This is a genomic window from Corynebacterium sp. CCUG 69979 (assembly GCF_024454095.1).
In the GTDB taxonomy this organism is placed as follows: Bacteria; Actinomycetota; Actinomycetes; order Mycobacteriales; family Mycobacteriaceae; genus Corynebacterium; species Corynebacterium genitalium.
On the sequence record NZ_JAGPZA010000005.1, the window covers coordinates 1 to 56,541 of the forward strand.

General features: G+C 63.3%; 56 protein-coding genes (1 of these 56 only partly in view). 38 read left to right on the forward strand and 18 right to left on the reverse strand.

Annotation, left to right across the window (positions count from 1 at the left end; translation table 11 throughout):
* Window positions 1-50 precede the first annotated feature (50 nt).
* A complete protein-coding gene (locus KBX18_RS04440) occupies window positions 51-953 on the reverse strand; it encodes an EamA family transporter (RefSeq protein ID WP_255994967.1) in 903 nt (300 codons plus the stop codon).
* Window positions 954-1,030: 77 nt separating this feature from the next.
* On the opposite strand from KBX18_RS04440, the gene KBX18_RS04445 reads away from it, so the two are divergent.
* A complete protein-coding gene (locus KBX18_RS04445; RefSeq protein WP_255994968.1) occupies window positions 1,031-1,909 on the forward strand; it encodes a LysR family transcriptional regulator in 879 nt (292 codons plus the stop codon).
* Window positions 1,910-1,983: 74 nt separating this feature from the next.
* Here KBX18_RS04445 and KBX18_RS04450 read toward each other — a convergent pair whose 3' ends face one another.
* Window positions 1,984-2,514, reverse strand: a complete 531-nt coding sequence (locus tag KBX18_RS04450; RefSeq protein ID WP_370687223.1) for a DUF2631 domain-containing protein — start codon at window positions 2,512-2,514, stop codon at window positions 1,984-1,986.
* A 217-nt stretch (window positions 2,515-2,731) separates the two neighbouring features.
* On the opposite strand from KBX18_RS04450, the gene dxr reads away from it, so the two are divergent.
* The 5 genes from dxr to map all read left to right on the forward strand — a co-directional run bounded on the left by dxr (window position 2,732) and on the right by map (window position 9,200).
* Window positions 2,732-3,880, forward strand: a complete 1,149-nt coding sequence (dxr, locus tag KBX18_RS04455; RefSeq protein WP_255994970.1) for a 1-deoxy-D-xylulose-5-phosphate reductoisomerase — start codon at window positions 2,732-2,734, stop codon at window positions 3,878-3,880.
* Entirely contained in the window at window positions 3,871-5,073 is a 1,203-nt protein-coding gene (locus KBX18_RS04460; protein WP_255994971.1) for an RIP metalloprotease, read from the forward strand. The genes dxr and KBX18_RS04460 overlap by 10 nt, the downstream gene beginning before the upstream one ends.
* A gap of 10 nt (window positions 5,074-5,083) precedes the next feature.
* On the forward strand, window positions 5,084-6,247 hold the full coding sequence (gene ispG / locus KBX18_RS04465; RefSeq protein WP_005289697.1) for a flavodoxin-dependent (E)-4-hydroxy-3-methylbut-2-enyl-diphosphate synthase: 1,164 nt from the start codon (window positions 5,084-5,086) through the stop codon (window positions 6,245-6,247).
* Window positions 6,248-6,310: 63 nt separating this feature from the next.
* Window positions 6,311-8,164 carry a penicillin-binding transpeptidase domain-containing protein gene (locus KBX18_RS04470; RefSeq protein ID WP_255994972.1) on the forward strand — a complete coding sequence of 618 codons (1,854 nt, stop codon included), beginning with the start codon at window positions 6,311-6,313 and terminating at the stop codon, window positions 8,162-8,164.
* Between the two features lie 163 nt (window positions 8,165-8,327).
* On the forward strand, window positions 8,328-9,200 hold the full coding sequence (map, locus tag KBX18_RS04475) for a type I methionyl aminopeptidase (protein WP_255994973.1): 873 nt from the start codon (window positions 8,328-8,330) through the stop codon (window positions 9,198-9,200).
* Between the two features lie 105 nt (window positions 9,201-9,305).
* Here the strand turns inward: map and KBX18_RS04480 are convergent, their stop codons facing one another.
* The 4 genes from KBX18_RS04480 to KBX18_RS04495 form a co-directional block, all read right to left on the reverse strand.
* A complete protein-coding gene (locus KBX18_RS04480) occupies window positions 9,306-9,716 on the reverse strand; it encodes a hypothetical protein (RefSeq protein WP_255994974.1) in 411 nt (136 codons plus the stop codon).
* A 52-nt stretch (window positions 9,717-9,768) separates the two neighbouring features.
* Complete coding sequence (locus tag KBX18_RS04485) at window positions 9,769-10,137, reverse strand: hypothetical protein (protein ID WP_255994975.1); 369 nt, start codon at window positions 10,135-10,137, stop codon at window positions 9,769-9,771.
* A 227-nt stretch (window positions 10,138-10,364) separates the two neighbouring features.
* Window positions 10,365-11,777, reverse strand: a complete 1,413-nt coding sequence (gene mtr, locus KBX18_RS04490; protein WP_255994976.1) for a mycothione reductase — start codon at window positions 11,775-11,777, stop codon at window positions 10,365-10,367.
* Window positions 11,759-12,763: an alpha/beta hydrolase gene (locus KBX18_RS04495; protein WP_255994977.1), complete on the reverse strand. Its 1,005-nt coding sequence runs from the start codon at window positions 12,761-12,763 to the stop codon at window positions 11,759-11,761. The genes mtr and KBX18_RS04495 overlap by 19 nt, the downstream gene beginning before the upstream one ends.
* A gap of 141 nt (window positions 12,764-12,904) precedes the next feature.
* Here KBX18_RS04495 and mqo point away from each other — a divergent pair, with 141 nt between their 5' ends.
* Complete coding sequence (gene mqo / locus KBX18_RS04500; protein WP_255994978.1) at window positions 12,905-14,452, forward strand: malate dehydrogenase (quinone); 1,548 nt, start codon at window positions 12,905-12,907, stop codon at window positions 14,450-14,452.
* 28 nt (window positions 14,453-14,480) lie between these two features.
* Here the strand turns inward: mqo and KBX18_RS04505 are convergent, their stop codons facing one another.
* On the reverse strand, window positions 14,481-15,665 hold the full coding sequence (locus tag KBX18_RS04505; protein WP_255994979.1) for a protein adenylyltransferase SelO family protein: 1,185 nt from the start codon (window positions 15,663-15,665) through the stop codon (window positions 14,481-14,483).
* 24 nt (window positions 15,666-15,689) lie between these two features.
* On the opposite strand from KBX18_RS04505, the gene cobA reads away from it, so the two are divergent.
* Window positions 15,690-16,430, forward strand: a complete 741-nt coding sequence (gene cobA / locus KBX18_RS04510; RefSeq protein ID WP_255994980.1) for a uroporphyrinogen-III C-methyltransferase — start codon at window positions 15,690-15,692, stop codon at window positions 16,428-16,430.
* A complete protein-coding gene (locus tag KBX18_RS04515) occupies window positions 16,414-17,397 on the forward strand; it encodes a class I SAM-dependent methyltransferase (RefSeq protein WP_255994981.1) in 984 nt (327 codons plus the stop codon). The genes cobA and KBX18_RS04515 overlap by 17 nt, the downstream gene beginning before the upstream one ends.
* Here the strand turns inward: KBX18_RS04515 and KBX18_RS04520 are convergent.
* Together KBX18_RS04520 and KBX18_RS04525 are read right to left on the reverse strand one after the other, a co-directional pair.
* Window positions 17,369-17,890, reverse strand: a complete 522-nt coding sequence (locus KBX18_RS04520) for a thermonuclease family protein (protein WP_255994982.1) — start codon at window positions 17,888-17,890, stop codon at window positions 17,369-17,371. The genes KBX18_RS04515 and KBX18_RS04520 overlap by 29 nt on opposite strands.
* Before the next feature lie 8 nt (window positions 17,891-17,898).
* A complete protein-coding gene (locus tag KBX18_RS04525) occupies window positions 17,899-18,618 on the reverse strand; it encodes a DUF1648 domain-containing protein (RefSeq protein ID WP_255994983.1) in 720 nt (239 codons plus the stop codon).
* Between the two features lie 75 nt (window positions 18,619-18,693).
* On the opposite strand from KBX18_RS04525, the gene KBX18_RS04530 reads away from it, so the two are divergent.
* Entirely contained in the window at window positions 18,694-19,614 is a 921-nt protein-coding gene (locus KBX18_RS04530; protein ID WP_255994984.1) for a hypothetical protein, read from the forward strand.
* 170 nt (window positions 19,615-19,784) lie between these two features.
* Here KBX18_RS04530 and KBX18_RS04535 read toward each other — a convergent pair whose 3' ends face one another.
* Window positions 19,785-21,581 (reverse strand): proline--tRNA ligase, encoded by a 1,797-nt coding sequence (locus KBX18_RS04535; RefSeq protein WP_255994985.1) that lies wholly within the window; start codon window positions 21,579-21,581, stop codon window positions 19,785-19,787.
* 31 nt (window positions 21,582-21,612) lie between these two features.
* Here KBX18_RS04535 and yaaA point away from each other — a divergent pair, with 31 nt between their 5' ends.
* The gene (gene yaaA, locus KBX18_RS04540) at window positions 21,613-22,356 is read left to right on the forward strand and encodes a peroxide stress protein YaaA (RefSeq protein ID WP_255994986.1); all 744 of its coding nucleotides are present in this window, start codon (window positions 21,613-21,615) and stop codon (window positions 22,354-22,356) included.
* 24 nt (window positions 22,357-22,380) lie between these two features.
* Here the strand turns inward: yaaA and KBX18_RS04545 are convergent, their stop codons facing one another.
* Entirely contained in the window at window positions 22,381-23,220 is an 840-nt protein-coding gene (locus KBX18_RS04545; RefSeq protein ID WP_255994987.1) for a hypothetical protein, read from the reverse strand.
* A 38-nt stretch (window positions 23,221-23,258) separates the two neighbouring features.
* Here KBX18_RS04545 and rimP point away from each other — a divergent pair, with 38 nt between their 5' ends.
* The 9 genes from rimP (at window position 23,259) to KBX18_RS04590 (ending at window position 32,633) form a co-directional block, all read left to right on the forward strand.
* On the forward strand, window positions 23,259-23,840 hold the full coding sequence (gene rimP / locus KBX18_RS04550; RefSeq protein WP_040423632.1) for a ribosome maturation factor RimP: 582 nt from the start codon (window positions 23,259-23,261) through the stop codon (window positions 23,838-23,840).
* Window positions 23,837-24,862: a transcription termination factor NusA gene (gene nusA / locus KBX18_RS04555; RefSeq protein ID WP_255994988.1), complete on the forward strand. Its 1,026-nt coding sequence runs from the start codon at window positions 23,837-23,839 to the stop codon at window positions 24,860-24,862. Before rimP ends, nusA begins: the two co-directional genes overlap by 4 nt.
* A gap of 94 nt (window positions 24,863-24,956) precedes the next feature.
* A complete protein-coding gene (locus tag KBX18_RS04560) occupies window positions 24,957-25,229 on the forward strand; it encodes a YlxR family protein (protein WP_255994989.1) in 273 nt (90 codons plus the stop codon).
* A 119-nt stretch (window positions 25,230-25,348) separates the two neighbouring features.
* Window positions 25,349-28,207 carry a translation initiation factor IF-2 gene (gene infB, locus KBX18_RS04565; protein ID WP_255994990.1) on the forward strand — a complete coding sequence of 953 codons (2,859 nt, stop codon included), beginning with the start codon at window positions 25,349-25,351 and terminating at the stop codon, window positions 28,205-28,207.
* A 148-nt stretch (window positions 28,208-28,355) separates the two neighbouring features.
* Window positions 28,356-28,796, forward strand: a complete 441-nt coding sequence (rbfA, locus tag KBX18_RS04570; RefSeq protein WP_255994991.1) for a 30S ribosome-binding factor RbfA — start codon at window positions 28,356-28,358, stop codon at window positions 28,794-28,796.
* The gene (locus KBX18_RS04575) at window positions 28,796-29,794 is read left to right on the forward strand and encodes a bifunctional oligoribonuclease/PAP phosphatase NrnA (RefSeq protein WP_255994992.1); all 999 of its coding nucleotides are present in this window, start codon (window positions 28,796-28,798) and stop codon (window positions 29,792-29,794) included. The genes rbfA and KBX18_RS04575 overlap by 1 nt, the downstream gene beginning before the upstream one ends.
* Window positions 29,795-29,797: 3 nt before the next feature.
* Window positions 29,798-31,093, forward strand: a complete 1,296-nt coding sequence (locus tag KBX18_RS04580; RefSeq protein WP_255994993.1) for an MATE family efflux transporter — start codon at window positions 29,798-29,800, stop codon at window positions 31,091-31,093.
* Window positions 31,094-31,116: 23 nt separating this feature from the next.
* The gene (locus KBX18_RS04585; RefSeq protein WP_255994994.1) at window positions 31,117-31,935 is read left to right on the forward strand and encodes a metallophosphoesterase; all 819 of its coding nucleotides are present in this window, start codon (window positions 31,117-31,119) and stop codon (window positions 31,933-31,935) included.
* Entirely contained in the window at window positions 31,932-32,633 is a 702-nt protein-coding gene (locus KBX18_RS04590) for a 4'-phosphopantetheinyl transferase (protein ID WP_255994995.1), read from the forward strand. The genes KBX18_RS04585 and KBX18_RS04590 overlap by 4 nt, the downstream gene beginning before the upstream one ends.
* On the opposite strand, the gene truB is transcribed toward KBX18_RS04590, so the two are convergent.
* On the reverse strand, window positions 32,595-33,515 hold the full coding sequence (truB, locus tag KBX18_RS04595) for a tRNA pseudouridine(55) synthase TruB (RefSeq protein WP_255994996.1): 921 nt from the start codon (window positions 33,513-33,515) through the stop codon (window positions 32,595-32,597). The two genes, KBX18_RS04590 and truB, sit on opposite strands and share 39 nt — an antisense overlap.
* Here truB and KBX18_RS04600 point away from each other — a divergent pair.
* The 4 genes from KBX18_RS04600 to KBX18_RS04615 all read left to right on the forward strand — a co-directional run bounded on the left by KBX18_RS04600 (window position 33,514) and on the right by KBX18_RS04615 (window position 38,358).
* Window positions 33,514-34,524: a bifunctional riboflavin kinase/FAD synthetase gene (locus tag KBX18_RS04600; RefSeq protein WP_255994997.1), complete on the forward strand. Its 1,011-nt coding sequence runs from the start codon at window positions 33,514-33,516 to the stop codon at window positions 34,522-34,524. The genes truB and KBX18_RS04600 overlap by 2 nt on opposite strands.
* Before the next feature lie 42 nt (window positions 34,525-34,566).
* A complete protein-coding gene (locus tag KBX18_RS04605) occupies window positions 34,567-35,535 on the forward strand; it encodes a nucleoside hydrolase (RefSeq protein ID WP_255994998.1) in 969 nt (322 codons plus the stop codon).
* Window positions 35,536-35,660: 125 nt separating this feature from the next.
* Window positions 35,661-35,930 (forward strand): 30S ribosomal protein S15, encoded by a 270-nt coding sequence (gene rpsO, locus KBX18_RS04610; protein WP_255994999.1) that lies wholly within the window; start codon window positions 35,661-35,663, stop codon window positions 35,928-35,930.
* Window positions 35,931-36,054: 124 nt separating this feature from the next.
* On the forward strand, window positions 36,055-38,358 hold the full coding sequence (locus tag KBX18_RS04615; protein WP_370687224.1) for a polyribonucleotide nucleotidyltransferase: 2,304 nt from the start codon (window positions 36,055-36,057) through the stop codon (window positions 38,356-38,358).
* Window positions 38,359-38,437: 79 nt separating this feature from the next.
* Here KBX18_RS04615 and KBX18_RS04620 read toward each other — a convergent pair whose 3' ends face one another.
* Window positions 38,438-39,115: a hypothetical protein gene (locus KBX18_RS04620; protein ID WP_255995001.1), complete on the reverse strand. Its 678-nt coding sequence runs from the start codon at window positions 39,113-39,115 to the stop codon at window positions 38,438-38,440.
* A gap of 147 nt (window positions 39,116-39,262) precedes the next feature.
* Here KBX18_RS04620 and dapB point away from each other — a divergent pair, with 147 nt between their 5' ends.
* The 8 genes from dapB (at window position 39,263) to KBX18_RS04660 (ending at window position 49,733) form a co-directional block, all read left to right on the forward strand.
* A complete protein-coding gene (gene dapB / locus KBX18_RS04625) occupies window positions 39,263-40,009 on the forward strand; it encodes a 4-hydroxy-tetrahydrodipicolinate reductase (RefSeq protein ID WP_005289755.1) in 747 nt (248 codons plus the stop codon).
* The gene (gene thyX / locus KBX18_RS04630) at window positions 40,009-40,761 is read left to right on the forward strand and encodes an FAD-dependent thymidylate synthase (RefSeq protein WP_255995002.1); all 753 of its coding nucleotides are present in this window, start codon (window positions 40,009-40,011) and stop codon (window positions 40,759-40,761) included. Before dapB ends, thyX begins: the two co-directional genes overlap by 1 nt.
* Before the next feature lie 14 nt (window positions 40,762-40,775).
* Window positions 40,776-41,666 carry a 4-hydroxy-tetrahydrodipicolinate synthase gene (gene dapA / locus KBX18_RS04635; protein ID WP_255995003.1) on the forward strand — a complete coding sequence of 297 codons (891 nt, stop codon included), beginning with the start codon at window positions 40,776-40,778 and terminating at the stop codon, window positions 41,664-41,666.
* Window positions 41,667-41,668: 2 nt separating this feature from the next.
* Entirely contained in the window at window positions 41,669-43,792 is a 2,124-nt protein-coding gene (locus tag KBX18_RS04640) for a ribonuclease J (RefSeq protein ID WP_305082948.1), read from the forward strand.
* A 113-nt stretch (window positions 43,793-43,905) separates the two neighbouring features.
* Entirely contained in the window at window positions 43,906-44,535 is a 630-nt protein-coding gene (locus KBX18_RS04645) for a TIGR03085 family metal-binding protein (protein ID WP_255995004.1), read from the forward strand.
* 93 nt (window positions 44,536-44,628) lie between these two features.
* Window positions 44,629-47,736, forward strand: coding sequence for a DNA translocase FtsK (locus tag KBX18_RS04650; protein ID WP_255995005.1), 3,108 nt, complete (start codon window positions 44,629-44,631; stop codon window positions 47,734-47,736).
* The gene (locus KBX18_RS04655; RefSeq protein WP_255995006.1) at window positions 47,737-48,342 is read left to right on the forward strand and encodes a DJ-1/PfpI family protein; all 606 of its coding nucleotides are present in this window, start codon (window positions 47,737-47,739) and stop codon (window positions 48,340-48,342) included.
* Window positions 48,343-48,557: 215 nt separating this feature from the next.
* On the forward strand, window positions 48,558-49,733 hold the full coding sequence (locus tag KBX18_RS04660) for a TerC family protein (protein WP_255995007.1): 1,176 nt from the start codon (window positions 48,558-48,560) through the stop codon (window positions 49,731-49,733).
* A gap of 15 nt (window positions 49,734-49,748) precedes the next feature.
* On the opposite strand, the gene KBX18_RS04665 is transcribed toward KBX18_RS04660, so the two are convergent.
* Window positions 49,749-50,021 carry a YciI family protein gene (locus KBX18_RS04665; RefSeq protein WP_255995008.1) on the reverse strand — a complete coding sequence of 91 codons (273 nt, stop codon included), beginning with the start codon at window positions 50,019-50,021 and terminating at the stop codon, window positions 49,749-49,751.
* A gap of 33 nt (window positions 50,022-50,054) precedes the next feature.
* Between KBX18_RS04665 and pgsA the strand changes: the two genes are divergently transcribed.
* The 4 genes from pgsA (at window position 50,055) to KBX18_RS04685 (ending at window position 52,639) form a co-directional block, all read left to right on the forward strand.
* Window positions 50,055-50,618, forward strand: coding sequence for a CDP-diacylglycerol--glycerol-3-phosphate 3-phosphatidyltransferase (gene pgsA / locus KBX18_RS04670; RefSeq protein ID WP_255995009.1), 564 nt, complete (start codon window positions 50,055-50,057; stop codon window positions 50,616-50,618).
* Complete coding sequence (locus KBX18_RS04675; RefSeq protein ID WP_255995010.1) at window positions 50,615-51,238, forward strand: CinA family protein; 624 nt, start codon at window positions 50,615-50,617, stop codon at window positions 51,236-51,238. Before pgsA ends, KBX18_RS04675 begins: the two co-directional genes overlap by 4 nt.
* Window positions 51,239-51,292: 54 nt before the next feature.
* Window positions 51,293-51,655 (forward strand): helix-turn-helix domain-containing protein, encoded by a 363-nt coding sequence (locus KBX18_RS04680; RefSeq protein WP_255995011.1) that lies wholly within the window; start codon window positions 51,293-51,295, stop codon window positions 51,653-51,655.
* 105 nt (window positions 51,656-51,760) lie between these two features.
* Window positions 51,761-52,639 carry a PspA/IM30 family protein gene (locus KBX18_RS04685; protein WP_005289774.1) on the forward strand — a complete coding sequence of 293 codons (879 nt, stop codon included), beginning with the start codon at window positions 51,761-51,763 and terminating at the stop codon, window positions 52,637-52,639.
* Window positions 52,640-52,659: 20 nt separating this feature from the next.
* Here KBX18_RS04685 and KBX18_RS04690 read toward each other — a convergent pair whose 3' ends face one another.
* The 4 genes from KBX18_RS04690 to KBX18_RS11855 all read right to left on the reverse strand — a co-directional run bounded on the left by KBX18_RS04690 (window position 52,660) and on the right by KBX18_RS11855 (window position 55,736).
* On the reverse strand, window positions 52,660-53,277 hold the full coding sequence (locus tag KBX18_RS04690; RefSeq protein WP_255995012.1) for an energy-coupling factor transporter transmembrane protein EcfT: 618 nt from the start codon (window positions 53,275-53,277) through the stop codon (window positions 52,660-52,662).
* Window positions 53,274-53,963 (reverse strand): ABC transporter ATP-binding protein, encoded by a 690-nt coding sequence (locus tag KBX18_RS04695; RefSeq protein ID WP_255995013.1) that lies wholly within the window; start codon window positions 53,961-53,963, stop codon window positions 53,274-53,276. The genes KBX18_RS04690 and KBX18_RS04695 overlap by 4 nt, the downstream gene beginning before the upstream one ends.
* Before the next feature lie 9 nt (window positions 53,964-53,972).
* Window positions 53,973-54,563 (reverse strand): biotin transporter BioY, encoded by a 591-nt coding sequence (locus KBX18_RS04700; protein WP_255995014.1) that lies wholly within the window; start codon window positions 54,561-54,563, stop codon window positions 53,973-53,975.
* Window positions 54,564-54,626: 63 nt separating this feature from the next.
* The gene (locus tag KBX18_RS11855; RefSeq protein WP_255995015.1) at window positions 54,627-55,736 is read right to left on the reverse strand and encodes an HNH endonuclease signature motif containing protein; all 1,110 of its coding nucleotides are present in this window, start codon (window positions 55,734-55,736) and stop codon (window positions 54,627-54,629) included.
* 156 nt (window positions 55,737-55,892) lie between these two features.
* Here KBX18_RS11855 and KBX18_RS04710 point away from each other — a divergent pair, with 156 nt between their 5' ends.
* A complete protein-coding gene (locus KBX18_RS04710) occupies window positions 55,893-56,108 on the forward strand; it encodes a DUF3046 domain-containing protein (RefSeq protein ID WP_255995016.1) in 216 nt (71 codons plus the stop codon).
* A gap of 192 nt (window positions 56,109-56,300) precedes the next feature.
* Window positions 56,301-56,541 carry the beginning of a recombinase RecA gene (gene recA, locus KBX18_RS04715; RefSeq protein ID WP_255995017.1) on the forward strand. 881 nt of this gene lie beyond the right edge of the window, so 241 of the gene's 1,122 nt are visible here — the first part of the coding sequence; it begins with the start codon at window positions 56,301-56,303; its stop codon lies off the right edge, out of view.

A 56,541-nucleotide genomic window follows, 5' to 3' on the forward strand; every position in this document is an offset into this window, starting at 1 on the left:
TTTGGTGACACAGTAGTCATTATCGGTGAAACTCCCTCTCAATCAGAGCCTCACACACAAACATCCTGACACCCTCTGGCGACGAGGGCAATGGCAAACCCAGTTAGTTGAATCACGTTGAATGCTTCATTCGCGATGAGGGCACCGAGAGCTGCTGCGGTCAGCGGTGACAGTAGGCCCAGAAGCGCTGTGGGTGTTACTGACAAGCGGTAAATTCCGGAGAACCACAAGGTGTAGGACACCAAGGCACCCGCGAGTCCAAGCCAGAGGTAACCGGCTACAGCTGGCCCGTCAATCACCGGAACACCGTCCACCCACAAAGCAGGAACGACCAGCAGCAATCCCGCTGCAGTCAACTGCCATCCAGCAAATCCGACGGCACTCACCGATCTCGGCCGCCCCCATTTCTTAGTCAAAACTACGCCGAGCCCCATTGATGCAGCACTGGTCATCCCAGTCAGTACGCCTATGGGGTCAACTGAGGCTTCGGGCCCTAAGACCACCATGGCAATACCGACCACACCGGCTACCGCCCAAAATAGGCGCCAAATAGACAAAGCATCCTGAAGGATGACGATGGCCAGGAAAGCGACCACGATGGGTTGAACTGAGCCAAGTGTCGCCGCGACACCACCTGGCAGCCGTTGAGCAGTGATGAAAAGCAGCGGGAAGAACACTGCCATATTCAGTCCACCGAGTACAAAGCTTTTCCACCACCAATCTCCTCTGGGAAGCTGGCGAGAAACGACTAAGGCGATGAGGCCAGCGGGCAGAGTTCTCATCAGCGCAGAAAACATCGCGTGACCGTGGGGAAGAGCGTTCGTTGTGACAATGTATGTGGTGCCCCACACAACGGGCGCCGTCGCGGTCAGGAGGATCGGACCAATATCGGGCGGTTTACTTCTGCCGAGGCTAGGGTCTGCATGGGTCTTGGATACCGAGCTGTCAGACATGGCACCAGCATGCGATGACTGGAGCGATGAATGCAACGCATATGTTTCATGTATTTAATGAGCTAGCATCATAGATCATGGAATTGCAGCATATGCGGTACGTGGTCGCAGTGGCGGAGGAGGGGAGTTTCACCCGCGCCGCCGAACGCTGTTTTGTCGTTCAATCGGCGCTTAGTCACCAGATCAATGCATTGGAGCGTGAGATTGGAGTTCGGCTTTTTGCGCGGTCGTCGCGCCGAGTTGAGGTGACTGCGGCCGGACAAGCTTTCATTGTGGCAGCTCGCGAAAGTCTCGCGGCGGCCGAACGAGCTATTGCGGACGCGGCGGAGGCGGCGGGAACCGTTCGAGGGGAGTTGCGGATTGGAGTCATCCCGACCGTCGCCGCAGTGGACCTGCCGGAGCTGCTGGCCCGGTTTCATGCTCAGCACCCAGATGTCCGCATCTCTCTCCAGTCAGGTGGAAGCAATGAGTTCATCGCGGATATCAAGTCGGGTCGTTTACATGCGGCGTTCATGGGGCTGCCTGACAGTGAGGTGCCCGTTGAGTTAGCGCATCGGAAACTTTCGGCAGAACGATTGGTTGCGGTTATTCCCGCTTCACACAGATTGGCTGGGAGAAGATCTGTGAAGCTGTGCGATCTGCAGGATGAAACGTTCGTTGATTTCCCCAGTGGGTCCGCTGGGCGCGAGCAAACAGATGAAGCTTTCCGGAAAGCAGGCCTCGCTCGCACGGTGAGTTTCGAGGCAATGAGTGTCGAGCATTTCAGCGGTTTCATTCAGCAGGGACTAGGGGTGGCTTTATTGTCTTCCCGTGTCGTGCCCGAAGCTGCATCGATCAAACAGGTCACAGTGACAGACGGGCCGCATAGAAGCGAGTATCTGGCTTGGAATGACTTCAACCCGAGTCCAGCGACCACCGCGTTTGTGCGTTTAGTTGAGCCACTCGTAGCAGGGTAGTTAGGAAAGCAATGAAAAACACCCAGCCCAACGGGGGTCTGGGTGTAAAGGCAGCTGCTATTTGAAGCGCCGAGCTACTTGTCCTCGACGTGCAGGGTTTCGCGGCGGTTCGGGATCTCCGGTGCGGCAATGACCTCGTCGAAGGCCGCGCCAGAGTGAGTGGAGTGGCCTGCGCCCACGGAGGTGCGCTGGCCGGCCGGAGCCTGCTGGCGAACCGTTGCCGGGTCGACGTTCAGGGCGCGCAGCTGGCTGTCCGTCAGCTCCGCGTAGGGGCCGGTCAGAGTCTTCTGCATGTAGGTCCAGTTCGGCTCGACATGGCCGACCGGCTTGTTGTGGGATGTGACCGTGCGTGCGGTGGACAGCTCCGGGCGGATCGCGAAGAGGATCAAGCCCAAGGCGATGAGCACGGCAAGAGAGATGAGCCAGATCGTTTCGACGTGGCCCTGGTGGTTACCGAAGTTGTAGGCGATGAGGAACGCCACAGAGATCCAGCCAGCAATCTGAATGGTGGCCGGCTTCAGCTCGCTCCAGCCGAACTTGGCAGAGGGGACATCAGCCTCGGAAACACCGTTGTAGACCTGGGGTGCGTCATCCTTAGCGCTCACAGCAAACTCCTTGCACGGAAATAGCACGGTAAATAGAAGTACGTTCCTATTATATTGGCACATCGCACCCGGTTGGGACGATTGGTCCCCCCGAATGATTGCGATCTTCAGCACGATCGGCCCGACCCGTTAACCGTTAGTTTGACCCCGCCTAGAAAGACCAGCGAAATGACCAGGGCAGCGGGGTAGAACGGTCGGCGTGTGTGAGAATGGTCGGGTGCGAAAGGTACTCATTCTCGGCTCGACAGGATCGATCGGCACCCAGGCGTTGGACGTCATAGGAGACAATCCGGAGGATTTCGAGGTAGCGGGCATCGCGGCCGCAGGATCGGATCCGCAGGCGATCATTGCTCAAGCTCGGCAGTTCGGCCTGTCGGCCGAACAAGTAGCCGTGTCCAAGCCTGAGGCTGCGCAGGTCATCTCGGTGGTGCTGGGCGGCGAGGTTCTCACCTCCGCCGAGGAGCTGGTGACCAATACGAGCGCGGACGTCGTCCTGAACGCTCTCGTCGGCTCCCTCGGGCTTGCTGCCACGCTGGCGACGCTGGATACTGGGGCGATTCTGGCGCTAGCCAATAAGGAGTCTCTCGTCGCCGGCGGCGACCTCGTCCTGGAACGCGCGAAAGAAGGCCAGCTCGTGCCCGTCGATTCGGAGCACTCCGCGATGGCCCAGTGCCTCCGGGCAGGCCGCACGGAGGAAGTGTCTCGCTACGTTCTCACAGCCTCTGGTGGCCCTTTCCGCGGTTGGACGCGTGAGCAGATGTGGGACGTCACCCCGGAGCAGGCGGCCGCGCACCCGACATGGTCCATGGGGCAGATGAACACGCTCAATTCCGCCACGATGGTGAATAAGGGCCTGGAGTTGATCGAGGCCACACTGCTGTTCGGCATCAGGCCCGACATCATCGACGTCACCGTCCACCCGCAGTCCATTGTCCACTCCATGGTCACGTTCTGCGACGGCGCCACCATCGCCCAGGCCTCCCCGCCGTCGATGAAGATGCCCATCGCGCACGCGCTGGCCTGGCCGGGCCGTGTGCCGGAGGCGCAGCACAGCCTCGACTTCACCCAGGCGATGGACTGGCGTTTTGAGCCCCTGGACGAAGACACTTTTCCCGCCGTCAAACTCGCCCGTGAAGTTTCCCGCCTGCGCGGGACGTACCCCGCCGTCTATAACGCTGCCAATGAGGAAGCTGCGGCCGCGTTCCTTGCCGGGCGGATCCGCTTTCCCCAAATCGTCGACGTGGTGGGCGACGTGCTTGACGCCGCGTCCGATTTCGCCGTGCAGGCTGGGTCGTTCGGGGAGGTTGTAGACGTCGAAAAGCAAGCGCGCGTGCGGGCGAATGAGCTGGTGGACGCATGCTCGTAGGCGTCGTTGTATTCGCGCTGTGCATTGCGCTGTCGATCGCGCTGCACGAAGCCGGGCACATGCTCACCGCGAAGGCGTTCGGCATGCGCGTGCGCCGTTACTTCATTGGTTTCGGGCCCACGCTTGTGTCGCAGAAAGTGGGGGAGACCGAGTACGGTCTTGCCGCACTGCCGTTCGGAGGGTTTTGCGACATTGCAGGCATGACCGCGATGGATCCGCTCACGCCGGAGGAAAAACCGCACGCGATGTACCGCAAACCGTGGTGGCAGCGGGTGGCGGTGATGAGCGGCGGCATCATCATGAACCTGTTCCTCGGATTCCTCGTCCTCTACATCGTCGCGGTGACAGCTGGCATCCCGAACCCCTACGCCGACCGCACGCCAACGGTGGGCGAGGTCAGCTGCACCTCCGACCAGGTCGATGCGGAAACGCTCGCTGACTGCACTGGCCCCGGACCTGCTGGTACCGCCGGCATCGAGCCGGGCGACAAGCTCCTTGCTGTCGATGGACAGGCGCTGGAAAGCTTCGTCGATCTGCGCGACTACGTGCTCGAGCGCCCGGGCGAGACCATTGAACTCACTGTGGGGCGCGGTGAGAGCGAGGTGCTTATTCGCGTCCCCCTCGCCTCCGTCCAGCGCCTCGACCCTCAAGGGCAGGCCTATACGGCGGGTGCCATTGGTCTCACCAGCGCGCCCGTGAAAGACGCGGTGAAGCAGTTCGGTCCGGTCGAAGCAATCCCAGCTGCGGCGAACCTGTCGGGGGAGATGCTCCAAGCTTCTGTTGAAGGCCTAATTGCGTTCCCGGCGAAGATCCCAGGCGTAGTCACCGCGATCTTCGGCGGCGAGCGTGACGTGGAGGGCCCGATCAGCGTCGTCGGTGCGTCGCGCACCGGTGGAGAACTGGTGGAGAGGTCCATGTGGGATGTGTTTTTCATGCTGCTGGTCTCGCTGAACTTCTTCCTCGCCCTGTTCAACTTGGTGCCGCTGCCGCCGCTGGACGGAGGTCACATTGCCGTCGTCCTGTTCGAGCAGGTGCGGGACGCCTTCCGTCGCCTTCGCGGCCTGCCTCCGGGTGGGCCGGTGAACTACGAGAAACTCATGCCGTTGACCTATTTCATGGCGGCGTTGCTGCTCGGCGTGGGTGCGTTGGTCATGGTGGCGGACGTGGTTAATCCTGTCCGGCTCTTCGGCTAGGCTGTAGACCATGAATCAACCCATCGGTTTGGGCATGCCCGAAGGCCCGCCTCCGACCCTCGCTCCGCGCCGTAAGACCCGCCAGCTCTTCGTCGGCGGTGTCGGTGTCGGTTCGGAGCACCCCATCACCGTGCAGTCGATGACCACCACGAAGACGCACGACATCAACGCCACGCTGCAGCAGATCGCGCAGCTGACCGCGTCCGGTTGCGACATTGTCCGTGTGGCCTGCCCGAAGACGGTGGACGCTGAAGCGCTGCCGGCCATCGCGCAGAAATCTCCGATCCCGGTCATCGCCGACATTCACTTCCAGCCGAAGTACATCTTCGCTGCGATTGAGGCAGGGTGCGCTGCCGTGCGCGTCAACCCCGGCAACATCAAAGAGTTCGACGGCCGCGTTAAAGAGGTCGCCCAGGCAGCCGGTGACGCTGGCATCCCGATCCGCATTGGTGTCAACGGTGGTTCCCTGGACCAGCGCCTGCTGCAGAAGTACGGCAAGGCCACCCCGGAAGCGCTCGTGGAGTCCGCCTTGTGGGAGGCGAGCCTGTTTGAGGAGCACGGGTTTGGCGACATTGCCATCTCGGTGAAGCACTCCGACCCGGTGCTCATGGTGGAGGCCTACCGCCAGCTGGCTGAGCAGTGTGATTACCCGCTGCACCTCGGCGTGACGGAGGCCGGCCCGGCTTTCATGGGCACGATCAAGTCCTCCGTGGCCTTCGGTGCGCTGCTTGCCGAGGGCATTGGTGACACCATCCGTGTCTCCCTGTCCGCTGACCCGGTCGAGGAGATCAAGGTCGGCGACCAGATCCTCCAGTCGCTCAACCTGCGCCCCCGCAAGCTGGAGATCGTGTCCTGCCCGTCTTGTGGCCGCGCCCAGGTGGATGTTTACTCACTTGCCGAGGAGGTCACCGCCGGCCTCGAGGGCATGGAGTACCCGCTGCGCGTCGCCGTCATGGGCTGCGTTGTCAACGGTCCCGGTGAGGCACGCGACGCCGACCTCGGTGTGGCATCCGGTAACGGCAAGGGCCAGATCTTTGTCAAGGGCGAGGTGGTAGAGACCGTGCCCGAGTCCAAGATTGTGGAAACCCTCATCGCTCACGCAGAGCGCATCGCCGAAGAGGAAGGCCTTGAGGAGATCGAGGGCGCCAAGGCTGAGGTCAAGGTCACCAGGTAGACCTTCACCCCGCTCAGAGTGGCAGCGCTGGAAAGCTTTCCGGCGCTGCTATTTTTGAACCCCATGGAATCCAGGCTGACAGTGCGTGTTGCGGGGATCCTCGCTGTGCTCGCACTCGCCTTCGGGGTGGTGGCCTGCACACCGAAACCGAACCCCGCTCAGCCGGTGGCCAACGACTTCCTCGAAGCATTGCAGGAGCTCGATTACGACGCGATGTCGGAGCTTGTCGACGACCCCGACACCGCCATCCCCTCTATCCAAGCCACCGTCGGTGGCCTGCAAATGGAGGGTGTCACCGCCACGTTGAACCACGTGGACCAGCAAGAGAACATCGCCACGGCGAACTACACCTTCGACTGGCAACTTCCGCGCGGCCGCAACGTGTCCTATGACGCGTCGATGACCTTGACCCAGTCCAACGATGATTGGACGATCCGCTGGCAGCCCTCGATCCTCCACCCGCGGCTTGGCGCCAGCCACCACTTGGAGCTGCGCACTGTCCCCGCCGATCAAGCCAATGTGGTCTCCTCCGATGGTGTGGCACTGCTCAGCCCCGGCATTGCCTACCGCTTGCTTGTGGACACCGAGGCAGTGCGCAACCACGCTGAGGTCGCCTCAGCCGTCTCCTCCGCGCTGGAGAAGGCCCATGCCGAGGACCCGTCTGTGCCCACCAGAGAAGCAGGCGAGCTGCAGAGCTCGTTCTTGTCCGTCACCGGTGTCTACTCCGTGGCGATGATTCCGGCTGGCACGCACAAGATCGTCCAAGACGTCCTTAAGGGCACCCCGGGTGTGCGGCTCAACGAAGAAGCCTCAATGGTCAACAACGACCCATCTTTTGCTCCCGACATCATGGCCCGCGTCGGCGAAGTCGTCCGCGATGACCTTGAAGGCGACTCCGGGTGGAAGATCGCCGTTGTCAACGAGAACGGTAATGAGATGGAGGATGTGGAGTTCCATGAGGCGCGGCCGTCGCCGTCGATAAGCGTCAGCTTGTCGCATGAAGTGCAGACGGCGGCGGAGAAAGCCCTCGAGCCGATCAACGGACAGAAGGCGATGATCGTGGCCATTCGCCCGTCGACAGGGGAAATTCTCGCCGTGGCGCAGACGAAAGCCGCCGATGAAGACGGCAACCTGGCCATGATGGGGCAGTACCCGCCGGGCTCGACGTTCAAGATCATCACCTCCTTCGCCGGAATGGAGAAGCAGGGGCTCACGCCGGAGTCAGTCGTGCCGTGTCCGGGATCGATGGATATCTACGGGCGCGTGGTGAACAACTACGCCGGATTCGGCCTGGGCAACGTGCCGATGGACACCGCGTTCGCGCGCTCGTGCAACACCACGTTTGCCGACATTTCCACGAAGCTCGAGCCGGGGGAGCTGCAGAGCGTGGGTAAGCAGTTCGGTCTGGGGATCGACTACGAAATTCCGGGGTTGGAATCCATGACTGGTTCCATCCCGGTCGGCGAAGAACCGCTCGACCGCACGGAAGCCGGGTACGGCCAGGGCCTCGACCTTGCCAGCCCCTTTGGAATGGCGCTTGTTTCCGCCACCGCAGCGCGCGGGGAGACGCCGATGCCGTACCTGATCAAGGGGGAGGAGACCAAGGCCAGCGAGACGGCCGCGAAGCCGAACCCTCAGGCTATCGACGGTCTGCGCTCCATGATGCAGTCCGTGACCGGGCCGGGTGGCACCGCAGGCGGCATGGGCGCTGGCGGGGACATCCGCGGTAAGACCGGTGAGGCCGAGATCAATGAAGGATCCCACTCCTGGTTCACCGGATACCGTGACGACGACATCGCCTTTGCCACCCTCATCGTTCTCGGGGGCGGGTCCGAGGCGGCGGTCGCAGTTACCGACGCGATGTTCCGCAACATTGATGAGCCGGGGCCGGAGGCGGGAGCGCCGAAGCCCGAGTAACTGCAGGGGCGGGCGCGGGTCTCGCCGGTTGTACATTTTCAGTATCGCCTTTCGAGCCTTTTCCGGCGGGTTCTGGGCCAGTTTTCGGGCTGAAGGGCGATACTAGAATGCTGCCTCGGACCCGCCCCGTTCGGTTTTGGTGCGCGGGACTAACATGGCCCGCATGAACCCACGTGGAAAACTCACCCCCGGCAAGCCGACCCCGCAGCGCGAGGTGCCCTCGGACATTGAACGCCCCGAATACGCCTGGAAGGACGAGGTCCAGGAGAACGTTGGTGAGCCGCTCATCCAGACCCCGGAGACCATTGAGGCGATGCGTGAGGCGTCTCGGATCGCCGCGAACGCTCTCGAGGCAGCTGGCGCGGCCGTTGCCCCCGGCGTGACGACGGATGAGATCGACCGCATCGCCCACGAGTACATGATCGACCACGGTGCCTACCCGTCGACGCTGGGCTACCGCGGTTACCCGAAATCTACCTGCGTCTCCCTCAACGAGATCGTCTGCCACGGCATCCCGGATACGACCGTGATCCAGGAAGGCGACATCGTCAACATCGACGTCACCGCCTACAAGAAAGGCGTGCACGGTGACACTAACGCAACGTTCCTCGCCGGTGATGTCGCGGAGGAGCACCGCCTTCTTGTCGAGCGCACCGAGCAGGCCATGATGCGTGGCATTAAGGCCGCAAAGCCTGGGCGTCAGATCAACGTCATCGGCCGCGTCATCGAGGCCTACGCAAAGCGCTTCGGCTACAACGTGGTCACCGATTTCACCGGCCACGGTGTCGGCCCGACATTCCACAACGGCCTCGTTGTCCTGCACTACGATTCCGATTCTTACACTGATGTCCTCGAGCCCGGCATGACCCTGACGATCGAGCCAATGATCAACCTGGGCGAGTTGCCGTACGACGTCTGGGACGACGGCTGGACCGTCCAGAACCGCGACGGTGAGTACACCGCTCAGTTCGAGCACACCATCGTCATCACAGATGATGGCAACGAGATCCTGACTATTCCGGACTCACAGCGTTAATCTGCGGGGCGTCGGCCGGCTTGGCGTGCGCACGAAAAAGGGGAACCGCCTCGGCGGTTCCCCTTTAAGTATGGGAAATCTAGAACGGATCTAGAAGTCAGCTCTTTACCACGGGATCTGCGGCAGGTAACCGTTGTACAGAGCCCAGTTTCCAGCACCGATGACAGCGCCGATACCGATCGCGACACCGAGCCAGTTGAGGGCGTCACGCCACATCAGAGCCCAAGTCGGAGCGTCGCTGTCGTCAACCTTTTTACCGAGAACGTCGGTGATGTCAGCCTTTTTACCGGCCTCGGTTTTCTGGCCAACACCGAAAAGGCCCGGGCCCTTGATAAGGTCGCTGGACAGCTCGGTGAGGGAAGCGCCGTTGTTCTTCTCCTTGTACTGGCTCGAACCGCTGGTGAACGTGCTGGAGCCGCCAGTCGGGTTCTCCTGAGCAGTAGCGACGGATGCGCCACCGAAAGCGACGGCAGTGGCTGTAGCGGCCGCGAGGGCTGCGTTGCGGAACTTACGCATGTTATTTCCTTACTTCTTGAAAGATGGATTGATTGTGAAAGTTCGAACGCAGTTACTTAGCGAACGGACCGTACTTGATGAAGTTGTCGATCGGGCCAGCTACGAGAGCGATAGCAGCCACAATGCCCAGAGCCCAGGTGGAGCCGTAGAGCAGCTTCCAACTGAACGGAACATCATCCCAGTTCTTCTTGCCGAAAATGTCCTCACCCTTAGCTTCGGTACCCTGGTCGGTCTGGAAGATGTTCTTGCCGATGAAGTGCTGGAGCGAGGAACCGGAGTTGGATGTGTTTTCGGGGGTGCCCGCCTGGCTGCTGTTAGATGGAGTCTGCTGCTCGGTCTCAGCCGCTGCAACGGAGGTGCCGCCGAAGGTCAGTGCCATCGCGGTAGCGCCGGCGAGTGCGGCGTTGCGGAACTTACGCATAATACGAATCCCTTTCTGTGGATCTAGGTGGGGGCAAGTGGAACCAGGCTTCAAGCAAGATTGGAGTTTGCTGGAAGTCTGATCCACTTTCCAGAGAAACATACTAGCGCATGGCAGGCTGCTTTGCCTACATGACCTGGTAATTTTCAGGTTCTGATGTGTCTCTCAGGAACCTGGACGGCTGCCAGGGAGCGTACAGACTGCGCGGATTGAGCGGCGGTGGAACCTTAGACCGGCGGAAACTCGAAATCGAGACCCAGAATCGCGTTCTCCGTGACCTCCGCGAGGGCAGGGTGAATCCAATACTCGCGACGCGCCACGTCACGCAAATCTAATCCAAAACTTATGACGGTGATCATCTGTTGGATCAGAGTCGCGGCTTGTGGGCCCATGTAGTGAGCACCAAGGAGTTTGGCGGTCTTCTTGTCGGCAATGAGCTTGACGGCGCTGGTGGAATCCTCCAGGGCCCAGCCATAAGCGACGTCGCCGTAGGACTGGATCTTGGTGGTCACCTCGTACCCCTCGTCGCGCGCTTGCTGCTCGGTGAGACCGACAGATGCGATCTGCGGGTAGGTGAACACTGCGGACGGAACGTGGTCGTGGGGGAGTTTGACCAGGTCGTCGTTGAGAAGGTTGTGGCGCACTGCGCGCAGTTCCGCGTTGGCAACGTGCTTGAGCATGTGTGGGGAGGAGACATCGCCAATAGCCCACACGCCCTCGCAGGTCGTGCGGCCATACTCGTCAACCTTGATGCGGTGGTCGTCATGCATCTCAATCCCGGTGGCATCCAGGTTGAGACGGTCGCCATTGGCCACGCGTCCGGTGGCAACGAGGAGAGCATCGGAGGTGAGGGTGGAGCCGTCGTCAAGCGTGAGCGTGACGCCGCTGCCATCGTGCGATGCGGAGGAGACCGTTCGACCCACGTGCGTTTCGTAGCGTGGAGCTGCCAGGGCGTTGAAGCGGTCGTGGATGTCTTTGTCCAAGTGGCGCATGAACGGCGATCGGTTCACAATGCGCACGTGTGTGCCTAGCGACTGGAAGACGTGGGCGAACTCCATCGCAATGTAGCCGCCACCGAGAATAGTGAGCGTCTTCGGCTGCTCCGGCAGACGCATGATGTCCTCGTTGGTGTGGAACGGCACACCGGAGTCGAGGATGACCTGTGGAATGAACGGGCGGGAGCCGGCGGCGATGAGGATCGTGTCGCCGGTGATCGTGGCGGGTTCACCGTCGATCGACGTGGTCAGCGTCTTTGGGCCGACGAACTCCGCATGGCCGTTGTAGAGGGTGATGTTCGGGCACTCCTCGCCGCGGCGGTACTCCTCGCCGGAACGGGAGATCACGTCGACGCGGTGGCCGAAGACACGGTCGACGATGGCCGGCCAATCCGCACCCTCGAAGGTGGTGTGGATGCCGAGCCGCTCCGAGTTCGCGGCAGCAGCTGCAGTGTCGGCGGCGACAACGTACATCTTCGTCGGAATGCAACCGGCGTTAAGGCAAGTGCCGCCGAACTGCGGGTTCTCCTCAATCAGCGCAATGGATTTGTCGTCGAACTCCGGACCGGGCAACGAGTTGCCGGAGCCGGAACCGATGATGATCAGGTCGTAGTGGGTCGGGTTTGTCACAGGTTCTCCAACCATTCGTCGAGGGTGTCAAACGCCTTTTGGCGGGCGTGCGGGAGGGATAGGAAGACGTCGTGAAGGGCACCGTCGATAGGCTTGGTCTCGTTGTGCTTGTCGGAGACAAACGGGGCCCAGTGCTTGATCTGCTCGACATCAAGGACCGTGTCAGCTGAGTCGGCAGCGGCCGAGTAGGGCTTACCCAGGTAGGAGTCGGCCGAGCACAGCGTCAGGGTAGGCACGCCTGCGTCAACAGAACCCTCGTGGATACGGTCCTGGCCGACCATGACGGCGCGCAGCCAGCCGAGGTATTTGTCGTGCCCGCCGATCGCTTTCTTCTCGGTATCGAAGTCCCAGTGGCCGTGACGGCCTTTATAAATGGACTCGCCGTACGTGCCCTCGCCGACGGAAGGAAGGCGCAGGTTGGGGAACCTCGCGCCGAAGACGTTGACCACGGGCTTGAGCGCCTTCACCGCCCAGCCCGGGAACTGCATGTCCAACCAGGGGCTGTTGAGCACTTGGCCGGCGATTTGCTGGTGCGTGCGCCAGTCATGGCGGCGGACGTGGTCGATCCACAACGGGACGATAAGGCCACCGGTGGAGTGGGCGAGCGGAATGACAGAACCGTGCTTGGCGGCGATGAGCTTCGTCGCTGCGGTCAGCTCGTCGTAGTAGTAACGCAGGTCAGTGGTGTAGTGCCAGCGTTGGCCCTCCTTGTGGGCGCGGCCGCACTTGCGCAGGTCGATCGCGTAGAAGGGATAGCCCAGCTCTTTGTAGTGCTGTGCGACGTGCTCTTGGAAGAAGTAATCCGACATCCCGTGCACCCACAGCAAAGCGGGTTTACCGTTCGGCTCATCGGGCTGGGACTGGACGAGTACCGCTGCGACCTCGCCCTCCCCATCGGGGTCGCGGCCCAGGGGGAGAGTGGCGCGGAGGAAACCGTCAAGTTCATCGTTGGTCCAGCTCAATGAGTTCAGGTCCGTTGTGTCGAAATCCATGCCGTCCATTCTAGAGCGTGTCCTAGGTCTCTTCTTCGCGTCACTGTGTCCGCGAGCTGATTTGCTAAGGCGTTGTTACTCGCGTGGAATGGGGGAGGAGTAGAATGCGGAAAAGCATTCAAAGGTGACAAGATCAAAGAGGTCATAAAGGTGTCAACAACCCAGTCCCAGCAGTCCAAGAAAAACACCCGAGGGGACGAGGTTGACGTCCTGCTTATCGGTGCCGGAATCATGAGCGCCACGCTCGGCGCGATGATCCACCAGCTGGAGCCGAGCTGGTCCCAGCTGATTTACGAGCGTCTCGACGGCGCATCACTGGAGTCCTCCTACCCGTGGAACAACGCGGGCACTGGCCACTCCGCGCTGTGCGAGCTCAACTACACGCCGGAGAAGAACGGCCGTATCGACGTCTCTAAGGCCATCAACATCAACGAGAAGTTCCAGGTGTCTCGCCAGTTCTGGTCCCACCAGGTTCTCGAAGGCGTGTTGACGGACCCCACCGCGTTCATTAACCCGGTCCCGCACGTCTCTTTCGCCCAGGGCGAAGATCAGATCGATTATCTTCAGCGCCGTTACGACGCGTTGAAGGACAATTACATGTTCCCGGACATGGAATTCACGACCGACCGCGACAAGTTCGCCGAGGTGCTGCCACTCATGGCGAAGGACCGCGACTTCGACAAGGAGCCAGTCGCGATCTCCTGGACCACGGCGGGTACCGATGTCAACTACGGTGCGCTCACTAACCAGTTCATCGACCACGCTGGGCAGGTAGGCACGGAGGTCCGTTACGGCCACGAAGTGACCAACATCAAGAAGAAGGGCAACTTCTGGCACGTCACCGCCAAGAACCTGCACACCGGTGAGAAGGAGACCACCCGCGCACGCTTCGTCTTCGTCGGCGCCGGCGGTTACGCGCTGGACTTGCTGCGCAAGGCTGGCGTGCCCGAGGTCCGCGGTTACGCCGGTTTCCCGATCTCCGGTGCGTGGCTGCGTACCACCAACCAGGAACTGGTCAAGCAGCACCAGGCCAAGGTTTACGGCAAGGCGAAGGTCGGTGCTCCGCCGATGTCGGTACCGCACCTGGACCTGCGTGTTATCGATGGCAAGCAGTCCCTGCTGTTCGGGCCCTTCGGTGGCTGGACCCCGAAGTTCCTCAAGAAGGGGTCCTACCTGGATCTGTTCAAGTCCATCCGCGTCGACAACATTCCGTCCTACCTGGGCGTTGCCGGCTGGAACTTCGACTTGGTCAAGTACCTCGTCGAAGAGGTGTTCAAGCCCTTCGACGGCCGTGTTGAGGATCTGCGTGAATACTTGCCGTCCGCTGACGGCACGGACTGGGAGGAGGTCATCGCTGGCCAGCGCGTCCAGATCATCAAACCGGCTACCCCGCCGCACTTCGGCTCGCTCGAGTTCGGTACCGCTCTGGTCAACGATCAGGACGGCACGATCGCCGGTATTCTCGGTGCTTCCCCGGGTGCGTCTATCGCTCCGGCTGCAATGCTTGAGCTGCTCGAGCGCTGCTTCGGTGAGCGCATGATCGACTGGAGCGAGAAGCTCTACGACATGATCCCGACCTACGGCAAGTCCCTCATGCGTGAGAAGAGCGTTTACGACGAGCAGTGGGCCTACACCCTGAAGACCCTGCACCTTGACGAGCCTCGGGAGTTTTCCGGCACGACCAGCGCACACGACTAAGCTATCGGTAGGCGTGATCTAGCGTCGGCTACGTCCCGCAGAAGCTGACAAACGGGATGTCGCCTTCGGGCTCGGCCATCCAGGCCGGGCCCGCTTTGTCGTTATAGGGGTCAGTCACAGCCCGGAGCAGCTCAAAGTAAGGCTCGACTTTGCCCTCCTGCTCGGCAGCAGTGATAGCTCGCTCCAGCATCTGATTGCGGGGAATGAAGACTGGCCCATCGCGGTGCTCGCGGTTGTAGGCGGTGATGTCCTCAGCGGCAGCGAGAGCTTCCGGATCGGGAATGTGCTTCTCCCAAGCGCGATCCCAGGTCGGCTCAACCTCGGCAAGCACCTCGCGAAGTGCGTCCTCATTGCTCACGGGAAGCAGCGCCTCGGCGAGGCGGGCGAGGTTCCATGCCATGATGTTGGGCTGGTTGCCAAAGGCGTAGCGCCCACCCCGGTCAATGGAGGAGAACACTGCGTCACCGCGGAACTTCTCAGTGAACGCGCACGGCCCGTAGTCGATGGTCTCACCAGACAGGGCGGTGTTGTCGGTGTTCATCACACCGTGGACGAAGCCGATGCTCATCCACTGCGCAACAAGGTTGAGTTGGCGCTGTATGACGGTGGACAGCAGGTCCTCCGGATCCTCGAAACCAGCCGCGGCAACCACGTCGCGCACGAGTTCGTGCGAGCGCATGGCTGCGTACTGCACGGAGCCAACACGAAGGTGGCTGCGTGCCACCCGCACCACGATGCCGCCCGGGACGTGCCCCTGCTGGCGCAGCACCGTCTCCCCAGTGCTCAGAACGGCCAGCGAGCGGGTAGTCGGGACGCCGATTGCGTGCATGAACTCACTGACCAGGTACTCCCGCAGCATCGGGCCGATCGCACCGCGCCCGTCCGATCCGGGCCGTGAAAACGGAGTCGGGCCGGAGCCTTTGGCCTGGAACTCGTAGCGTTCGTTCGCGGGATCGGGGTTGGGGAGGATAAGGGCGCGACCGTCGCCAAGCATGGGCACGAACTGGCCAAACTGATGCCCGGCGTACGCAATGGCGTGGCCGCCGCTCGCTCCAGTGAGCCACGCGATGCCGTCTGTGCTGCGCAGCCAGGCGGAATCCAAGCCGAGCTCCGCAGCGAGTGGCTCGTTGAGCACCACGATCTGTGGGTCAGGAAAGTCCGCGCCGCGCGCGGGGACGGCCATGTCGGGGAGTGCGTCGACAATGTGAGGCATGGCCCTAGCCTAGACTTGATCGCCATGACGAACGGACACGTGACCCTAGTCGGCGGCGGCCCGGGCGAGTGGGACCTGATCACTGTGCGCGGACTGCGTGCTCTTGAGGCGGCGGATGTGATTCTCACCGACCACTTGGGCCCCACGAATCAGCTTGACCAGTTTCTTGACCTCACCGGCAAAGAGGTCATTGACGTGGCCAAGCTGCCGTACAAAAAGCAGGTCGCACAGGAGCGCATCAACGAGCTGCTGGTCACCCACGCTCAAGACGGCCAGTGCGTCGTGCGGCTCAAAGGCGGGGACCCGTATGTTTTCGGCCGTGGTTTCGAGGAGCTGCAAGCCTGCGCTGCCGCCGGCGTCCCGTGCTCAGTTGTCCCCGGTGTGACCAGCGCGACGTCTGTCCCCGCAGCAGCCGGCGTGCCTGTCACACAGCGCGGGGTCACCCATTCCTTCACGGTCGTCTCCGGCCATCTCGCACCCGGTGACCCGCGCTCCCTGGTCGACTGGGACGCTCTCGCGCGCGTCGGCGGGACCATCGTGGTCATCATGGGCGTGCGCCAGGTGCGCCCCATCACGCGTGCGCTTATCGACGCAGGCCTGCCCCCTTCCACCCCCTCCACCGTCATCCAAGACGGCGAAACCGCAGACCAGCGCCAATTCCGGGCGGCGCTCGGGGACTTAGCGGACGTCATGGAGCAAGAAGGCGTGACCAACCCGGCTGTGTACGTCATCGGGGAGGTGGCTGGCCTTGAGGTCCTTGGATAGCCTCATCCTCGAGGTCGCCGACCTTTCTACGCCTGGGGATGTGGTCGTGTGCGATGACCCGACAGGTGACCTGGTTGCTGCTGCTCTGGAGACGGGGGCACCGGTGTACTGCGTTGATTCCGACTACACCCGCGCCCACGCCGCCCACGCAGCTGGGGCCGTTGTCGCCGGCATCGACGGCCCTTTGCGTGCCGATGAGTTCCTGGTCTCCTGCGCCCCTGCGGGGGCCGTGGCCGTCGGAGAGATGCCGAAGTCTTTGGGCCGGCTCGACTATCTCGCGCGCTCACTGGCTTCGGCTGGTGTCGGCCGAGTGGTGTTCGGAGGGAACAACAAGCACCTTGCTCGTTCCATGAACGACGTGCTTGCCTCCTCCTTTGCTGAGGTAGCTGCCTCGCGAGGCCGCGGCAAGTTTCGCTGCCTCGTCGCGTCAGGGCCGCGCGATGCTGCCTACTCGCCGGTGGAGGCAGGCGGGTTCACTGCCGTCGGGGGAGTGTTCTCCGGTGCGCGGGAAGACTACGGCGGGGCGCTGCTCACGTCCACGCTCCTGGATTCCAGGGCGGAACTGGGGAAGGTGTTGGATGTGGGGTGCGGGAACGGGAGCGTCGTCAAGCGACTGCTCGAAACGGGAGTCGATGCGACCGCGACGGACGCTGATGCTGATGCCGTCCTCTCCACCCGTGCTCTGGGCATTGAGGCGACCTGGGACGATGCAGGTTCGCAGTGGGAGCCGGGGACTTTTGACACGATCGCCCTGAACCCGCCGTTTCATGACCGCGCAGGCGTAGACGCGACGCTGGTCCAACACCTGCTTGATGCCTCCGCGCGCCTGTTAGCGCCTGGCGGTCAGCTATTCATGGTGCATAACTCGCACCTGCGCTACCGCGGCGAGGTCGAGGCGCGGTTGAAGTCCGTGGAGCAGGTGGCGAGGAATCAGAAGTTCACCGTCCTGCGTGGCACTCGGGGCTGAACATCCCCAACTGCGCTTGGCGGGCGGCGGCCTCCGCCGACTGCATGCGCGAATAGTAGGTGTCATTCGACTGGTACACGACGGCGCGCGCCAGCCCCTCTTCGGCCAAAACCTCGTTGACGAAGATGTCCCCGTCGAACACGGCAGCAAGGTCGCGGCCGTACTGGTCCTGGCGCTCCTTGTCGTAGACGAGGGTGACTGTTGAGCCGACGGGAGCAAGCTCCTCGAGACGCTGCGCAGCGGCGCTGCCCATGCACTCCTCAGGCTGGCCGTCACGGGCGAGCTCCGGGGCATCGATGTTGAGCAGACGCAGCCGCAGCCGATCACCGCCGGAGTGGACGACAAGGGTGTCGCCATCGACAACCCGCTCCACCTTTGCGGTTTCGCCATCGGCCAGAGCTGGGGTCGGAGTGTCTTCCTGCAGCGTCATCTCGAGGACGACGCCAAAGACAATCAACAAAGCGGCGAGAAAACCGAGAGCAGTTTTGCGCATGCTTACCCTTAGATGAACACTGCCACGAAGACGACTACGAATGCAGCCAGCATCAGGAAGGTGCGCTGCCGCACCGGCTTATGAGCCCAGTTCATCTCCACGTTCGCGTTATTGAACGGCGAAATCTGCATCACCATCGGGTCGTTCGGCTCTTTGTACACACCTATTGCGCTGCCATAGCCGAAGTGCTTCTTGCGCTCCACTTCGTCCTCATCGGTAGGCATTTCAGCCAGGACGTTTTGCCATTGCAGCATGCTACGGAAGAGGTTGACCATTGCTGCGCCGATGGCCACGATGAGCACCACAATGCCGACCCCTTCAGGAACCCGGAAAGCGGGCAGGCTCATCGTGATCTGCAGGAAAGCACTCGAGACGGCCACCGCGAGGGCCATCCACGCCATCGCCCGGTCCTGACTTGCCAGGAAACGCGCCGTCTTGTCCGCCGCCGTCTGAGAGAACGGGATCTCGGAACTGTCGGGGACAGGCATGCGTCGATAAGCAAAGGGCGCTTTGGGGCCCGACACCCACAGTGCGAACGTCAACAACGCGGCGAACCACACACCGAACGTCGCCGACTTCACCGATTTCAGATCCGTGCGGTTCACCGTGCCATCAAACCCAGTCTGCATGGGGACTTGGTCGGGAATCTGGTCGAACTGCAGGATGATGAACACGAACGCAGCCAATGAAACCAGCAGAGACGCGATGTAAATGTGCCGGGTGCGCATTGTTTCAGGTTAACAGGGAACCGAAAGGGGGTCGGGAGCGGTCTAACGAGGTAAGGCTAAGTGTTAGGCGGAACCTTGAAGAAGAATCGTGCGGAAGAATTGTTGTGGATGCTCGTGGATGTGCGCGAGGCGTCCCGGGGGAACACAGAGTTGCTGCAGCGGCTGGTGGACGGGGAACTTATCGCGCTCTCCCGCCAGTACGCCATCGAAAGAACAGTCCTTACCAAGCTCAAATACCACGAAAAACAATGGCTCCGAGCAGTAGCGGTGGGAAAAACTATGAAGAAGGCTGTCCTGAGCGGAAGGACATCTGCGCGGGTTCTTGGGATGTGGGTAGTCGCAACCAGCACGGAACAAGCCGAGTTGATGCTGCCGTCCGGAGCAGTGCCGGGGAAGCACAAATGGGGAAGAGGGATCGTATACAGAAAAGGGGCTCCATGCGACACCGAAGTGCTAGACATCGACGGGGTGCGGGTAACCGACCACGTGCGGACCGCCTTCGACATTGCAGTGACTCATGGGTTCAAAGAAGGACTCGTCGCGTTCGACTGGTTGCTAATGACCGGCACAGTAACCAAACGCGAACTCAAACGGCGCATACAGATGATGCGCGGCCGACGAGGAGTACCAGTCCTACGGCAGATCCTGGCCTACGCAGTAGACAACTCGCAATCGGCCTACGAGAGCTACGCTCGAGCACTTCTCATCGAGGACGGGATTACTTGCATCCGAACCCAGGTGCAGATCGGACCGTTCACGGTGGACATGATGATAGGCCGCTTGGGTGTCGAAGTGGACGGTGAGGAGAAGTACGACGGCGTCACCTACAAACCGCTAGATGAGACCCTGCGCAGAGAAAGAGATCGAGCCGTTTACATCCAGAATCAAGGCTATCCACTACGGCGGGTTCAGCCAGCTGAGCTACTCCAGGATCCCGGCGGGTTTGTGAGGATGGTCAGGGAAGCACTGATGGGGATCGAGAACGGTGCTGCGTAGCGGTTTGGGGTCGGTGGTTCACTGTTGGTGGTTCGCCTTCGATGGTTCGCCGTTCCGCAAAACCCCTGGTCGCGCTAGAAGGCGAACCATGATCGGCGAACCGTGCGAGGCTCGCTGGCCAGACCAGCGTGCGGGCGGCCGGGCCAGCGTGCGGGCGGCCGGGCCAGCGGCTAGCGGGCCGCGGCGATGAGCTCCTGGACGCGGGAAACAATCTCGTCAGCCGGCACCTCGAGGATCTCCCCACCGTTCTCACCGCCGCGGATGCGCAGCTCGATGATGCCGTCGGCAAACGAGCGGCCGAGGATGACGATGAACGGCATGCCCAGCAGCTCGGCGTCTTTGAATTTGACGCCGGGGGAGACTTTGGGGCGGTCGTCGACAAGCACGTCGATGCCGGCGGCCTCGAACTCGCCGACGAGGCGCTCGCCAGCTTCCATTGCAGCGGCATCCTTGTTCGCTACGGCCAGGTGTACCTGGTAGGGGGCGATTTCGACAGGCCAGACGAGGCCTTTGTCGTCGTGAAGCTGCTCAGCGATCACGGCGAGCATGCGGGTCACGCCGATGCCATAGGAGCCCATCGTGGGCACGGCGCGCTTGCCGTTCTCGTCGAGGATCTGCACATCCATGGCTTCGGTGTACTTGCGGCCGAGCTGGAAGATGTGGCCGAGCTCGATACCGCGCGCCAGGCGAAGGGTGCCGTTGCCGGTCGGGGAGGGGTCGCCCTCTTTGATCTCTGCGGCTTCGATGTAACCGTCGATCTCGAAGTCACGTCCGGCGACGAGGCCGACGACGTGCTGCTGCGGAGCATCGGCACCCGTGATCCACGAAGAGCCAGCCACCACTCGCGGGTCGGCGAGCACGCGCACGCCGTTAGCGTTGAGGCCGCGTGGGCCCACATAACCCTTGACCAGGAAGGACGACTTCGCGAAGTCCTCGTCGGAGGCAAGCTCAAACGTCGCGGGCTCGAGCGAGGCTTCGAGGCGCTTCTCGTCCAGGGCGCGATCACCGGGCATGAGGATGCCGGTCAGCTGCGGTCCGACAGGCGTGCCATCCTCAGAAACAACGCGCGGGTCATCGATCTTGACCACCATGCACTTGAGCGTGTCAGCGGCGGTGACCTCGCGGTTCTCGACAGTCACGCCGGTCGAATTCGCCCAATCCACGAGCGACTCGATCGTCTCGGACGCCGGGGTGTCGTGGACAACCGCCTCCGGCAGCCCCTCGACCGGACGGTCTGCAGGGGCGATCGTCTGCACAGCCTCCACATTGGCAGCGAAGTCGCCTGCAGTGGACACCACAAAGGTGTCTTCACCGTTGTCGGAGTAGGCGAGGAATTCCTCGGACGCGGAACCGCCCATGGCACCGGACGTAGCTTGGCAGATCTCGTACTTCAGGCCAACACGATCGAAAATCGCCTGGTAAGCACGACGGTGAGCAGCGTAGGACTCGGACAGTCCCTCGTCGGTCATGTCGAAGGAGTAGGAGTCCTTCATCACGAATTCACGGCCGCGCAGGATTCCGGCGCGCGGGCGCGCCTCGTCACGGTACTTGGTTTGGATTTGGTACAGCGTGACCGGGAAGTCCTTGTAGGAGGAGTAAAGGTCCTTCACCGCAAGGGTGAACATCTCCTCGTGCGTGGGGCCGAGCAGCATGTCGGTGCCCTTGCGGTCTTTGAGGCGGAACAGGTCGTCGCCGTACTCGGTCCAGCGGTTGGTCGCCTCGTACGGTTCGCGCGGCAGCAATGCGGGGAACAGCAGCTCTTGGGCGCCGATGGCGTTCATCTCTTCGCGCACAATCTCCTCGATGTTCCGCACGGCCTTCAACCCCAGCGGCAGCCAGGAGTACACGCCCGGCGCGGCGCGGCGAATGTACCCGGCCCGCACCAGCAGCTTGTGGCTGGGCACTTCGGCGTCGGCGGGGTCTTCGCGCAGCGTGCGCAGGAACAGGGTGGAGAGGCGTGTGATCATAAGCTGCAAGTTTAGCGCTAGGGTGTGGGCCATGCTCATCGTGCTCCCACCGTCTGAAACGAAGGCCCCCGGCGGCGAGTCGGACGGCCTCGACGTGTCATTTTCCAGCCTCGATCCGATCCGCCAGGAGATCATGGAGGATCTGGCTGCGCTCGATGTCGACGAGATGATGGCCGCGCTGAAACTGCCCGCGACCAAGCGCGAGGAGGCCGAGGAGAACAGAGCGCTTATGCGCGCCCCTGTCATGCCGGCCATCTACCGCTACACCGGGGTGCTTTACGACGCCCTCGACGCCGCCACCCTGACCGACCCCGCCGTCTCGCGGATCGCGATCGGTTCAGCACTCTTCGGCGTGGTGATGGGGTCGGACACGATTCCGCGCTACCGACTCTCGGGCGGGTCGAAGTTGCCTGTACGGCAGACTGATGCTGCTGCACAGAAGAACTCGATCCCCACCATGAAGAAGCGCTGGGGCAGCGCGATCACGGATGTCTTACAGGAGCAGGACTTCGTCGTGGATATGCGCTCCGGCGCGTACCAGCAGCTCGGGCCGGTGCCCGGCGCGGTGACGGTGCGGGTGGAATCGGTGCAGGAGGACGGCAGCCGGAAGGTGGTCAGCCACTTCAACAAGCACTACAAAGGCGAGCTGGCCCGCGTGCTGGCATCGGCACCGGATGCGGATTCGGTGACGGATATTCAAGGAGTTGCCGCGATCGCCGAGGCTGCAGGGATGACCGTCGAGATCAGCGGCAGAGAGCTCACGCTGGTGGTCTGAGCCACTCCGCCACTGTTAAGCCGGTTAAGCGGTGTTGGCGGCGTGCTGGGCGTGCGCCGCCAAATGGATCACCAGTGTGCGCCACTCGGCCGGGGCATCCTCGGTGAACGCGTCGGAGGCAGCTGTGCGCCACCGGTCAACAAGGGTGGCTTCGATGTTGTCCACAAATGCGGCAGCTTCGCCGGGGTTGGTGGGGCCTCCGCCGTCGACCTCATAACCGGGCGCACGCGGGGGAAGGTCGGGGAAGGCGTCGCGCATGGCGTCGATGCGCATGTCGTGAAGCGGACGCAGATTGTCGATGCGTGCCTGGAGCTCGTCGTCAGCGTAGGCGGAGGCGAGATCGAGGCCGAACTGAACGGCATACTCTTCTTTGATCAGCCCGGCGGCGGTCTCTGCCAGGGACTCGTCGGCGATGGGTTCGGCGGGGACGGGGAACCCCAGATCTGAGCCCTGGGGGAGGCTGGCAGTGAGGTCGACCGCCTGCGCCACGACCAACGGAACGGACTCGTCGGGAAGCTTGCCGCTCTGGGTGACGAGTGCGTCAGTCAAGGCGACCGCCGCTGCCACATCGTCCTTGGCGCCGGTAGCGTCGCCGGGGCCGCGCTCCACCTCACAGGATGAGGGAGGAAGACCTGCGGAGTCGGTGCCGCAGAGGCGGGTGATTTCGTCGAAAAGCTGGCGGGCGTGGAACTCGCGCATTCCTGCAGCATCCCCGTCGAGCGTTCCCGCGTCCGCTTCCGCTTGGCGCGCCAGGGTGAGCAGGTCTCCGTCGGGGTGGGGGCCGAAGACGTCGATAGGCGAGCAGGCGGTCAAGGGCGCCGCCGCGGTGAGAGCTACTGCGGCGAGGGTGCGGGAAAACTTCACGTGGAAGACTGTACCGGCCCGCCCGTACAGTGGTTCTCATGGCATTTCCGGAAGTCGAAGAACTGAAAGAGCTCATCCGCCCCGTCACAGACGCACGAGGGTTGGACATTGAGGCTGTGCGCACCGTCAAGGCCGGCAAGAAATCGCAGGTGGTCGTCGCTCTCGCGGCTGACGAAGCACCGACGTTGGACCAGCTCGAGGAAGTCTCGGGCGAGCTCAGCGAGCTTTTCGACGCCGCAGAAGCCGCCGGCACCGTTAACTTCGGCGCGGGATACACCCTGGAGGTGACTACTCCGGGCGTGGATCTTCCGCTGACGCAGCCGCGTCACTGGCGGCGCAACCGGGGGCGCCGCGTGAAGCTAGGTGGTGACATCTACCGCGTTGGCCCGCTCGATGACGCGGAGGAAAATGTCGCGTTGATCAGCCCAGCCGCTAAGAAGTCCGACGAACCGGGCGTGCGGGTCGCTCCCATTTCGGATGTGTCGGGTGCGGTGGTAGAAATTGAGTTCAACGCAGCACCGGAGGCAGAAGTTGAGCTGTCGAACATGAGCTTTGCCGACGTGGAGGGCCGTGCGGAGCAATCCGGTGCAGAAGCTGAAGTCAGGAAGGACGACAAGTGAATATTGACATCGCCGCGCTGAAGCAGATCGAGTCAGAGGCAGGAATCCCCGTCGATGACCTGCTGGGCACGATCGCCAGCGCGCTGCTCTTCGCCTACCGCGAGGGCAAAGATGAATTCGGTACCGGCGCAGCGGGGGAGGGCACGAAGGCTCGTGTCGACATTGATACGCAGACCGGTGCCGTGGCCGTCATGGTCAGCGAGCTCGACGACGACGGCAACGTCATCTCCGAGTATGACGACACCCCGGTGAACTTTTCCCGCGTAGGTGCGCAGGCGGTGCGCGAGGCAATTCTCAAGCGCATGCGCACGGCCGCCGACAACCGCGCTTACAGCGCGTACTCGGAGCTGGAAGGCCAGGTCGTCTCCGGTGTCGTGCAGCGCGACGCCAGCGCGAACGAGCGCGGCATCGTCGTGGTGCAACTGGGTACGGAATCTGACCCCCAAGACGGCATCCTTTTGCCCGCGGAGCAGATTCCGGGCGAGAAGCTGGAGCACGGTGACCGCGTGAAGTGCTATGTCGTCGGTGTCTCCGGCGGCGACCGCAGGACCACCGTCAACCTCTCGCGGACGCACCCGGAGCTCGTGCGCGGCCTGTTCGCCCTCGAGGTCCCTGAGGTCGCTGACGGCTCCGTCGAGATCGTCGCGATTGCCCGCGAGGCCGGCCACCGCTCAAAGGTGGCCGTCAAGGGTGTGGCCAAGGGCATCAACGCCAAGGGCGCATGTATTGGGCCGCGCGGCGCCCGAGTCACCAACATCATGGAGTCCCTCGGTGGGGAGAAGATCGATATCGTCGACTTCTCCGACGACCCGGCTGTGTACGTCGGTAACTCGCTCGCACCGTCGAAGGTCGTGCGCGTGGACGTGGTCGACCACGACGCGCAAACAGCCCGCGTGGTCGTGCCGGATTACCAGCTCTCACTCGCCATCGGCCGCGAGGGCCAGAACGCACGCCTGGCGGCCCGACTGACGGGGTGGAAGATCGACATTCACTCCAATGCAGACCTCAGCGCTGGGCAATAGCGGCTGAGTAACAGTTTTCTGCCTGGGTGGCGTAAGGTAAGACACTGGCTTCTTTCCCGCACGCCCGTGCGGGGTCGGGGCCGCACAAGGGAGTATGAGCGAAAAACATGTACCTATCCGGACGTGCATTGGCACACGCCGTGCACTGCCGGATGCTCGCCTTCTCCGTGTGGTCGTCGACCCGGATGATCCGTCGCGGATCGTCCCGGACCCGAAGCGGTCCATGCCGGGCCGCGGTGCGTGGCTGACCCCCACGCTGGAAGCGTTTGAGCTGGCGGAGAAACGCCGCGCCTTCGGGCGGGCTCTCCGCGTGTCCGCGCAAGTGGACACAAGCGATGTACGGAAGTACGTAAGTGAAAAGGACTAAAGAACTGATGAGTCTTCAACCATGAAGCAGAAAACGCATCAGCGATGAACGTCATGACCATCGTCTAGAGTCCGGTCGCGTAGCAGCGGCCCGTCTCTAGCCCAACCACGAGGAGACACGTGCCCGGAAAGCTACGCGTTCACGAGCTTGCGAAGCAGCTCGGCGTAACAAGTAAGGAATTGCTCGCCACCCTGAAGGAGGAAGGCGAGTTCGTCAAAACCGCTTCCTCCACCATCGAACCGCCGGTGGTGAAGAAGATGAAGGCGGTTTATGAGGCACGCGGCGGCGCAGACAGCGGCGACGCGAAGAATGCTAAGGACACCAAGGCCGATTCGGCTGCGAAGAAACCGGCTGCGAAGAAACCGGCTGCTAAGCCGGCAGCGAAGCCTGCCGCCAAGATGCCTACCGCGAAGAAGCCGGCTGCCCCGAAGTCTGACAGCGCTCAGGCTGAGTCTGCGGCGCCGAAGCCGGCAGCGGCAAAGCCCGCCGCGAAGCCGGGCCCGAAGCCCGCGGCACCCAAGCCCGCGTCCAAGCCGGCTGCTGAGAAGCCTGCGGACAAGCCCGCTCCGAAGCCGGCAGCGGCGAAGCCTGGCGCACCGAAACCGGCGGCGAAGCCCGGCCCGAAGCCGGGTGCTAAGCCTGGTGAGGGCGATGCTGGATCCGCCATGCCGCGCCCGATGCCGAAGCCGGGTGGCCGCCCCCGCGTGGCCAATAACCCGTTCTCTTCGAACGCGGGCGGTCCGCGCCCGCAGCCGCGTCCGGGCGGTGGCCCCGGCGGCCAGCAGAAGCGCGGCGGTGGCCAGGGACAGCGCGGCGGCGGCCAAGGCGCACCGCGCCCGGGCGCACGTCCCGGTGGCGGCAGAGGAGCTCCGAGCCCCGCAGATATGGCGAACCACCCGAACCCGGCACAGATGCCGTCCCGCGCCGCAGGTAAGCGCGGCGGCGGTGCGGGCGGCCGCGGTGGACAAGGCGGCGGTGGTCGTGGCCGCGGTGGCGGCTTCGGCGGTCCCGGCGGTCCCGGCGGCGGTTTCCGCGGTCGCGGTGGGCGCCGTGGCGGTACCGCCGGTGCATTCGGTCGTCCCGGTGGTGCACCGGGCAAGCGCCGCAAGTCCAAGGGCCAGAAGAGGGCCGAGTATGAGGAGATGCACGCACCGAACGTCATTGGTGGCGTTCGCCTGCCCGACGGCGGCGGCAAGACCGTCCGTCTGCGCCAGGGTGCAACTCTGACCGACCTGGCTGAGAAGATCGGCACCGAGGCATCGAGCCTCGTGCAGGCTCTGTTCAACCTCGGTGAGATGGTCACCGCGACCCAGTCTGTGTCTGAGGAGACACTGCAGCTGCTGGGTGCGGAGATCAACTACGAGGTGCAGATTGTCTCCCCGGAGGACGAGGACCGCGAGCTTCTCGAGTCCTTCGATCTGCAGTTCGGTGAGGACGAAGGTGGCGAGGAAGCTCTCGAGCAGCGCCCGCCGGTGGTCTCCGTCATGGGTCACGTCGACCACGGTAAGACCCGCCTGTTGGACTCCATCCGCCAGGCCAATGTTGGTAAGGGTGAGGCCGGCGGCATCACCCAGGGCATCGGTGCTTACCAGACCGAGGTCACCCTGGAAGACGAGCCGCGCAAGATCACCTTCCTGGATACCCCGGGTCACGAGGCCTTCACGGCGATGCGTGCCCGCGGTGCGAAGTCGACCGACTTGGCCATCCTGGTGGTCGCAGCCGATGACGGTGTCATGCCGCAGACGGTGGAGGCCATCAACCACGCCAAGGCTGCGGAGCTGCCGATCGTGGTGGCTGTGAACAAGGTGGATAAGGAAGACGCCCAGCCGGACAAGATCCGCGGCCAGCTCACCGAGTACGAGCTGGTTCCGGAGGAGTACGGCGGCGACACGATGTTCATCGACATCTCGGCAAAGCAGGGAACGGGCATCGACGAGCTGCTCGAGGCCGTCCTGCTCACGGCCGATGCAGCGCTCGAGCTGACTGCGAACCCGGACATGGACGCTCAGGGTCTGGCCATCGAGTCCCACCTGGACCGCGGCCGCGGCCCTGTCTCCACGGTGATCATTCAGCGCGGTACCCTGCGCGTCGGTGACTCTATCGTCGTCGGCGGCAACTTCGGCCGCGTGCGCCGCATGGTCGACGAGTGGGGCAACGACGTTGAGGAGGCTGGCCCGTCCCGTCCGGTTCAGGTCCAGGGGCTCAACGGCGTTCCCGGCCCCGGCGACAACCTGCTCGTGGTGGAGGACGACCGTGTCGCGCGCCAGATTGCTGCACAGCGTGATGCGCGTCAGCGCGCCGCGATGCAGGCCCGCCGCAAGAAGCGCGTCTCCCTGGAGAACCTGGACCAGGCGCTCAAGGAGACCAGCACCCTCAACCTCATCCTCAAGGGCGACAACGCCGGTTCGGTGGAAGCCCTCGAGGAGGCTCTGCTCAAGATCGAGGTGGACGACGAGGTGGAGGTCAACATCATCGACCGCGGTGTCGGTGCTGTGACCCAGACCAACGTCTCGCTGGCTGCGGCGTCCGACGCTGTCATCGTGGCCTTCAACGTCCGCTCCGAGGGCAAGGCCACCGAGGAGGCCAACGACGAGGGCGTGGAGATCCGCTACTACTCCGTCATCTACCAGGTCATCGACGATGTCGAGGCCGCTCTCAAGGGCATGCTCAAGCCCATCTACGAGGAGCGCGACCTGGGTGCGGCGGAGATCCGCCAGATCTTCAAGGCCTCTGCTGTCGGCCTCATCGCCGGTTGCATGGTCACCGAGGGTTCGGTCAAGCGCGGTGCGAAGGTCCGTTTGGTCCGCGACGGCAACGTCATCACACCGGACGCGACGATCGATTCGCTGCGCCGCGAGAAGGACGATGTCACCGAGGTGGCCAGGGGCTACGAGTGCGGTATGGTCCTGTCCTACCCGGATATCCAGGTCGACGACATCATCCAGGCCTACGAGATGGTCGAGGTGCCGCGCTCGTAACGTCGAAAAGCAATAATTGCTTATCGACGATTCCCCGGCAGCGCCCCGCGACGAGAGAGACCCCTCTCGCGCGGGGCGTTTTGCATGCGCGGGGTAGAGTGGTGGCTTGAATTGACGGCAGCTCTACGTGAGTCAAGGAGTGGTTACTGTGGCGGATAACACGCGCGCACAACGACTAGCTAAAAGGATCCAGGCGATTGTCGCTAGCGCTATTGAGCGCCAGATCAAGGATCGCCGGCTGGAGCTTGTCACAGTGACCGATGTCCGTGTGACCGGTGACCTCCACGACGCGACGGTGTACTACACGGTGCGCGGCGAGAGCATTGATGATGAGCCTGATTACGACGCTGCTGCCGAGGCGCTGAACCGCCACAAGGGACAGCTGCGCAAGATTGTCGGTGAGGAGCTGGGCGTTCGGTTCACTCCGACGTTGACGTTTGAGCTGGACACGGTTCCGGAGGCGTCGGCACGCATGGAAGAGCTGCTGGCCCGTGCCCGCGCGCGCGACGAAGAGCTCGCGGAGCTGAAGAAGAACGCGCAACCGGCTGGTGCCGCAGATCCCTACAAGACCCGAGCGGGGGACGAGTAATGGCCGTAGTGCCCGGTTTGTTTGCGCCGGGCGAAGGTGAGTTTGCGGCGGTGGCGCAGCGCCTGCGGGATGCCCCTGTCGTGCATGTGGTGACCCATATTCGCCCGGACGCAGACGCTATCGGGTCCGCATCGGCGCTCGCTCTTGGGTTGCAGTCGATCGGCGTGGAGGCCACCGTGCGCATCGGCCAACGCGAAGCCGTGCCCGAGAACTTGGACTCGATCCCGGGTGTTACCGATGTCATCCTCGGCGAACCGCTGCCCGCTGAGGGCTTGGTAGTCACCACTGACTGCGCTTCGATCGACCGCACTGGGTCCTACCGCTCGGTGATCCAGCAGGAGCGTGACCGCGTCGTGGTCATTGACCACCACGAGTCCAACCCAGGCTTTGGAAGCATGAACCTGGTCTTGCCCTCGGAGTCCACGACCGTGATCATCCGCGAGCTGCTCGGGCACCTGGGTGTGGAGATCACCCCGGAGATGGCTTACTGCCTGTACGCCGGTCTGGTGACCGACACGGGCAGTTTCCGCTGGGGCACCCCGCGGATGCACCTGCTCGCCGCTGAGCTGATGGAGCTGGGCGTGGAACCGCGCTCTGCCGCGATGGCGCTCATGGATGCGGTCTCTGCTGAGGATCTGCGCTTGATGGGTGCTGTCATGGCCGGAATGAAGACCCGTGTGGCCGGCCACCACACCATGTCGGTGCTGGCTATTGATGACGAGCATCTGCACGGCATGAACCAGACCGCTGTGGAATCCATCATCGAGTACTCCCGCGCGCTGACCGGCAGCGACATCGGTGTGGTGTTCAAGGAGCTCCACCCCGGTTATTGGTCGGTGTCGCTGCGCTCCAGCGTGGTGAATGTCGCCGAGATCGCTGCAGCGCACGGCGGCGGCGGGCACATCCCGGCGGCCGGTTATTCGGCCCGCGGTCCTGTTGCAGACGCCGTTGATGAGCTGCACGCGACCGTGGCTGCCCTCGACGCGACGGCGCTGTGACCTGTGGTTGAATCACCTGTTGAAACTGTCACTGCGCGCCGAGTTCTCGGCTTGGCGCTGCCTGCGCTTGGTGTGCTTGCGGCCAACCCGCTGTATCTCTTGCTGGACACAGCCGTCATCGGCCGGCTGGGAGCAGGCGAGCTCGCTGCGCTTGCCGCCGGCGCGACCGTCCAGTCGACGGTGACCACGCAGCTGACGTTCCTGTCTTACGGAACCACGGCGCGTTCCTCCCGGTTCTACGGTGCGGGGAAGAAAGAAGATGCCGTGGCCGAAGGCGTCCAGGCGACGTGGGTGGCCATAGGGGTCGGGTTGTTACTGGCCACCATCGTGTGGCTGTTCGCCCGCCCGATCGCGCTGTTCCTCACCAACGACCCTGCTACCGCGGACCTCGCTGCGACATGGATGCACGTTGCTGCCATCGCGATCCCGCTGACGCTGATCATCATGGCGGGCAACGGCTGGCTGCGCGGGATCCAGAACACCAAGCTGCCGTTCTATCTGACTCTGTGCGGGCTCATCCCCGGCGCGGCGGCGCTGCCGCTGCTGGTCAACCGCTTCGGGCTCGTGGGGTCGGCGTGGGCGAATGTGATCGGCATGGGCATTACGGCCGCAGGGTTCCTTATTGCGCTGACCCGGTCCCATAACGGCGGGTGGGCTCCCGACTTCGCGGTCATCCGCCGCCAGCTGGTGCTCGGACGCGACCTGATCCTGCGGTCTTTGTCGTTCCAAGTGGCTTTCGTCTCCGCAGCGGCGGTGGCAGGCCGCGTGGGTGTCGCTGCGTTGGCGGCGCACCAGATCATGCTGCAGTTGTGGAACTTCCTCACCCTGGTGCTCGACTCGCTGGCGATTGCCGCCCAGACAATGACGGGGTCCGCGCTGGGCACCGGCCGTGTGCAGGATGCGCGCCGGGTGGGGGAGCAGGTGACCAAACTCTCCGCCGGGTTCGCGTTCCTCCTCGCCGCTGTCTTCGCGCTGGGCGGGCCGTTGATCCGCGGGCTATTCACCACGGACGCTTCTGTTCTTGAGGTGATGTCCACACCGTGGTGGCTGCTCATCGCCATGATCGTGGCAGGCGGAGTGCTCTTCGCGCTCGACGGCGTGCTGCTCGGCGCCAGCGATGCGGCGTTTTTACGCAACCTCACCATCGGTTCGGTGCTCCTTGGATTCCTGCCCGGCGTGCTCATCGCCTACTGGGCTGGCACTGGTCTGACAGGAATCTGGGCGGGGTTGGCCGCGATGATCGCGATCCGGCTCGCTGGTGTCATCTGGCGTTTCACGTCGATGCGGTGGGCGCAGTAAGCAGCGGTTAGAGTGAACTCACCATGACTACCGCGACCAGCACGACCAGCACGCTGTGGGCAGTTTCGGACCTTCACCTCGCTGTGAAAGCGAACCGGCCATGGCTAGATGAAATCCAGCCGCAGGATCCCTCCGACTGGCTCATCGTTGCCGGCGACGTCGCCGAGCGCACTGACCTGGTGGTTCGTGTCATGGCGAAACTCGCCGAGAGGTTCGACACCGTCGTATGGGTTCCGGGAAACCATGAACTCTTCAGCCGCAGTATGGATAGGTACAAGGGGAGGGAGAAGTACGCGGATCTCGTCGCAAAGCTGCGTGCTTTAGGTGTGATCACCCCGGAGGACCCGTACCCCGTTTTCGGGGGCGTGACCATCGTGCCTTTGTTCACGCTGTATGACTACTCGTTCCGCATGCCCACCATGACTGTGGAGGAAGCGCTCGAGTCGGCGCACGCGCAGCAGATCGTGCTGACTGACGAAGTGGCTATCGCGCCGTTCGTCGACATTCGTGCGTGGTGCTGGGACCGCTTGGCGTACTCCACCCGCCGGCTGTCGCGTATTGAAGGCGAGACCATCCTGGTCAACCACTGGCCCCTGGTGCAGGAACCGACGAACCACATGATGTTCCGCGAGATCGCGCTGTGGTGCGGCACCCGGCACACGCGCGGCTGGGCCAAGCGCTACAACGCGCGCGCTGTCATCTACGGACACCTGCACATCCCCGGCGTGCAGCGGATCGACGACGTCGACCACATCGAGGTCTCTCTCGGCTACCCCGAAGAATGGAAGCGTCAGACCAACCGTCCCACGTGGCCGTACCCGGTGATGGAGGTGCAGCAATGATCGACAAAGAGCTGTTCCCTGACCCGGCGCGGGTGGTGTACATGCGTATCGACGACACCGCAGAGACCACCGACCTGACTAACTACAACGACCTGCATCCAGAGGAAAGGGTGGTGGTCAGCCGGGCCGTCGACATTCGGAAGAGTGAATTCGGCGATGCCCGCTGGTGCGCTCACCGCGCGCTGCAAGAGCTCGGGTTGGAATCGGCAGGCTCGATCCTCAAGGGTGAGAAGGGAATGCCGCTGTGGCCGGACGGTTACACAGGCTCCCTTACCCACACGGAAGGTTTGCGCGTTGCCGTCGCCGCCCCGTCGAGCGAGTTGCTCTCCGTCGGCATTGACGCTGAGCCTGCCGAGCCGTTGCCCGAAGGCGTGCTCGACCAGATCGCACGCTCAACCGAACGCCACTGGGTGGATAAGCAAAAGTCTGCCGGCAATGCGTGGGCAGACCGCCTGTTGTTCTGCGCGAAGGAAGCCACCTACAAGGCGTGGTTCCCCATGACGCGGCAGTGGCTCGGTTTCGAAGATGCCGAGATCGAAATCCGCTCCGACGGCACCTTCATCGCGTACCTCCTGGTGCGGCCCACTCCGGTCCCGTATATCCGCGGCCGGTGGGTCGTGCGCGGAGGGTACGTCTACGCCTCGACGTTCGTGCCGGCGTCACAGCGTCGAGGGACGGGCGACAAAGAGCGTCGATAAGCGCTTGCCCTTTTCGCGAACAAGCGCCACGGCGCGGCCATCCGGTCCCACAGCGGCGTGAACGCCGTCGAGCCCGCGCGGCTCGAGCCACTTGCCCATGGCCAGCGCAGCGTATTCGTCAGCGGTGACGTTCAAGACGGGCCACGCGGCAGTGAGCGCTTCATCGAGCGAGAGCGACAACGCGGGGGAGTCCTCGAGCCGCTCGAGCGTGCGCGCGTGCTCCAACGTGAAAGGGCCGACTGCTTCACGGCGCAGCGCCGTCAGGTGCCCACCCACTCCGAGCGCCTCGCCCATGTCCCGGGCGAGCGAGCGAATATACGTTCCCGAAGAGCAGTGCACCCGTGCATCCACGTCGACGAAGGAACCCTCGCGGCGGATGCCGGCGACGTCGAAAGAAAACACTGTCACCGGCCGCGCCGGGATGGTCACCTCTTTGCCTTCGCGGACGAGCTCATGGGCGCGCTTGCCGTCGATTTTGATGGCAGAGACTTTCGACGGCACCTGCATGATCTCCCCGGTGAGTGCAGTGACCTGCTCCATGACCTGTTCGTCGGTGAGCGTGGACGCGTCGGTCTCAGCGAGGACATCGCCCTCGGCATCGTCGGTGCTGGTGGAGGCACCGAGGCGGATCGTGGTCGCATAGACCTTGTCATCGGCCACCAGGTGCGCAAGCAGCTTCGTGCCGCGCTCAATGCCCGCGACCAGCACACCAGTGGCCATCGGGTCGAGCGTTCCCGCATGTCCCACCTTGCGCGTTTCGAAGAACCTGCGTAGCCGCGCGACCACATCATGGCTGGTCATCCCTGCCGGTTTATTCACGACGACAATGCCGGCGTGTGCCAGCGGATCGGTGTGGTTGGCGGTGTGCGCATCAGAGTTCATGGATCCAACCCTATGCACTACTCTGGCGCGGGTGGATATTTTGTCTGGGCTCGAGGACATTCCCGCTGATCTTAAGGACCCGGTAGTCACCATCGGCGTGTTTGACGGTGTGCACCGCGGCCACCAGATGCTGATCACCCGGGCGGTTGAGCACGCCCAAGCGGCCGGAGTGCCCAGCGTGGTCATGACGTTCGACCCGCACCCCGTCGCCGTGTTCGCGCCCGACCAGACACCGCCTGTATTGCTTCCGCTCGCCGAGCGCGCTCGTCTCATCGCGGACCTCGGTGTGGACTACATGCTCGTCATCGACTTCACCCGGGAGCTCGCAGGCGAGAGCCCGGAGGAGTACTTCGAGTCGGTGATCGTCAATAAGCTGCACGCCTCCCGCGTTGTCGTCGGCGAGAATTTCACGTTCGGTGCAGGCGCCTCCGGCACCGCGCAGACCATGCTGGCGCTCGGTGAAAGGTACCGCGTCGACGTCGATGTCGTTTCCTTGCTTTTCGACGGATCCGCCCGCATCTGCTCCACCTCCATCCGCTCCGCACTGCGCGACGGTGACGTCGCCGGGGCAGCCGAATTCCTCGGCAGGGAATTCTCCATCACCGCCCCGGTGGAGCGCGGCGCCGGCCGCGGCGGGCGCGAACTGGGCTACCCGACAGCGAACCAGTACGTCGCCGACACCGATGCGGTACCTGGCGACGGGGTCTACGCCGGCTGGTTCACTGTCCTCGACTCCGGGTCGGACAGCCAAGCAGTTCGAATCGATGGCGATATGGAACTCGGGATCCGCTATCCAGCTGCGATTTCGGTGGGCACTAACCCGACCTTCGGCGACGACCGACGCAGCGTCGAATCGTTCGTTCTCGACCGCGATGCGGACCTCTACGACCGCGTCGCCCGTGTCGAGTTCATCGCCAAGGTGCGCGACATGGTCAAGTTCGACTCTGTCGATGAGCTGCTGGAAAACATGGCCCGCGATGTCGCACGGGTCCGCGAAATCCTGTCCTAGCCCGTCGGTGCCTGTAGGGCCTAACGGCTAGTGTGGTGTCCCATGAGCAAAAAGATGATTCTGGATCTGGACACCGGCATCGACGACGCGCTCGCCTTGGCGTACGCCCTCGGTTCCGAGGAAGTCGACCTCATCGGTGTGACCGGCACCTACGGCAACGTGCTGGTGGACACCGGTGTGCGCAACTCCCTGGCCATCCTCGAGTTGTTCGGCCGCACCGACGTGCCGGTCTTCGCGGGACCGGACCACGCACGAGTGAAGGACTCCTTTGAGGTGCTGGAGATCTCCGAGTTCATCCACGGAGTCAACGGCGTTGGAGAGGCGCAGTTGCCGGAGCCGACTCGCTCGGTGGAGGAAAAGTCCGCGGTGGACTTCCTCGTGGAGTCGGTGGAACAGTACGGAGACGACTTGGTCATTGTCCCGACTGGCCCGTCGACGACGATTGCCGCTGCGATCGAGGCTAGCGATTCCTTCGCTAAGAAGGCCCACATTGTCATGATGGGCGGTGCGCTGACCGTCCCTGGCAACGTGGCACCGTGGGCCGAGGCGAACGTCAACCAGGACCCCGAAGCTACTGATCTGCTCTTCCGCCGGGCTAAGGACGTCACTATGATCGGCCTCGACGTCACCCTGCAGACGTTGCTCACCTACGACGAGACTGCGAAGTGGGAAGCACTGGGCACCCCGGGCGGAGACTTCTTAGCCGCTGCCACGAACTACTACATCAAGGCCTACGACACCACGGCCCCGCACCTGGGTGGCTGCGGCCTGCACGACCCGCTGGCTGTCGGTGTGGCGATCGACCCGTCGCTGGTGACCACCATCGACATCAACCTCAAGGTCGACACAGAAGGGGAGACCCGCGGCCGCACAATCGGCGACGAGACCCGGCTCAACGACGAGGAGAAGACGGCGCGGGTTGCTGTTGGCGTCGATAAGCAGCGCTTCTTGGATGAGTTCATGCGGCGCATCACCGCGCTCGCCGCGAACTCCTCACGCAGTGGCGATTAGGATCTCGCACGGCACGTGCGTTAACATGCTCATTCGGCCGTGAAACCAACGACTGTGGTCCGCAGCAGTCCTTCCCACGGCCAGATCCGAAGATTGCGGACTGAAACAAACAAGGAGAAACACTCATGGCTCTTTCCACTGAGAAGAAGGCTGAAATCCTCAAGGAGTACGGCGTCCACGAGACCGACACCGGCTCCCCGGAGGCTCAGGTCGCACTGCTGACCGAGCGCATCAACAACCTGACCGAGCACCTGAAGACCCACAAGCACGACCACCACTCCCGTCGTGGCCTGCTGCTGCTCGTCGGTCGCCGCCGCGGTCTGCTGAAGTACCTGCGCGAGAACAATGTTGAGCGTTACCGTGACCTCATCGCTCGCCTGGGGCTGCGCCGCTAAGCCCACGCGCTGAAGCGCACAGCGCCTCGTGCCCAGTTCTTCTGAACTGGGCATTTTTCATGCCCACCTGGTAGTATGCCGGGGTGTTGCAAGTCAAACATGCGGCGGCACCGATGATCGCCGAATCAACCCCCCAGAAAGGGATCTTTTGAGCAAGAACAAGCACACCCCGGACAACGCTGTTGAGGTCAATGTCGACGAGGAGTTCGGGATCACCGAATCCGTCGCTGTTCTGGACAACGGTGACTTCGGTGAGCGCACCATTCGTTTCGAGACGGGCCAGCTGGCACGCCAGGCTGGCGGGTCGGTGACGACCTACCTCGACGATGACACGATGCTGCTGTCCACTGTGACCGCATCCAACCAGCCGCGCGAGGGTTTTGACTTCTTCCCGCTGACCGTCGACGTGGAAGAGCGCATGTACGCCGCGGGCAAGATTCCGGGTTCGTTCTTCCGCCGCGAGGGCCGTCCCTCCACCGAGGCTATTCTGGCCTGCCGCCTGATCGACCGTCCACTGCGCCCGACGTTTGTGAAGGGTCTGCGCAACGAGGTGCAGGTTGTGGTCACGGTCATGAGCTGGAACCCGGAGGAGTACTACGACGTCGTTGCCATCAACGGTGCATCCGCCGCAACGCAGCTGTCCGGCCTGCCGGTCTCGGGCGCTGTCGGTGGTGTGCGCATGGCGCTCATCGCCGATGACCAGCACCCGGATGGCCAGTGGGTCGCGTTCCCGAACCACGAGCAGCATGAAGCCGCTGTGTTCGAGATGGTCGTTGCCGGCCGCATTGTGGAAAAGAAGAAGGGGCGGAAGAAGGTCCAGGATGTCGCGATCATGATGGTCGAGGCAGGTGCGGGCGCTAACGCCGTGAAGCTTATCGACGGTGGCGCTCCCGCCCCCACCGAGCGCACCGTCGCCGAGGGCCTGGAGGCTGCTAAGCCCTTCATCCAGACTCTGTGCGAGGCGCAGAACGCTTTGGCAGACAAGTCCGCGAAGGAAACCCAGGACTTCCCGCTGTTCCCGCCGTACTCCGACGAGGTCTTCGACGCTGTGGAGAAGAAGGCGTCCAAGAAGCTGTCGAAGCTCTTGACCATCCCGGGCAAGCACGAGCGCGATGACGCGACCAACGAGTACATGGAAGAGATCGAGGCAGATCTGCTCGAGACTTTCGCTGGCGAGGATGCAAGCAAGGAAATTCGCGCCGCATACAACGCGGTGATGAAGCAGATCGTCCGCGACAAGATCCTTTCCGAGGGCTTCCGTATTGACGGCCGCGGTGTCACCGACATCCGCGACCTCGAGGTCGAGGTCGAGCTCATCCCGCGTGCGCACGGCTCCTCCCTGTTCGAGCGCGGCGAGACCCAGATCCTCGGTGTGACCACCCTGGACATGCTGAAGATGGAGCAGCAGCTGGACTCCCTCCACCCGGAGACGTCCAAGCACTACATCCACCACTACAACTTCCCGCCGTACTCCACCGGTGAGACTGGCCGGGTTGGCTCTCCGAAGCGCCGCGAGATCGGCCACGGTGCTCTCGCCGAGCGCGCCCTGATTCCGGTCATTCCGTCGAAGGAGGACTTCCCGTACACGATCCGCCAAGTGTCGGAGGCTCTCGGCTCTAATGGATCGACCTCCATGGGTTCTGTTTGTGCCTCCACGCTGTCGCTGTACAACGCTGGTGTGCCGCTGGCTGCTCCGGTGGCCGGCATCGCCATGGGCCTTGTTTCTGGTGAGGTCGACGGTGAGACCAAGTACGTGGCACTGACCGATATCCTCGGTGCTGAGGACGCGTTCGGCGACATGGACTTCAAGGTCGCTGGTACGTCCGAGTTCATCACCGCCTTGCAGCTGGACACCAAGCTCGACGGTATCCCGTCCGACGTTTTGGCCAGCGCTCTGGAGCAGGCGAAGGAAGCCCGCGAGACCATCCTGGACACCATGGCTGAGGTCATCGAGGGGCCGGATGAGATGAGCGCGCTTGCCCCGAAGATCACCACTGTGCGCGTCCCCGTCTCCAAGATCGGTGAGGTCATCGGCCCGAAGGGCAAGACCATCAACCAGATCACCGAGGACACCGGCGCTGACGTCTCAATCGAAGACGACGGCACGATCTACGTGTCCGCCGCTACCGGTGAGGCTGCTGACGCTGCGATCGAGCAGATCAACTCGATCGCCAACCCGCAGCAGCCGAAGGTGGGGGAGCGCTACTTGGGCACCGTGGTCAAGACGGTCGCGTTCGGCGCGTTCGTCTCGCTCACCCCGGGCCGCGACGGCCTGGTGCACATCTCCAAGCTCGGCGGCGATAAGCGCATTGAGAACGTCGAGGATGTGGTCAACGTCGGCGACAAGATCGAGGTGGAGATCGCGGACATCGACAACCGCGGCAAGATCTCGTTGGTCCCGGTCTCTGAGGACGAAGACGAGAACTAAGCCGAAAACAAAGTCCCTCCGATCCGGCTGATAACCGGGTCGGAGGGAATCGCGGAGAAGCGCCCCACGGGGCGTTTTTCTATTTCTCGAAGTCGACGACTAGGCGCGTTGGGTTCTCCAGGATGCTCACCTTGTACGGGCGGGTGTCCTTCAGGCCCACGAAGTACTGGGATGCGCCCTCGAACGTGCCTTGGTTCACGACATCTACGACCGCACCGCTAGCCAAACCCAGGTTGGTCTTGCCCGCGTACTTGTGGTCCGGGGTCATATCCAGCGAGGTGCCGTGGATGAGCAATTCGAAGTGCGCATCGCCGGGCACCTCGACCGGATTGCCCGACGTATGCTGGCGCGGATCATCCGTGTATCCAGCGTGGAACCTCGGTTGACCGGTTCCTTCGAACTCGAAGACAAGGCGGTCGTAATTCTCGTGGCTACCCACGCGGATATCGGTCGTGCGCAGTTCCGCGGGGTCGCCGTCGAACTGCTCTGTGGGTTCAGTGCTGAAGTCGCCGTCAGCGCCGGGTTGCATGTCTGCGGCCCCCAGTGTGTTCTGCTGGCCATCTTCCGTTCCTGTCGGCTTCGTCGCAGAGTTTTCCGCGTCCTTATCGGCAGTGTCGGCATCAGGGTTTGTGGAGGTGCTCATCTGGGGTTCTGGAACGGTGTCGCCGGTGTCGCAGGCAGAAAGAGCAAGACCAGCCGCCGCGAGGACAGCGACAGCCGTTGAGGCATGTGTCTTCTTCTGTGGTGTGTGTTTCATATGTGACAGCCTAGCTGGGTGCGGACTCCGGAGCGGTTGCGACGGGCCGGGGACAGCACGCAACGGTGGCGAACGGCGGCCAGCGATGCCGCGCTAAGGTGGTCCAGAGAAAACAGACGAAGCAAAGTGCGACAGAAAGGGCAACGCATGACTATCAAGGTGGGAGTTCTCGGAGCGAAGGGCCGCGTGGGCTCGGCAGTCGTGGCGGGTGTGAACGCCGCTGAGGACTTGGAACTGGTCGCAGAGGTTGACGCAGGCGATTCTTTGGATCTCCTCACCGACAACGGTGCTGAGGTCGTGGTGGACTTCACCACCCCGGGCGTGGTCATGGACAACCTGGAGTTCTGCATCAATAACGGCATTCACGCCGTGGTGGGCACGACTGGTTTCGACGAGGAGCGTTACGGCCAGGTGCGTTCCTGGCTCGAGGCCAACCAGGGCGTCGGTGTACTCATCGCGCCGAACTTCGCTATCTCCGCTGTGCTGGCCATGGCGTTCGCCCGCCAAGCAGCTCCGTTCTTCGACTCTGCAGAGGTCGTGGAGTACCACCACCCGAACAAGCTTGACGCTCCGTCGGGCACGGCGGTGAAGACCGCCCAGGGCATTGCGCAGGCCCGCAAGGACGCCGGCATGGGCGCCATGCCTGATGCGACAGAGCAGGCTCTCGACGGTTCACGCGGTGCCGATGTCGACGGTGTCCACGTGCACGCCGTGCGCATGCAGGGCATGGTCGCCCACGAGGAAATCATCTTCGGCACCACCGACCAGTCCCTGACCATCCGCCAGGATTCCTATGGGCGTGACTCGTTCGTGCCGGGTGTACTGACGGGTGTTCGGAACGTCGATAAGCACGCGGGACTGACGATCGGCCTGGACTCCTACCTGGGGCTGTAATGACGCAAAGCAGGAATCTCGATGTCCAACTGATCGCCGCAACTTCGTTTGCGGCGCCAGCGGATGTCGCGTGGGAGCAGGATGGGCAGGCCACGGATGCCGAAGCACTCGTGGAGTTCGCGGGCCGGGCGTGTTACGAGACCTTCGACAAGCCCAACCCGCACACCGCTGCCAACGACGCGTACCTGCGACACATCCTCGAAGTCGGGCACGACGCGTTGCTCGAGCACGCCACCGCGACGCTGTACATCCGCGGGCTGTCGCGTTCTGCAGGCAACGAGTTGCTGCGCCACCGCCACCTGTCGTTTTCGCAGTTGAGCCAGCGCTTTGTGCCTGCCGCTGAAGCAGATGTGGTCATCCCGGACGCGATCGCGGACGACGCGGACCTCAAACGCATCTTCCTCGCCGCTGTCGAGGAATCGCGCTTCGTCTACGAGGAGCTTTTGGGCGCGCTGGAGGAGAACACTGAGGACGAGCCGAACGCGCTGCTGCGCAAGAAGAAGGCCCGCCAGGCCGCGCGCGCGATCCTGCCGAACGCCACTGAGACGCGCTTCGTGGTCACCGGCAACTACCGCGCCTGGCGCGGCTTCATTGCGGCGCGCGCCAGTGAACACGCTGACGTGGAAATCCGCGCGCTCGCCATCGCGTGCTTAGAGATTCTTAAAAAGCAAGCACCAGCGCTTTTCGACGACTTCCTCATCAGCACGCTTGCCGACGGTTCCGTCATGGCCACCAGCCCGTACGCCGGATAGTAACCTGTTGAGCTATGGGCATTACTAAGAATGAATTAGGAACCGTCGGCGTCGCCATGGCCACCCCGTTCGACAGCAACGGTGACCTGGATCTCGAGACAGGCCGGAGGTTGGCGGCCCACCTCGTAGACAACGGGGTCGACCTGCTGATCTTGGGTGGCACGACCGGAGAATCGCCGACCACGTCCGCCGATGAGAAGCTCCAGTTGATCACAGCGGTGCGCGAGGAGCTCGGCGACCGCGTCAAGATCATGGCCGGCTCGGGCACGAACGACACCCGCTCCTCGATCGAGCTGTCGCGGGCCTCCCGCGACGCCGGCGCAGACTCCCTGCTGGTTGTCACCCCGTACTACTCCAAGCCGTCTCAAGCGGGACTTCTCGCTCACTTCAGCGCTGTGGCGGAGGCGACGGAACTGCCGATCTGCCTCTACGACATTCCCGGCCGCTCCGCGATCCCCATCGCCGGCGACACCATCCGCGCGTTGGCGGAACTGCCTACCGTCAAAGCCGTGAAGGATGCGAAGGGCGACATGCTGGAGGCCACCGCGATTATCAATGACACGGGGCTGGACTGGTACTCTGGCGACGACGTTCTCAACCTGCCGTGGTTCTCCCTCGGCGCGATCGGTGTGATCTCCGTGATTGCGCACGCCGCACCAGGGTTGATGAGAGAAATGGTGACAAGCTTCGAGGAAGGCGACCTCGCCCGAGCCCGGGAAATCAACGCCAACACCATGTGCGTGCTCGCTGGACAGCAGGCCGTGCTTGGTGGAGTGACATTTGCAAAGACAGCCCTGCGCTTGCAGGGCATCGAGGTCGGAGACCCCCGTCTGCCCATCGTCGCACCCGACGAGAAGCAGCTGGAGGCGCTGCGACGTGACATGGAAAAGGCTGGAGTCCTTTAAATATGAATGAATCCCGTAACCGCTCCCGCAAGGTGTCCCGCAAGGCGGGCCCCCCAGAGGCCGGCGACCAGCAACCGGTGTTCCAGACCCCGGACACCCCGCCCGCCGACAACAATGCCGATGCCGGCAACGACCGTGGGGGCCGGGATAACCAGGGCTCCAACAATAACGGCGGCGGCAACGGCAAGAACGACAACGGCGGCAACGGTGGCGGTTCGAACAACGGCGGTAACCGCTCTGGCAACAACCGCGGCGGAAACGGTGGCAACGGCGGAAATGGCGGCGGTGGCAACAACCGTGGCCGTGGACGCGGACGTGGCGGCCGTGGGGGAGGCCGCGGTGACAACCGCCGTAACCCAATGAAGTCGATGCAGGGTGCGGACCTGACGAAGCGTCTGCCCGCCCCGCAGAAGCCGGCAAACGGTGCGCTGCGTATTTACGCGCTCGGCGGCATCTCTGAGATCGGCCGCAACATGACCGTGTTCGAGTACAACGGCCGCCTGCTCATTGTGGACTGCGGTGTGCTCTTCCCGTCTTCGGACGAGCCGGGTGTGGATCTCATCCTGCCGGACTTCGGTCCGATCGAGAACAAGCTGGATAAGGTTGAGGCGCTCGTGGTCACGCACGGGCACGAGGACCACATCGGCGCGATTCCGTGGCTGCTCAAGCTGCGCCCGGACATCCCGATTTACTCCGCGCGCTTCACCAACGCGCTCATCGCGGCCAAGACCCGCGAACACCGCCAGAAGCCGAAGCTGCACGAGGTCAACGAGAAGTCGGAGATCACAGCAGGCCCGTTCAACCTGCGCTTCTGGCGCGTGGGCCACTCGATTCCGGACTGCCTCGGTGTGGTGATCAAGACCGGTGCCGGCACCGTATGCATGACCGGTGACATCAAGCTGGACATGACCCCGTACGACAACAAGCCGACGGACCTGCCCGCGCTGGCCCGCTACGGCGACGAGGGCATCGACCTGTTCCTCTGCGACTCCACGAACGCCACCATTCCGGGCATCTCCAGTTCGGAGGCCGGCATCGAGGAGACACTGATCCGCCTTGTCCAGGGCGCGAAGCAGCGCGTCGTCCTCGCATCCTTCGCCTCGAACGTGTCCCGCGTGCAAATGGCGATCAACGCTGCGGTGGCGTCGGGCCGCAAGGTCGCCTTCAACGGCCGCTCCATGATCCGCAACATGGAGATCGCGGAGAAGATGAGCATGCTCAAGGCTCCGCGCGGCACGATCATCCCGATCGAAGAGGCCGCGAAGATGGCCCCGCACCGCGTCATGCTCATCACCACCGGTACGCAGGGTGAGCCGATGGCGGCACTGTCGCGCATGTCGCGCCGCGAACACCGCCAGATCACGGTACGTGACGGCGACCTGATCATCCTGTCCTCCTCGCTCATTCCGGGCAACGAGGAAGCGGTCTTCGCCGTGATCAACAACCTCGCCCAGATCGGTGCGACGGTGGTGACCAACGAGGACGCCCACGTCCACGCGTCCGGTCACGGTTACGCCGGCGAGCTGCTGTTCCTCTACAACATTGCTCGCCCGCGCAACGCCATGCCGGTCCACGGTGAGTGGCGTCACCTGCGTGCCAACAAGGAGCTGGCAATTGCGACTGGCGTGAAGCCAGAGAACACTGTTCTGGCGCAGAACGGTGTGGTCGTGGACATGGTCGACGGCAAGATCACGGTCGCTGGCCAGTACCAGGTTGGTCACCTCTACGTCGATGGCACCACGATGGGCGATGTCGACCCGGATGTTCTGGCGGACCGCACTTCACTGGCATCCGGCGGTGTCATCTCCATTACCTGTCTGATCGACGACCGCACAGGCAGCCTCATCGAGAAGCCGAAGGTGTCTACCACAGGTCTCATCGACGATGATCGTGGTGTCGTCCCGGTCATCCAGGAGCTGGTGGAGACCACCATGTCTGACCTGGCTGCCGAGGGTGAGAATGACCCGTACCGCATGGTGCAGCAGCTGCGCCGGCGCATTTCCCGCACCATCGAGCAGAAGTACAAGCGCGAGCCAGTCATTCTGCCGACCGTGGTGCCGATGAACACCGACGACATCACCCCGGCGTCGCCCGAGGAGATCGCGGAGTCCCGCGAGTCGCTGTAGACGAGCATTGCTTATCGACGCGCCCTGCCGTAGTAACGGCAGGGCGTTTCCTTGTCATCTGGGCGCTAAATGCGCACAGCCTCGCTCGCCCCAGCCGCGCTAGGCTGGGGCTCATGTCGTTTCAGCAAAAAGAACGCGAGAAGCTCGCCGAACTCATGCTCGAGGTCGGCCCCGATGCCCCGACTTTGTGCGAGGGCTGGACTACCTATGACCTAGCAGCCCACCTGTTCATCCGCGAGCACCGCACGCACCTCGCGGGTGGGTACGTCGTATCGGCCCTCAAAGACTTGACTCGATCTGCGCAGGAGAAAGCCAAGCAGCAAGAGTCGTATGAGCACTTGGTCAACGAGTGGGCGGCGGGACCACCGCTGCACATCAAGCCTCTGGACAGCTTCATGAACGTCTCCGAGAACTTCATCCACCATGAGGACGTGCGTCGCGGTTCCGGCACCGTAGAACCACGCGAGTTCTCTCGCGCTGTCGAGACGAAGCTGATGGGCGCAGCCAAGATGATGGGGAAGATGGCCTTGACGTCCTCTGACGTGCCGGTGGTGCTCACCCCGCCGAACCACCCTCCCGTCACGCTCGGCGGCAAGCGCGGTGTCGCTGAGCAAGGCGACCGCGTCGTGCGCGTGAAAGGCGAGCCGGGCGAGTTGCTGCTCTGGGTCACCGGCCGCGACGCCGTCCAAGTCGAAATCGAGGGCAACGAGGCGGACATCCAGGAAGTCAAGCGCCAGTTCTAGTCTTTAGACTTGACGCTCATTCTCCACCATTGAACCGCTGAAACCGGTGTGGCGTATGTGACTTGAGGTGTGCTGGCCATTAACATGGTGACCATGTCTGTCACCAGTACCCAGCGCCGCGGCGGCGCGCGCAACACCGGCGGAACTCGCCCGTACCGCGGCCGCTCTACGTCCGATTCCACCGGCTCCACACGCGCAGCCGACACCGCCAACGAGCGTGTCGGCTCTGCTGTCGGCGCCGTCGGGCGCGGGCTGGGCAACGCCGCTCGCGAGGCCACCAGCTCATTCCGCACCGTCGGTGGGGGAGCCAGCGGCGGGCGCGGCCGTAAGCGCCGCGACGAGAACTTGCTTGACGACTCTCAGCCCACCACCGGCCGCGGATCCCGCACCTTGACCCCTGAAGAGGCATACGCCGACGAGACCACCCCGAAGTCGACACGGCGCAAGCGGACGACGCGCGACACTTCTCCCGCAACGGAACCCGCAGCTGATTCCCGTTCTGCTGACGCTGATTATGCCGACGACGCTGTGGGGCTCAACGGCCGACGCGTTGACGCGATCGGCCTTGTGCTCATCGGCCTAGCGGCGATCCTTGGCGCTTCGGTGTGGTTGGATATTGCCGGCCCGGTCGGGGCGGCCATTGCGAACGGGACCCACTGGGTCATTGGTGCCGGCGCTCTCGTGCTGCCCGTGATCCTCGTCTGCGTTGCCATCGCGATCATGCTCCGCCTGGGGTCGAACGCGTCCGAGCGCGCGCACAGCGGTTTGGGTCTGACCATCATCGGCATCTGCATGCTCGGTCTGATCCACATCTTCGCCGGAACGCCCGAAACATGGGAAGGCCGACGCGTCGCCGGGGGTGCGATCGGCGCTTTCGTCGGTGGCCCGCTCAGCGCAGGCTTTAGCCCGTACGTCGCTGTGCCGCTGCTGATTCTCGTCATCGTCTACGCTGCGCTGTTGGCTACGGGTATTACCGTGCGTGAATCCTTCGACTACATCCGCGCACTGTTCCGCAGCATCGCTGACAATGCGCGCACGCCCGACCCGGAGGACGACCTCGCCGACGATGACATGTACGGCCATGTCGAAGACGACCTCGATAACATCGCCGAGGGTCGCTCACGCCGCCCGCGCGGGTCCAGCGCTCGCGTAGAGCCCACGCTTTTCGACGTCCCCACCGACAGCAACTACGACGACTACGACGACTACGACCAGGTCGACCGTGGCGGTGGCGCTAACCGCACCCAAGTGCTGGACCCGCAGGCAGAACCACCGCGGAAGAAGCGTTCGACCCGCAAGAAGGTCGCTGTCGCACCGACCACCGTGGACGACGACATCGACGGCACTGACATTGACGGTGCCGACACCCACGCAACGGACACCGCTGACGCTGCTGACTCTGCAGACCCTGTCGCGCAGTCGCGTGAGCAGATGCGCCAGGCGATCATCGCTCGCTCCGGCATTGACGCATCGGCTGTGCCCGCATCTACTCCGAACTCGGAGAAGGAGAAGGCGAAGTCCGGCCAGGCCGACAAGGGTGACGCCGCTGACCAACCTCAGGCGCGTGAGCCGGAGACGTGGTCGCAGACGGATTACACGGTGCCGTCGACAAGCTTGCTCGTGGCTGGCCAAGCGCCGAAGACACGCACTGAGGCCAATGACCGGATGATCGAGGCGATCACCGATGTCTTCGAGGAGTTCAATGTCGACGCCCGCGTGACCGGGTTCTCGCGTGGTCCGACAGTCACGCGTTATGAGGTCGAGCTCGGCCCCGGTGTGAAGGTCTCCAAGATCACCAACTTGCAGTCCAACCTGGCGTACGCCGTGGCAACCGACAACGTCCGTCTGCTCACCCCGATCCCCGGCAAATCTGCTGTGGGTATTGAGGTCCCCAACGCCGACCGTGAGATGGTCCGCCTGCGCGACGTGCTCGAAGCGCCGAATGTGCGTGGCGACCATGACCCGATGCTCATCGGCCTGGGAAAGAACATCGAAGGCGATTTCGTGTCCGCGTCGGTGCAGAAGATGCCGCACCTGCTGGTGGCGGGTTCGACCGGTTCCGGTAAGTCGGCGTTTGTGAACTCGATGCTGGTGTCACTGCTGACGCGCGCAACGCCGGAAGAGGTGCGCCTGATCCTCGTTGACCCGAAGATGGTCGAGCTCACCCCGTACGAAGGCATCCCGCACCTGATCACCCCGATCATCACGCAGCCGAAGAAGGCCGCGGCCGCCCTGCAGTGGCTCGTGGAGGAGATGGAGCAGCGCTACATGGACATGAAGTCCGCGCGCGTGCGCCACATCAAGGACTTCAACAAGAAGGTCCGCTCCGGCGAGCTACAGGCGCCTCCGGGGTCCGAGCGTGAAATGCGTCCGTACCCGCTCATCATCTGCGTCGTTGACGAGCTGGCCGACCTCATGATGACCGCGCCGAAGGAGATCGAGGATTCCATTGTCCGCATCACCCAGAAGGCGCGCGCGGCGGGCATCCACCTGGTGCTGGCCACGCAGCGTCCGTCTGTCGACGTTGTCACCGGCCTGATCAAGACGAACGTGCCGTCGCGCCTCGCATTTGCCACGTCTTCTCTGACGGACTCCCGCGTCATCCTGGATCAGGGCGGCGCCGAGAAGCTCATTGGTATGGGTGACGGCCTGTTCATCCCGCAGGGCGCTGGCAAACCGCAGCGTCTGCAGGGTGCTTTCGTGTCCGACGAGGAGATCCAGGCCGTTGTGGACGCCGTCAAGGAGCAGGGCGAGCCGCATTACACCGAGGGTGTCACCGAGGAGAAGGCTGCCGAGAAGAAGGACATTGACGAGGAGATCGGCAAGGACATGGACGACCTCCTCGAGGCCGTCGAGCTTGTGGTCACCTCCCAGCTCGGCTCCACGTCCATGCTGCAGCGCAAACTGCGCATCGGCTTTGCCAAAGCCGGCCGCTTGATGGACCTAATGGAAACCCGCGGCGTCGTCGGCCCGTCCGAGGGCTCAAAGGCCCGCGAGGTGCTGGTCAAGCCGGAAGAGCTGGACACCATCTTGTGGATGATCAAGGGTGCGGATCCAGCAGACGCGCCCAAGGAGGTGCTCGAGGAGCAAGCACTGCAGGAGGAGAGCTCCTCTGATGCTGACTCCGTTTCGAACGACGGCGCCGACGCCGATCCCCAGACCGTGAAGGCCGCCTACAATCCGACCGGTGGAGCATTCTAAATGGGAGTCGATGGCTCCCGTCTGCGGGTGTCGGTCGTTCTGTTCGACGATGTAGAGCTACTAGATGTCGCCGGACCTGTCGAGGTTTTTTCCAAGGTCGACGACATCGAAGTGGAGATGCTGTCGGCGGACGGCGCGTCTGTTACAACCTCCCAAGGGGTTCGCCTAGGTGTAGACGGGGAACTCAGTGCGAAATCTGGAGACGTCCTCTTCGTCCCCGGGGGTCTGGGTACCCGCCAGCTCGTGAAAGACGAGAGTTTTCTGACCGACTTGAAGTCTTTGGCCGCCGATTCGCAGATCTTGATGTCGGTATGCACCGGTTCGGGACTATTGGCGGCCGCCGGGCTACTCGAAGGATACGCTGCAACGAGCAATAAGAATGCGTTCGCCTGGGCGACCACGTTCGGCAGCGCTATCGAATGGCGTCGCTCCGCACGGTGGGTTCATGACCGTGATCGGTGGACATCGTCGGGAGTCACTGCCGGAATCGATACGGCGGCCGCCTTCATCGCGCATCGTTTCGGCTTTGATGCCATCGCTGAGGTTGCGGGCTCGATTGAGCTGCGACTTAATCTTGACCCCGAGGATGACCCGTTCGCTGTTTAAACCACAGTGCAGCGGGCCAGGGTGTGTGGCGGCCGCGACGATCAAGTAGGGTTGCTTCCTGTTGGAGGGGAGTACCCCAAAAGCGCCTCGGATCGTCAACACGGTTCGACGGGCGGCCGCATGGTCGCGCGTTGCCCGGTCCAGGCGGCCCGCCGTCGTAACGCGCAGGTGGGGGAGACCTCCGGTCCGTACCCGTTTTGACCGGAGGTCACATCATGCACGTCCCTTTGTGGATCTGGCTTGTCACGTCGGCAGTCATCCTCGGCTTCTTCATCTTTGACTTCGTCTCCCACGTCCGCACCCCGCACGAGCCCTCCATGAAGGAATCGGGTGGTTGGGCTGCGTTCTACATGACCATGGCGGCGATCTTCGGCGGCATTGCCTGGTGGCAGTGGGACGCGGAGCACGGCGTGCAATTCTTCACCGGTTACATCACCGAGCTGTCGCTGTCGGTGGATAACCTCTTCGTCTTTGCGCTGATCATGGGCGCCTTCAAGATTCCACGCGCGTACCAGCAGAAGGTGCTGCTCATCGGAATCGTCATGGCGCTCGTGTTCCGCCTGATCTTCATTCTGCTGGGGGCTGTGATCATCTCGGCGTGGTCGTGGGTGTTCTACATCTTCGCCGCGTTCCTGCTCTACACGGCGATCAAGCTGGTGTATGACGAGGCTACCGATCAACCGGAGACCGACCCGAACGACATGCTGGTGGTCAAGACGCTGCGCAAGGCTATCCCGGTGACGCAGTCCTACCACGGCGACAAACTCATGTCTGTCACCGAAGCAGGCAAGAAGGCCGTCACCCCGCTGTTCGTGGCCCTGCTGGCGATCGGCTTCATCGACGTGATGTTCGCCTTCGATTCCATCCCGGCCATCTTCGGTATCACCACCGAACCGTTCCTCGTCTTCACCGCAAACGCTTTCGCGCTGCTCGGCTTGCGCCAGCTGTACTTCCTGCTCAACGGTTTGCTGGACAAGCTGGTGTACCTGCCGTACGGCCTGGCCGTGGTGCTGGGATTCATCGGAATCAAGCTTTTGCTCCACGCCCTGCATGAGAACAACCTGCCGTTCATCAACGGCGGCGAAGGCTTTGCAGTGCCTGAGATTGGCACGGTCACCTCGCTCGTTGTGATTGTCGGCGTGCTGGCCATTACCGCCATCGCTTCTCTGATCAAAGAACGCCAGATGGTCAAGAACGGCGAAAAGGACCCGAACGGCCCGCAGTTCCACATCGATTACGACGACCACGGCAACCGCCGCAAGGTCGACCCGGACGGCAACCACCTCGAGTGGATTGATGACCCTGCGACGTCCGGCAAGGGCGACCACACCGCCACTGGATCGCGCGACACCGGCCACCTCGACGTCTCACGCGGCGGCCAGCAAGCGTAACCGTCGCAGGCGGAGCTAGAACGCGTTGATCACCGGGTTCCACTCGCGGATTTCCCGGTCTGCGAGCGCTCCCGCCTCGGTGTAGGGGTCCGCGGCGAGAATCTCCTCGAGAGCCGCCCGGTCCGCCACGCGGAAGAGAATAAGCGACTGGGCGTCGCCCTCGAACGGCCCGGCCGCGACCACGATGCCGTCGTCCTTCAGGGCGGTCATGTAGTCGCGGTGGCGTGGGCGGGTGGCGCTGATGAGCGAGCGCTCACCATAGGTGTAGGTCACTGCGTAGTACTTCATGGACCCCGAGTCTAGGGATGTAGGGTTAGAAGTGTGACCGAACCAGCACCCAGACAGTCCAACTGGAACCTGCCCAACATTCTGACCTCGCTGCGTATCCTGTTCACGCCCGTTTTCGCGTGGCTGGTGCTTTCCCAGCAGTGGTGGTGGGCGTTCGGGGTGTTCGTTGCACTCATGATCACCGACAAGCTCGACGGCGACATTGCGCGCTCGCGCGGGCTGATCACGGACTTCGGCAAGATCGCCGACCCGATCGCCGACAAAGCATTGATGATCACGGCGCTGGTCACGCTGAACATTGCCAGCAACCTGCCGGTGTGGATCACGGTGGTCATCGTGGTACGTGAGCTGGGTATCACGTTCTGGCGGATGTGGATGTTGCGCCAGGGCAAGGTGGTTCCGGCGTCGAAAGGCGGAAAGCTCAAGACTGTCCTGCAGACTGTCGGTGTGGCGATGTACCTGTGCCCGCTGCCTGGCTGGATGGACATCCCGACGCTGGCGGTCATGCTCATCGCGGTCGCGGTCACCGTGGTCACGGGCGTGCAATACCTTGTCGATGGCGCGCGGGCCAACGCAGCAGGTAAGGCCTCCGCATGACCCGCTCCCTAGTCCCCCGGATCGAACAGGTCGATGTCGAGCGCAGCGTCCAGATTCGTGTCGCGGAGGCACTCGCAGCCGACATTATCGACGCGCTGCGCCGGCGGAAAGAGACCCTTGCGCTGTGCGAATCCCTCACAGCCGGGCTGGCCACCGCGACCATTGCCTCCGTGCCGGGAGCATCCGACGTGTTGCGCGGGGGACTGGTCACCTACGCGACCGACCTGAAGGAATCTCTTGCGGGTGTGCCCGAAGAGGTGCTCGATCTGCATGGCCCGATCCACTCGGCCACGGCACGCCACATGGCGCGCGGCGCGAGAACGGCATGCGGCGCCGACTGGGGAGTTGGGCTGACCGGAGTCGCAGGACCCGATAGCCAAGACGACCACCCCGTGGGAGAGGTGTACGTCGGGGTGTCGGGGCCGCGGCGTACCGCAGCGACGAGAGCCGCCGGCATTCTCGCGCTCGACTACCCGAACGCGGTGCGGTACTCGCTCGTCCCGTGGTCCGCGACCCCGCAGCGGGTCGTGGCAGGCAACCGTCAACAGATTCGCGAGAACGCTGTGCTCGCCGCCATGTTCGCCCTGCGCTATGAAATCGAGGGTGTGAGCAGGCGCTAGACTGTCGGGAACACGACGGGAACAATATCTGCCGACCAACCGTTGAATAACACGATGGCAACTACAACAACGCTCAAGTACCAGCCCGCACATGCTGCTCCGGTGGAGCAGCCGGCGACGTCGACACGCATTCGTGAACCGCTGCTGCGTGAGGCGCTCGGCATGTCCCTGCGCGCTTTCCGTGCAGATAAGGGAGTGACTCTGCGCGAACTGGCCGCGCAGGCGCGCGTGTCGCCGGGCTACCTCTCCGAGCTCGAACGCGGCCGGAAGGAAGTCTCCTCCGAGCTGCTCGCCTCCGTGTGCCTGGCGCTTGATACCACCGTGTCCGATCTGCTGCTCGAGGCAGCAGCGAACCTGTCGCTGCAGGCGATGGCCGACGAACTGGCTCACACCCCGCCGGCAGCCGCCGAGGTCTAAGCGCTGCCTGTTCGCCGCGTTCTCCCGCGCACGGCTGGCACCACTCGGCTACCATGTAGGCGTTAAAGATTCTTTAGACATCGCCGCAGAAAGGCTCGAACACTCATGGCTAACCCGTTCACCAAGTTCTGGAACTACCTCATGGCCCTCTTCGATAACAAGATCGAGGAGAACGCAGACCCGAAGATCCAGATCGAGCAGGCGATTGGCCAAGCCCAGCGCCAGCACCAGGCCCTGAGCCAGCAGGCAGCTGCCGTGATCGGCAACCAGCGCCAGCTGGAGATGCAGCTCAACCGCCGTCTGGCAGATGTCGAGAAGCTGCAGGCGAACACCAAGCAGGCGCTGCAGCTGTCCGACAAGGCACGGTCCGAGGGCGACATGCAGAAGGCCACCGAGTACGAAAACGCGGCCGAGGCTTTCGCCGCCCAGCTGGTCACTGCGGAGCAGGGCGTGGAGGACACCAAGGTTCTGCACGATCAGGCGCTGCAGCAGGCACAGCAGGCTAAGCAGGCCGTCGAGCGCAACTCCATGCAGCTCCAGCAGCAGGTCGCTGAGCGCTCCAAGCTTCTGTCCCAGCTGGAGCAGGCCAAGATGCAGGAGAAGGTCGCCGAGTCCCTGCAGTCCATGAATTCCATCACCGGCGGCAACCAGCCGAACCTGGACCAGGTCCGCGAGAAGATCGAGCGCCGCTACTCCAACGCACTCGGCCAGGCTGAACTGGCACAGAACTCCGTCCAGGGCCGCATGGCTGAGGTGGAGCAGGCAGGCATCCAGATGGCCGGCCACTCCCGTCTCGAGCAGATCCGCGCAGAAATGGGCGGTGGCGCTCTCGAGTCCGGTCAGCAGCAGGCTCTGCCGCAGGCCAACCAGGCGCCGAGCCAGCAGCCGCAGATTCAGGGCGGCTACCAGTCCAACACCGATGCGCCGGACGTGTCTAGCGACGCTGTCGCAGAGCGCATGCGTGAGCTGCGCGGCGATCACTAAAAACCCCTGCGGGGAAGCCGCTAATCGACGGCTCCTCGCGCCATGAGCGCCTCACCCGTGAGCTGAGCGCGGCGAACGCTGCGGATCACCAGCGGAGTCCCGAAAGTCAGGAGCGACGTATTCGCGCCCCTGGCTTTTCGCGCGTCTAGGGACTCATTGGCGGTGTTGAACAGCAGCGGGATCTGACGGATGGTCAGGGCGATAGCCAGGCTGATCGTGTCCACCGGCACCCCGATGCGTGCGAGCGGCGCCATGTTCGACTCGAGGGCCTCCATGAGTTCCTCGATGGTGGTCGTCAGGGTCAGCAACGTGGCCGCCATGAAGGTGGCAATCAGCCCGACCAAGGTGGTGAGCATGTTCATCCACCCGTTCTGCCACCACATGAATGCGCCGAGGAACGCCATGATCGGCAGGACCGGGGCGACTTGCCGCCATGCTGTGTCCACCGGAATGCCGGCAATGGCGTAGAAGCCGAAGATCCCAGCAAGGACACCCAGCGCATGCCACGGCTGGGTGGGCAGCCACACCACGAGGATGATGAACACGACGAGCGCGACGAACTTCGCAGTTGGGGACGCGCGGTGCAGCAGTGTGTCGCCGGGCACGTAAACACCGAGCGGGAGTTCTCGCAGTCTCATGGCGTGCGCTTCATCAAATCGCGGTAGAACGCGACCGCGTCAGCGGGAGGGCCGTCGTAGACGAGCTCACTGTCGTTGATGCACAGCACGCGGTCGAAGTTGTCGAGCATCTCCAGGTCATGCGTGACGACGATCAACTGCTGGTCCAACCCCTCCAACTCCTGAACAATCCGGCGCCGGTTACGCAGGTCCAGAAGGGTGGTTGGTTCGTCCGCAATGATCGTCTCCGGTTCGATGACGAGCACCGCAGCCAGCGCGAGCATCTGTTTTTCGCCGCCGGAGAGGGTGTGGGGCGAGTTTTCGGCGCGGTCGCCGAGCTGGAAACGTTCCAGCATCTCGTCGACTCGGGCGTTGACCTCCTGTTTGGGCAGTTTGAACCGGCGCAGAGAGAAGGCGATGTCGTCGCGGACCCGCGGCATGACAATCTGGGCTTCGGCGTCGGAGAAGATGAACCCTACCCGGCGGCGGATGTCTTTGCCGTGGGAGTGGGTGGCTAGTCCGTCGTAAAGCACGGCGCCCGACGTCGGCTCAATGAGACCGTTGACCATGCGCACCAACGTCGACTTGCCTGAACCGTTGGAGCCGATGATGCCGATGCGCTGCTCAGACAGCTCGAAGGACAGCGGCTGGAGAATGACCGAGCCGTCGTAGGCGACGCACGCGCGGTCGAACGTGATTGTGGGCACGGTGCACGCCTAGCTGCGGCGCAGTTGCGGGAATGCCGCGTGGACAGCAAGCGCGATGGCGATCATGACGGCGAGCTTGCCCAAATCGGGGAGAACGAACGCGCCCTGGGCGGCGATCGCCGCGCCGAAGCTCATGTCCGCGCGCCACATCATGCCCAGCGAACCGAAGAGGTACTGCAAAGCGAGGGCGACCACGCCGGCGAGAATGAATATGGCCACGGTCGCCCCCTTCTTTGCCCAGGGGGAGCGGTAGGCGATCAGGCCGGCGACGAAGGCACTGATGAGGTAACCGATCAGATAGCCGAATGTCACGCCCGCGAAAGCTTGAATGACGGTGCGGCCGCCGGCGAGAACCGGAAGAAAAAGTCCCACGAGAAGGAACAGGCCGGTGGCAAGGAACCCCCGACGGGCACCGAGGACGAGGCCGGCGAGGATGGTGGCGGCGTTCTGCAAGACAATCGGCACACCGGCAGCGCCGACCGGGATGGCCAAGAAACCGAGCACGGCGATCAGGGCGGCGAAGACTGCGACGTAGGCGATATCGAGCGCGGTACTAGAGCTGCCGTTGCCGCGGGCAGTGGTGTCAGTCGTTGTCGTCATGGACAACACAATAGCGGACCCAATTGAACACCGTTCAAGAGGTGTCGCGCGCGGCGTGCTGCGTCAGCTCGCTACGGCGTGCCGCACGGTTCCGAAGAGCGCGTCCATCGCTCCGTACGGATGCTTCGTGTTCGTGCGCGGGTAGCCCCTCGGCGAGACGTACACTGGGCGGCCCGCGCGGATCTCGATGCGGCCGCGTCTGCTGATGTGGGCGTCATCGTCGTTGACGCGGTTGTGGTACTCGCAGACGATGGCCAAGTTGTCCATGTTGGTGACACCGCCGTTCTTCCACGGGTCGACGTGGTGGACCTGGCAGAGGTCGGCGGGCATCCGGCAATCCGGGTTCGCGCAGATAGGCTGAGTGATTTTGGCCAGGGTGCGCTGCTTCTCCGACGCGAAACGCAGGTCCCGGTAATGGTTGAGCGGGCCCTCGGTTGGGTGGAACAGGGCGGCCTCAAGGCCGTAGGCGGGATTCTGGAAGTACTGTGCCAGGAAGTCCTTGCCAGTGATGGTGGTGCCGTCGGTCAAGCCTAGGAGGACGTCATCACCCTTGCCGGCGTGAATCTGCGCCAGGTCAGGGGCGGGGACGATGATGGTCGGCCGCGGTGCCGCCTCGGGGACTCCTGCGCCTGAGCGCATCAGCTCTTCGAAGGCGTCGGCCATCTGCGGCGCGGCCGGCAAATCGCGAGAAATGTTCGAGCGCAGCGTCGCTTCGAGCGCCGCCATGACGTGCTCGCAGGCGGTGATGACTGCCGTGCGCATCCCCTTGACCGATGCGCCGAATGACACGCCCTTGCGCGGGTTGACTTCTTTCGCCGGAAGAATCGCCTTGGCGTAGCGCGCCAGCCCCGCACACGTTGTTACGGTGCTGGCAGCCGCAGCGATGAGCTTTGCCCGGAACCCGGCGCGCTCGACGTCGGAGGTGACGTGCTTGATGGAGCGTTCGATCTGGGCGAGCATGTCGACGCACACCCCGCCCGACCGGGCGGCGTCGGCGGCGTCGCGCTGCGCCACGGCTAACGACGACGACCGTGCTGGCCCGTAGTAGGCCGCATGCACCAAGGTCAGCTCGGCTACCCGGGCTGGTGCAAGGCCGGCCGCGAGGAAGGCATCGCGGTCGAAACCCGCGAGGTCGTCCACCCCGATGCTGGTGAGGAAGTCAAGTAAGTTCACGCCCTCACGCTAAGTGGGCCTCACCATGGCTGGCAAGGGATGTTTGCGCACTACAGTGAGCAAACTCAAGGAACGTGTTCCGTTGCCGGGCAGTCTTATAAGGGGTTGGGCAATGGCCGTCGATAAGCGAACGGCGGTGCGCGTATCCTTGGCCGCATGCGCTTGACGGAATTCCAGCAGCTAATCCACGACGAGTTCGGTGACGCGAAAGGCCAGTGGGTCGTGTCATCCCACGTCTTTCCCGGGGTGGGTAAGACGGCGGAGGAGCTGATCGAAAGTGGAGTCGATCCGCGCTACGTGTGGGAGGGGCTGTGCGAGGCGTTTGACGTGCCGGAAGAGCGCAGGTGGGGCGTGGATAAGCCAGGGGAGTGACGCGACGGAAACTTTCTTTTCGAACATTCGTGCGTGTATATTCGAAACAATGTCCGTTGCCGAAGTAGATTGAGTTTCTGACAACGGGGAACCGGAAACGGGTCTTCGGCGGTCTAACGAAATATGCAGACCGTAACCGACCCAGATAACAGCACAGACAGCAAAGTTATTAGCGAAAGGACTGACCACGCGATGGCGACGAAGAAGAAGGCAAGCAACACAGGCAACGACCGCCAAAACGCGCTCGATGCGGCGATGGCCATGATTGAGAAGGACTTCGGCAAGGGCGCCATTATGCGCCTGGGCGACGATAACCGCCCGCCGATCCAGGCGATTTCCTCCGGCAACACTGCCGTCGATGTGGCGCTGGGCATTGGCGGGTGGCCGCGCGGCCGCATTGTCGAGATCTACGGCCCGGAGTCGTCCGGTAAGA

Coding starts and splice junctions, on each gene's coding strand:
- dapA (WP_255995003.1), top strand. CDS start 40,776: ATGGGCATTACTAAGAATGAATTAGGAACCGTCGGCGTCGCCATGGCC.
- dapB (WP_005289755.1), top strand. CDS start 39,263: ATGACTATCAAGGTGGGAGTTCTCGGAGCGAAGGGCCGCGTGGGCTCG.
- cobA (WP_255994980.1), top strand. CDS start 15,690: ATGACGAACGGACACGTGACCCTAGTCGGCGGCGGCCCGGGCGAGTGG.
- ispG (WP_005289697.1), top strand. CDS start 5,084: ATGAATCAACCCATCGGTTTGGGCATGCCCGAAGGCCCGCCTCCGACC.
- KBX18_RS04640 (WP_305082948.1), top strand. CDS start 41,669: ATGAATGAATCCCGTAACCGCTCCCGCAAGGTGTCCCGCAAGGCGGGC.
- rpsO (WP_255994999.1), top strand. CDS start 35,661: ATGGCTCTTTCCACTGAGAAGAAGGCTGAAATCCTCAAGGAGTACGGC.
- KBX18_RS04505 (WP_255994979.1), bottom strand. CDS start 15,665: ATGCCTCACATTGTCGACGCACTCCCCGACATGGCCGTCCCCGCGCGC.
- KBX18_RS04495 (WP_255994977.1), bottom strand. CDS start 12,763: ATGGACGGCATGGATTTCGACACAACGGACCTGAACTCATTGAGCTGG.
- KBX18_RS04690 (WP_255995012.1), bottom strand. CDS start 53,277: ATGAGACTGCGAGAACTCCCGCTCGGTGTTTACGTGCCCGGCGACACA.
- KBX18_RS04535 (WP_255994985.1), bottom strand. CDS start 21,581: ATGATCACACGCCTCTCCACCCTGTTCCTGCGCACGCTGCGCGAAGAC.
- KBX18_RS04665 (WP_255995008.1), bottom strand. CDS start 50,021: ATGAAGTACTACGCAGTGACCTACACCTATGGTGAGCGCTCGCTCATC.
- KBX18_RS04480 (WP_255994974.1), bottom strand. CDS start 9,716: ATGCGTAAGTTCCGCAACGCAGCCCTCGCGGCCGCTACAGCCACTGCC.
- mtr (WP_255994976.1), bottom strand. CDS start 11,777: ATGGTTGGAGAACCTGTGACAAACCCGACCCACTACGACCTGATCATC.
- map (WP_255994973.1), top strand. CDS start 8,328: ATGAACCCACGTGGAAAACTCACCCCCGGCAAGCCGACCCCGCAGCGC.
- rimP (WP_040423632.1), top strand. CDS start 23,259: ATGGCATTTCCGGAAGTCGAAGAACTGAAAGAGCTCATCCGCCCCGTC.
- KBX18_RS04680 (WP_255995011.1), top strand. CDS start 51,293: ATGGCAACTACAACAACGCTCAAGTACCAGCCCGCACATGCTGCTCCG.
- KBX18_RS04525 (WP_255994983.1), bottom strand. CDS start 18,618: ATGCGCACCCGGCACATTTACATCGCGTCTCTGCTGGTTTCATTGGCT.
- KBX18_RS04440 (WP_255994967.1), bottom strand. CDS start 953: ATGTCTGACAGCTCGGTATCCAAGACCCATGCAGACCCTAGCCTCGGC.
- KBX18_RS04590 (WP_255994995.1), top strand. CDS start 31,932: ATGATCGACAAAGAGCTGTTCCCTGACCCGGCGCGGGTGGTGTACATG.
- KBX18_RS04650 (WP_255995005.1), top strand. CDS start 44,629: ATGTCTGTCACCAGTACCCAGCGCCGCGGCGGCGCGCGCAACACCGGC.
- KBX18_RS04520 (WP_255994982.1), bottom strand. CDS start 17,890: ATGCGCAAAACTGCTCTCGGTTTTCTCGCCGCTTTGTTGATTGTCTTT.
- KBX18_RS04710 (WP_255995016.1), top strand. CDS start 55,893: ATGCGCTTGACGGAATTCCAGCAGCTAATCCACGACGAGTTCGGTGAC.
- KBX18_RS04685 (WP_005289774.1), top strand. CDS start 51,761: ATGGCTAACCCGTTCACCAAGTTCTGGAACTACCTCATGGCCCTCTTC.
- KBX18_RS04620 (WP_255995001.1), bottom strand. CDS start 39,115: ATGAAACACACACCACAGAAGAAGACACATGCCTCAACGGCTGTCGCT.
- KBX18_RS04605 (WP_255994998.1), top strand. CDS start 34,567: ATGAGCAAAAAGATGATTCTGGATCTGGACACCGGCATCGACGACGCG.
- thyX (WP_255995002.1), top strand. CDS start 40,009: ATGACGCAAAGCAGGAATCTCGATGTCCAACTGATCGCCGCAACTTCG.
- KBX18_RS04460 (WP_255994971.1), top strand. CDS start 3,871: ATGCTCGTAGGCGTCGTTGTATTCGCGCTGTGCATTGCGCTGTCGATC.
- KBX18_RS04645 (WP_255995004.1), top strand. CDS start 43,906: ATGTCGTTTCAGCAAAAAGAACGCGAGAAGCTCGCCGAACTCATGCTC.
- KBX18_RS04575 (WP_255994992.1), top strand. CDS start 28,796: ATGGCCGTAGTGCCCGGTTTGTTTGCGCCGGGCGAAGGTGAGTTTGCG.
- KBX18_RS04485 (WP_255994975.1), bottom strand. CDS start 10,137: ATGCGTAAGTTCCGCAACGCCGCACTCGCCGGCGCTACCGCGATGGCA.
- truB (WP_255994996.1), bottom strand. CDS start 33,515: ATGAACTCTGATGCGCACACCGCCAACCACACCGATCCGCTGGCACAC.
- KBX18_RS04660 (WP_255995007.1), top strand. CDS start 48,558: ATGCACGTCCCTTTGTGGATCTGGCTTGTCACGTCGGCAGTCATCCTC.
- KBX18_RS04655 (WP_255995006.1), top strand. CDS start 47,737: ATGGGAGTCGATGGCTCCCGTCTGCGGGTGTCGGTCGTTCTGTTCGAC.
- KBX18_RS04560 (WP_255994989.1), top strand. CDS start 24,957: ATGAGCGAAAAACATGTACCTATCCGGACGTGCATTGGCACACGCCGT.
- KBX18_RS04445 (WP_255994968.1), top strand. CDS start 1,031: ATGGAATTGCAGCATATGCGGTACGTGGTCGCAGTGGCGGAGGAGGGG.
- yaaA (WP_255994986.1), top strand. CDS start 21,613: ATGCTCATCGTGCTCCCACCGTCTGAAACGAAGGCCCCCGGCGGCGAG.
- KBX18_RS04675 (WP_255995010.1), top strand. CDS start 50,615: ATGACCCGCTCCCTAGTCCCCCGGATCGAACAGGTCGATGTCGAGCGC.
- KBX18_RS04600 (WP_255994997.1), top strand. CDS start 33,514: ATGGATCCAACCCTATGCACTACTCTGGCGCGGGTGGATATTTTGTCT.
- KBX18_RS04585 (WP_255994994.1), top strand. CDS start 31,117: ATGACTACCGCGACCAGCACGACCAGCACGCTGTGGGCAGTTTCGGAC.
- KBX18_RS04700 (WP_255995014.1), bottom strand. CDS start 54,563: ATGACGACAACGACTGACACCACTGCCCGCGGCAACGGCAGCTCTAGT.
- KBX18_RS04470 (WP_255994972.1), top strand. CDS start 6,311: ATGGAATCCAGGCTGACAGTGCGTGTTGCGGGGATCCTCGCTGTGCTC.